This window comes from Variovorax sp. 679 (assembly GCF_003952185.1).
In the GTDB taxonomy this organism is placed as follows: Bacteria; Pseudomonadota; Gammaproteobacteria; order Burkholderiales; family Burkholderiaceae_C; genus Variovorax.
The window spans coordinates 1-56922 of record NZ_RXFS01000019.1; the positions used below are offsets into that span (position 1 = coordinate 1).

Genomic DNA, 56922 nt, shown 5'->3' on the forward strand with positions numbered 1-56922 from the left:
GAATATCGGCTGGGGGTTTTTGCTTTGCGCCACCGAAAACACACAACTTCGGAACCAGGGCAGAGCAATCAGCAACCACTACAGGTTATGCAGGAATGAACCATTCTTCTCCGCAGCGCATGACTCAATCAGCTCCGAAAAAATATCGTTCGGAGCAACTAGATAAGAGACGGTGGCCGCTTCAATCTCTGAATACCGCATTCCACAGAAACAAAAAAGCCCGATGAATCCATCGGGCTTTTTTATTTGAGGAAATCCAGAATCAAGCCGCCAAGCGCTGCTCAATCGCGGCCTTCGTCTCTGGCAATTCCTTCGGCAGATGGTGCTCGAGCTGCTTGAACAGCTCGGCATGCAGCTTCAACTCAGCTTCCCAAGCCGCCTTGTCGATGCTGGTCACCGTAGCGAATTGCTCGGCGCTGAAATTCAGGCCTGTCCAGTTCAGGTCCTCATAACGCGGACTCACGCCGGTGATGTGGTCGATACCTTCCGTCTTGTTGCCCTCGACACGGTCGATCATCCACTTCAGAACGCGCATGTTCTCGCCATAACCTGGCCAGACGAACTTGCCATCGACACCCTTGCGGAACCAGTTGGTCGTATAGATCTTCGGCAGCTTGGCGCCCGCGGCTTCCAGCTTCTTGCCCAGATTAAGCCAGTGCTGGAAGTAGTCGCTCATGTTGTAGCCCATGAAAGGCAGCATCGCGAACGGATCGCGCCGCACCACACCTTGCTGGCCAGCAGCAGCGGCAGTCGTTTCCGAACCCATGGTCGCCGCCATGTACACGCCTTCGACCCAGTTGCGGGCTTCAGTCACCAGCGGCACGGTAGTCGAGCGGCGGCCGCCGAAAATGAACGCGTCGATCGCCACACCCTTCGGATCGTCCCACGCGTCGTCGAGCGCTGGGTTGTTCGTGGCGGCTACGGTAAAGCGCGAGTTCGGGTGCGCAGCCTTGGCGCCGGTTTCCTTGGCGATCTGCGGCGTCCAGTCCTTGCCTTGCCAGTCGGTCAGGTGCTCGGGCAGGGTCTTGGTGTCCTGCTCCATGCCTTCCCACCAGACATCGCCGTCATCGGTCAGCGCCACGTTCGTGAAGATCACGTCGTGATGCAGGCTGTCCATACAGTTCGGATTCGTCAGCATGTTAGTGCCGGGCGCCACGCCGAAGTAACCCGCTTCGGGGTTGATGGCGTACAGGCGGCCGTCCTTGCCGGGCTTGATCCAGGCGATGTCGTCGCCGATGGTCGTGACCTTCCAGCCTTCGAAGCCTGCGGGCGGCACGAGCATCGAGAAGTTGGTCTTGCCGCAGGCGCTGGGGAATGCCGCCGCCACGTGGTACTTCTTGCCCTCGGGACTCGTCACGCCCAGGATCAGCATGTGCTCGGCCAGCCAGCCCTCGTCTCGGCCCATGTTGGACGCGATGCGCAGCGCGAAGCACTTCTTGCCCAGCAGCGCGTTGCCGCCGTAGCCCGAGCCGTAGCTCCAGATCTCGCGCGTCTCGGGGTAGTGAACGATGTACTTGGTCTTGTTGCAGGGCCAGGCCACGTCCTTCTGGCCAGCCTCGAGCGGCGCACCCACGGTATGCACGCAGGGCACGAACTCGCCGTCGGTGCCCAGAACTTCGTAAACGGCCTTGCCCATGCGGGTCATGATGCGCATGTTGACCGCCACATAAGGCGAGTCGGAGAGCTCGATGCCGATGTGAGCGATCGGCGAACCCAGCGGGCCCATGCTGAACGGCACGACATACATCGTGCGGCCCTTCATGCAGCCGTCGAACAGCGGCTGCAGCGTCGCACGCATCTCTGCCGGGGCCATCCAGTTGTTGGTGGGGCCGGCGTTCTCCTTCTCCGTGGAGCAGATGAAAGTGCGGTCTTCGACGCGCGCAACGTCGCTCGGATCGGACACCGCGAGGAAAGAATTGGGGCGCTTGGCTGGATTGAGCTTCCTGAAGGTGCCGGCGTCGACCAGTTGCTGGCAGAAGCGGTCGTACTCTTCCTTGCTTCCATCGCACCAGTGGATGGCTTCGGGTTTGCACAGTGCGGCCATGTCGGCCACCCAGGCAATCAGTTTCGCGTTCTTGACGTATGAGGGCGCCTGAATGGTGAGGCCCTTCATCGTGGGTGCGTTCATCGGAAAATCTCCTAAGTTGAAAAATCGTCTTTCCGAACGGGACGCCGTGCCAGCTCAGGCACGGAGGTCCGTTTGAGAAAACGTTTCGCTTTGGGAGACTGCGTCAGCGCGGGCCGCACCGCCCGCGGACAAAGGCGCTAACGTCTGTCAGCGTCAGGCCATGAAGACCGCGATCGATGCCAGCAGCAGCATCAGAACGCCGCCGGCCAGGGGCAGCACCAGCGGCATCAGGTGAACGACCGACTCGACCGCGTCGTGTTCGACTGCGGCGCCGTGGCTCGGCTCGACGGGAGTGGGATTGGACATCGGGAAGTACCTCGAATACGCAATTGACAAACTGATGGCATTTTACCGGCGGGGCATCTCCACTCGGTCTAGGGGGATGCGAGCCCCCGAATCAGGCTCGCCGGGCTTGATCTTGCGGCTCAATGCTGCTCTTCTGCCTCGAAGCCGGCATCCTTCAGCGCGGCCAGCACGCTGGCCAGGTGGGCCCGCCCGCGCGTCTGCAGGACCAGCTCGACGTCGACGTTCTGCGCTGCCAGCATGGTGAAGGCGCGCTGGTGATGAACCTCATCGACGTTAGCGCCTGCTTCGGCCACAGTGGCCGTGATCCGGGCCAATGAGCCCGGCACATCGCGCGCGCTGACACGCACCCGGGCCAGCCGACCAGCCCGCACCATGCCCCGTTCGATGATTGCCGCGAGCAGCAGCGGATCGATGTTGCCGCCCGACAGAACCAGCCCCACGCGCTTGCCCCTGAAGCGCTCGGGATGCCGGATCAGCGCCGCCAGCCCGGCCGCGCCCGCGCCCTCGACCAGGGTCTTTTCGATTTCGAGCAGCATCAGCACGCCCTGCTCGATGTCGCCTTCGTCCACCAGCAGCAGGTCATCGACCTTGCTCTCGATGATTTCCTGCGTCAGCACGCCCGGCGTACCAACCGCGATGCCCTCTGCGATGGTGCTGTTGCCCTGCGCGTGATGCGTGCCCTTGACGGCGTTGACCATGGCTGGAAAGCGCGTCGTCTGCACCCCGACGATCTCGATGTCCGGCCTGCGTTCGCGCGCGGCGACCGCCATGCCGGCGATCAGCCCGCCGCCGCCCACCGACACCACCAGCGCGTCGAGATCGGGCACCGCGTCGAGCATTTCCAGCGCCACCGTGCCCTGGCCCGCGATGATCGCCTCGTCGTCGTAGGGATGCACGAAGGTCAGCCCCTCGCGCTGCGCAAGCTCGAAGGCATGGGTTCGTGCAGCTTCGAGCGTGTCGCCGTGCAGCACCACCTCGGCGCCGAAGCCGCGCGTGCGTTCGATCTTCACGCCGGGCGTGAAGCGCGGCATCACGATCAGTGCGCGCAAACCGAGCCGCTGTGCGTGATAGGCCACACCCTGCGCATGGTTGCCGGCAGACATGGCGATCACTCCGCGTGTACCGTTCTCGGAAAGATCGACCAGCTTGTTGCATGCCCCCCGTTCCTTGAACGAGGATGTGAACTGCAGGTTCTCGAATTTCAGGAACACCTGCGCACCGACGATTTCCGACAGGGTGCGTGACTCCACGCATGGTGTGTTGAGCACCTGACCTTGCAGGCGCGCCGCGGCGCGCTCGATTTCCTGGATTCCGACCATGGCGGGCATTGTGGCTGGAATCGCACCCATCAGGGTTTTTCCCGTTTACTGGTCTTCCCGAAGCCAAAAGTCTGCGTTATGGTCTGTCCGAAATTGTCCTCGTTGGAGGTTGCCTGATGGCCAAGCGTGCGGGTGTCGATGTCGTGGCTGCTGCGGTACGCGGGCAGGCATTGCCGTCGCCCGGCCTCAAGGAGGCACCGGTGCTCGAGCTCATGTGCTCGCACTTCGTGCTCACGCTCGCCGCCAAGCAGGGGCCGCGCTTCAATGTGCGGCGCGATATCAACGGGCTGCTCTCGCTCACGGGGCGGCACCTGGTGTGGCCAGCGGCCGTGCTGCAGCGGCTGCGCGAATTCCTCGGACGCCGCTGCGCCGGCAACGAAGCGTGGAAGGGCGTGGAAGACTTCGACGGCCGCACGCTGCTGGAGCGCCACGGCGTGTGGCGTGGCCCGTACGAGGAAGGCACGCTCTTCTTCTATCTCGACGAATACGCGAAGGACCAGCCCAAGGATCTGCTCTCGGTGCTGGCCGTCACGCGCGACTGGCTCACCCACGCGCTGCGCAAGCAGTCCACGCTCGTCGAGAAGAACATCGACGCGCTCGCGGGCCTGTTGCAGCTCAACAAGGCCGAGCGCGCGCTGCTGCTCTACGGCACGCTCGCGCGCTACCAGCGCGACCTGCGCTCGCTGCTGGTCGAGTTCAAGGTCAACAACGCGCCCGAGGCCTACGCCGCCATCGCCGACATCGCGGGCGTGAACGCGAGCGACGTGGGCGAGGCGCTGCGCGCGGGCTCGCGGCTCGAACGCATCGGGCTCGTCGAGAACCTCATCTCCGAGCACAACATCACCGACCTCGCCGATCTGATGAAGGTCAGCGAGAAGCTGCCGCCGGTGCTCATGCGCGAGTACCGCGACCACAACGAGCTGATGGCCGTGTTCACGCGCCCTTCGGCCAAGAGCGCGCTCACGCCGCACGATTTTTCCTTCGTGCAGGAAGACGCCCAGATGCTCGTCACGCTGCTGCGCGCGGCGGTCGCGCGCAAGGAACCGGGCGTCAACGTGCTGCTCTACGGCCCGCCCGGCACCGGCAAGACCGAGCTCGCCAAGGTCGTCGCGCAGGCGGCCGGGCTCGAGCTCTTCGAGGTCGAGTACGCCGACCGCGACGGCAATTCGCTGAGCGGCCGCGACCGCTACCGCTCGCTGCAGATCGCGCAGGTGTTCCTCAAGGGCAGCGCGCAGGCCGCGCTGCTGTTCGACGAGGTCGAGGACGTCTTCCCGCCCATCAGCACCGAGGCCGCGCAGTTCATGGCGCGCGCCGAGCAGATTCCGGCGCCCACCAGCGGCAGCGTCAGCGGCAAGGCCTGGGTCAACCAGATCCTCGAGGCCAATCCCGTGCCCACCCTGTGGGTCACCAACCGCATCGAGCAGATCGACCCGGCTTTCCGCCGCCGCTTCGCCTATCACCTCGAGCTGAAGTCGCCGCCGCCCGGCGCGCGCGAGCAGCTCGTGAAGAAGACGCTCGAAGGCGTGGTCGTGTCCGAGGCATTCACCGCCAAGCTGGCCGAGCGCAAGGGCCTCACGCCCGCGCAGATCCGCACGGCGGTGCGCTTCGCAGGGCTCGCGCAAACCGACGACGCCTCGATGGAAGCGCTCATCGAGCGCCAGCTGCGCAATGCCGACATCGCTCTCGGCACGCTCGATACCGGCCGCGGCGAACGTCGCAGCGTGACCACCTACGACCTCGACATGCTCAACGTCGAGACCCGCTTCGAAATCCCGCGCATCGTCGAGGCGCTGAAGGCGCGCGGGCACGGCACGCTGTGCTTCTACGGCGCGCCCGGCACCGGCAAGACCGCGCTGGCAGAGCACATCGCCAGGGCCGTGGGCCGTCCGCTCATCGTGAAGCAGGCCAGTGACCTCATGAGCAAGTACGTCGGCGAGACCGAGCAGAACATGGCCGCCATGTTCCGAGAGGCCGAGAACGAGAAGGCCGTGCTGCTGCTCGACGAGGCCGACAGCTTCCTGCAGGACCGCCGCGGTGCGCAGCGCACCTACGAAGTCACCGAGGTCAACGAGATGCTGCAGGGCATGGAGCGCTTCAACGGCGTCTTCGTCTGCACCACCAACCTGCTCGACCGGCTCGACCAGGCTGCGCTTCGGCGCTTCACCTTCAAGATCAAGTTCATGCCGCTGACCGCCGCGCAGCGCGAGCGCATGTTCATCGTCGAGGCGCTTTCGGGCGACGCCGGGCTCATGACGGGCGCCATGCGCGCGCGGCTCGCGCAGCTGACACAACTGTGCCCAGGGGATTTCGCGGCGGTGAAACGGCAGACCGATATCCTCGCGGCGGAGTTCTCCGCGACCGAGTTTCTCGACCAGCTCGAAGCCGAGCACCGCATCAAGCCCGAAGTGCGCGAATCGCGCGGCATGGGCTTCGTGCAGTAGCGGCAGGCTCGCGCGGCTGGCTGGGGCCGCGAAGAACAACCGGGTACGGAAACCCGGGAACCGCACCGCGAGCGACGAACACCGTCGGGCGGCGCGAAACATCCGTCCGTCGTCACGGACACGAGGAGGAGCACATGGGTTCTCGCGAGGTCGACAACGTGCGGCGGTTGCCGCGTCCTGGTGCATGGGTTGCTGCCGCCGGCGCGGCGCTCGCCACGGCTTTATTGCTGGCGGGCTGCGGGGGCGGTGGAGGAGGGGGCGGCGGCGGTGGCCTGCCGATCGGGCTGATTCCCGGCACCACCACGCCGCCCGCCAGCAGCGGAGGAGGCGACGGTATCGTCGCCTCGGCCACCGTCGCCGGTATGTGCGCGTCGCCGCGCAGCGGCATCAATCCCGAAACCGGCAGGGCCTACCCTGACACCAGTGGCACGCTCGACAACGAGAAGAGCTGGGTGCGCGGCTGGATCGACGAAACCTATCTCTGGTACGGCGAGGTGCCCACCACCCTCAAGGCCGCCGACTACGCCACCCCGGTCGCCTGGTTCAACGTGCTCAAGACGCCGTTGACCACGTCTTCCGGACGCGCCAAGGACCGCTTCCACTTCACCTACAACACCGAGGTGTACCGCCAGCTCTCGCAAGGCGGCGTGTCGGCAGGCTACGGCATGGAGACGGCTGCGGTGCGCAGCTCGCCGCCGCGCGACATCCGCATCGCCCTCGTCGAGCCGAGCTCGCCCGCAAACACCGCCGGCCTGAAGCGCGGCGCGAAGATCCTCACCATCGACGGCGTCGACGTCGTCAACAGCACAGGCACCGCCAACGTCAACGCGATCAACGGGGCCCTGTCGCCCAAGGCCGTCGGCGAATCGCACACCTTCACGTTCGAGGTGGGCGGCGTCGCGCAGTCTCCCGTGCAGCTGACGGCCGCGAACGTCACCAGCACGCCGGTGCAGAACGTGCAGGTCATCGACACCGGCAGCGGCCGCGTGGGCTACCTGCTGTTCAACGACCACATCACGACCTCCGAGGCGCAGCTCATCGACGCGGTGAACACATTCAAGCAAGGGGCCGGCATCCAGGATCTCGTGCTCGACATGCGCTACAACGGCGGCGGCCAGTTGCTCATCGCGAGCCGGCTCGCCTACATGATCTCCTCGCCGGGCGTGACCTCGGGCAAGACCTTCGAGCAACTGGCCTTCAACGACAAGAACCCGTTCCACCTCACGGTCGCGCAGACCCTGACGCCTTTCGTCGGCACCAGCCGAACCGGCCAGGCGCTGCCCACGCTCGGCCTGTCTCGCGTCACGGTGCTCACCGGCCCCGACACCTGCTCGGCGAGCGAATCGGTCATCAACAGCCTGCGCGGCGTGGGCGTCACCGTCAACCTCGTGGGCGGCACCACCTGCGGCAAGCCCTACGGCTTCTATCCGCAGGACAACTGCGGCACGACCTACTTCGCGATCCAGTTCAAGGGCGTGAACCAGCAGGGCTATGGCGACTACAGCGACGGTTTCGCACCCACCGCCGGCTGCACCGTGGCCGACGACTTCAACCATCAGCTGGGCGACAAGGCCGAGGCGCGGCTCGCTGCGGCGCTTGCGCTGCGCAGCACGAGCTCCTGTTCGGTCGGTTCAACGAAGGCCGCCGTGCAGGGCCTTGACAAGGCCACCGAGCCGGCTGCCGAACAACCCTACCTGCCCGGCCGCTCGCCGCTGCGCGAGAACCGCCTGATCGACCTGCCCGATCCGGCCTGAGCCTCTCCCGAGCCCCTTCCGGGGGCTTGCGGAAAACCCCTAGGCATTGGCGCTTGCCACCCTCGTTGTTCGCGCCGTAGAGTAGGAAAACGTTTGCGCAAAGCTTTGCGCAAACGTTTGTATTTCAGTAGGCGGCAGTGCCCGAAGACTGAAAACCAAATTCCTAGTACCAGGAGAGAGAAGATGCGCAAATGGATCGGGGCGATGTTCATCGCCGTCATCACGGTGTTGGCTGGCTGCGGCGGTGGTGGCGACGGAGGCGGTGGCATCGGCCTCGGCGCGGGTTGGGGCGGCGCTGGTGGCGGATCGGGCAGCGGCTCCGGCGCGCAGAAGATCATCATCGACAGCGACTACAACACCATGAGCGACGACGGCCAGCTCGGCGTCATGGCCGCGCAGCTGCAGGCATCGGGCAAGGTGCAGGTCATGGGCATCAGCGTGGTCTCGGGCAACCAGTGGCTGAAGCAGGGCGTGGCCGACGCGCTGATGTCGGTGGAGCGGCTCGGCGTGGGCGGCAACATCGGCATCTACGTGGGGGCGAACTACGCGCTCAACCACACCTTCGCCGACGTGCAGGCCGAAATGGCCGCGGGCGCCGGCGGCGACGGCTACCTCGGCGCCTGGGGCGGCCCCGAGCCCAAGACCGACGCCGACCTCAAGCCCTCGCCCGACGGCTTCGCCAAGCACACGGTGGTGCAGAGCAAGAGCGCGGTCGACTTCATCGTCGACACCGTGAAAGCCAACCCGGGCGAGATCACCATCCTGGCCATCGGCCCGCTCACCAACATCGCGCTCGCGGCGAAGAAGAACCCAGAGATCGTGCCGCTCATCAAGAAGATCATCTACATGGGCGGCGCCATCGACGTGCCCGGCAACACCACCAAGGCCGCGGAGTTCAACTGGTGGTTCGACCCCGATGCCGCGCAGTTCGTGGTGCGCCTGCCGATCCCGCAGGTGGTGGTGCCGCTGGACGTGACCGACACCGTGTTCCTCACCAAGTCCATCTACGACCGCATCGCGCACCCGGCAAAGCCCACGGCCGTGACCGACGTGTTCCAGAAGCTCAACGGCTACGGCTTCGACGGCAAGAACGGTTTCGAGAACAACCCGAACTACACCCAGAACATCTGGGACACCCTCACGCTGGCCTACCTGATCGACCCGAGCTACGCCACGCAGACCGTCGAGCGCTATGTCGACGTGATCGCCAAGCCGGGCGCGGCCGACAACGGCCGCTCCATCGGCTACTCGTCGCAGCCCGCGGGCGCGGCGCTGCAGAAGATGACGGTGGTGAAGAAGTTCGACAACGCGCGCTTCTTCGAGCTGTACGTCGACCTGCTGACGCGACCGGTGCCGATCACTCTGCCGGCGACGAACTGAGCGATCGGCCATAAGCCGCGCTTATCCAAACGCAACCGGGAGACGCGTTCCCAACAGGCGCTGCCCTTCGGATACTCGCCCACGTCCGCATCCCTGCGGACGCACAACGAATCCGACAGAGACAACGCCGTGCCTTCCGCCACCATCACAGCCATCGACAGCCACGCCCACGTGTTCGTGCGTGGCCTGCCCCTAGCGGCGGCGCGCCGGCATGCGCCCGACTACGAAGCCACGCTGGCCGAATACCTCGCGCTGCTCGACGCGCATGGTGTCTCGCACGGTGTGCTGGTGCAGCCCAGCTTCCTTGGCACCGACAACAGTTTCCTGATCGACGCGCTGCGCGCCAGCCCCGTCCGCCTGCGCGGTGTCGCGGTGGTCGATCCGCAGGTGGACGACGCCACGCTGCAGATGATGGCTGAAGCCGGCGTCGTCGGCATCCGCCTCAACATCGTGGGCATGCCGCTGCCCGATTTCTCGTGGCCCGAGTGGCAAAGGCTCTTCGCCCGCGTGCATGCGCTGGGCTGGCACGTGGAGCTGCATCGCGAATCGCGCGACCTGGCGCTGGCCGCGCAGCCCGTGCTTGATGCCGGGTGTTCGCTGGTCGTCGACCACTTCGGCCGGCCCGCGTCGGCGCCCGCTGACGACGAAGGATTCGCATGGCTGCTCGGCGCCGCCGCCTGCGGGCGCGTCTGGGTCAAGCTCTCTGCCGCCTACCGCAACTGGCCAGTGGCCACCGCGGCCACGGCCGCGCGTGATGCCGCGAAGGCACTGCTGAAGGCCTTCGGCCCAGAACGCCTCGTGTGGGGCAGCGATTGGCCGCACACGCAACACCGAGAGATCGCCAACTACACCACCGCCCATGCGGCGCTGGCCGACTGGGTGCCCGACGCTGCCGCGCGCCGCCGCATCCTGATCGACACGCCCGCGCGGCTCTTCAAGTTCAAGACAGGAGACATCGACCAATGACCAAAGAAATCTCTCGCGCGCGGCTGCTGCGCGCCGTTCCCTTCGCGCTTGCCGGCGCGGCCCTGTTGCTGGGCGGCCTCAGTGCGCATGCCCAGGCATGGCCGTCCAAGCCCGTGCGGCTGGTCGTTAGCTATCCGCCCGGTGGCACGGTCGACGCGGTGGCGCGCATCGTCGCGCCCAAGCTCTCGGCGAAGCTGGGCCAGCCCGTGGTGATCGACAACCGCGGCGGCGCGGGCGGTGCCATCGGCGGCGACCTCGTCGCCAAGAGCGCGCCCGACGGCTACACCGTGCTGCTCGACGCCTCCAACCACGCGCAGAACCCGGCGCTGCGCAAGATGCCCTTCGACACGCTGCGCGAGCTGGCGCCGGTGTCGCTGCTGGTGAAGGTGCCCAACGTGCTGGTGGTGAACCCCTCGGCGCCGATGAAGAGCGTTGCCGACCTGATCGCGCAGGCCAAGGCGAGGCCGGGCGGCATCAACTACGCCTCGTCGGGCAACGGCTCGGCGCAGCATCTGGCGGGCGAGCTGTTCGCCTCGATGGCCGGCGTGCAGATGACGCACGTGGCCTACAAGGGCGGCGGCCCCGCGCTCACCGACGTGATGTCGGGCCACGTGCCGGTGTTCTTCGCCAGCCTGGCTTCGAGCATGCCCTTCATCAAGGACGGCAAGCTGCGCCCGCTGGCCGTGACCGGCAAGGCGCATGCACCCGCCCTGCCGCAGCTGCCCACGGTGGCCGAGGCCGGCCTGCCCGGCTACGAGGTCTACGAATGGAATGCGGTGTTCGTTCCGGCCGGCACGCCCGCGCCGGTGGCGGAGCGTCTCTCGAAGGAGTTCGCCGCCGCGCTCAAGGATCCGGAGGTGCGCAGCCGGCTCGAAGCGCTGGGCGCCGAGGTGATCGGCTCCAGCCCTGCGGAGCTCGACAGCTTCCGCCGCGCCGAGATCGCGAAGTGGACCAAGCTCGCGAAGGACAACAAGATCCAGATGGATTGAGGCTGGCGCCTCAGCCGCGCAGCATGGCGGCGAAGGTGTCCGCGAAGGTCGGCCGCGAGCGGGCCAGCCACAGCGCCGACAGCTCGAAGGCCGGCAGCCCCGCGCCGTCGCGCACCTCGGCATAGCGCACGCCCTCGTGCTGCAGCGCGCGCACCGAGCGCGGCAGCAGCGACCAGCCCAGCCCCGCGGCAACGCAGGCCAGCACCGTCAGCGTGCGGTTGGCGTCCTGCACCACGCGCGTCTCGTGGCCGGCGCGGCGCAGCGCGCCCAGCAGCTGTGCGCGCAGGGCGGGTATCTGCTGCTCCGGGAACCACACGAGTCCGTGCCGCGCGACGTCGGCGAGCGACACGCAGCCGTCCTCATGAAGCGGCCATGAGGAGGGCAGCGCGGCGATCAGCGGCTCCTCGCCCAGCCGCAGCTCGTGCACCCGGGCCGTGACCGTCACCGGCGGATGCAGCAGCGCGATGTCGATGCGCCCGCCTTCCAGCGCCGACACCTGCTCGGCATTGCTCATCTCGCGCAGCACCACGTCGAGCTGCGGATGCTCCGCGCGCAGCCGGCGCAGCGCGTTAGGCAGCACCTCGTAGACCGCGTGCGTGACGAAGCCGATCGTGAGCCGGCCCGCGCGCCCGGCGCCCATCGCGCGGGCACGTTCGGTGGCGGTGTCGCCGTAGGCCAGGCTGGCGCGCAGGTCGTCGATGACGGCCAGCCCCGCGTCGGTGAGCGTGGCACCGCGGCGCGAGCGCGTGAAGAGCCGCGTGCCGAGCTCCTGTTCGAGCCGGTTCAGCGTCTGCGTGAGCGCCGGCTGCGCCAGGCCCATCCGCTCGGCCGCCTTCGTGAGGCTACCCGCCTCGGCGATCGCGATCACGCAGCGCATCTGGCGGGTGTCCATGGCGGGGCCCCTTTCCTACGAACTCAGAAGGCTTCGCAGACCCTCAGCACTTCGGCGCCGTAGGCCTCGAGCTTCTTGGTGCCGATGCCGCTGATGCCCTGCAGGTCCTCGAGCGTCGCGGGCGCGCGCTCGGCAATGGCGGCCAGCGTGGCGTCGTGGAAGATCACGTAGGCCGGCAGGTTGTGTTCCTTCGCGACCTCGGCGCGCCAGGCTTTCAGCGCGTCGAAGCGCTTGCGGCCCATCTCGTCGAGCTTGGCCGCGGCCGGCGGCGGTGCGCCCTTGGCCGTCTTCTCGCGCCGGGGCTTGCGCTCCGCCGGCGACGACACCGACTCGCGCAGCGTCACGCTCGTCTCGCCCTTGAGCACCGCGCGCGAGCCTTCGGTGAGCTTCAGCGTGTTGAAGGCTTCCGCGTCCACCGCCAGCGCGCCGGTGGCGATCAGCTGGCGCAGCACGCCGCGCAGCGCCACTTCGCTGAACTCGGCGCCGATGCCGTAGGTGCTGATGCGCTCATGGCCGAACTGCTTGACCTTCTCGGTCGGCTTGCCGCGCAGGATGTCCATGATGTGCCCCGCGCCGAAGCTGATGCCGCTCAGTTGCTGCACACGGTAGATGGTGCTCAGCAGCTTGCGCGCGGCATCGGTGCCGTCCCACACCTGCGGCGGGTTCAGGCAGTTGTCGCAGTTGCCGCAGGGCGTGCTCTTCTCGCCGAAGTAGCCCAGCAGGCGCACGCGCCGGCAGTCACTCGCCTCGGCCAGCGACAGCAGCGCGTCGAGCTTGCCGCGCATCACCTGCTTGAACTCTTCGCCTGCGGGGCTCTCGTCGATCATGCGGCGCTGGTTGACCACGTCCTGCAGGCCGTAGGCCATCCAGGCGTCGGCGGGGCCGCCGTCGCGGCCGGCGCGGCCGGTTTCCTGGTAGTAGCCCTCGATGTTCTTCGGCATGTCGAGGTGGCCGACGAAGCGCACGTCGGGCTTGTCGATGCCCATGCCGAAGGCGATGGTCGCCACCATCACGATGCCTTCCTCGCGCAGGAAGCGGTCCTGGTGCTGCTGGCGTACTGCGGCATCCAGCCCCGCGTGGTAGGGCAGGGCGTTGATGCCCGCGTCGCGCAGCGACACCGCCACGTCTTCCACCCGCTTGCGCGACTGGCAATAGACCACGCCGGCATCGCCCTCGTGCTCGCGCTCGATGAAGCGCAGCAGCTGCGTGGTGGCGTCTTTTTTCTCGACGATGGTGTAGCGGATGTTCGGCCGGTCGAAGCTGGAGACGAACTGGCGCGCATCCTCCAGCTGCAGCCGCTCGACGATGTCGGCCCGCGTCAGGTCGTCGGCCGTGGCCGTGAGCGCTATGCGCGGCACGCCCGCGTAGCGCTCGTGCAGCACCGTCAGCGCGCGGTACTCGGGACGGAAGTCGTGGCCCCACTGGCTCACGCAATGCGCCTCGTCGATGGCGAACAGCGAGAGCTTGCCGCGCTCCTTCAGCGAATCGAGCTGCGAGAGAAAGCGCGGCGTGTTCACGCGCTCGGGCGCTGCGTACAGCAGCGTGATCTCGCCGCGCAGCATGCGGCGCTCGACGTCCTGCGTTTCTTCCCAGTCGAGCGTGGAATTGAGAAAGGCCGCGTTCACGCCGGCCTCGTGCAGCGCGCCTACCTGGTCATGCATGAGCGCGATCAGCGGCGACACCACGATCGCCACGCCGCGCCCCGCGCGCTGCCGCGCGATGGCGGGGATCTGATAGCACAGCGACTTGCCGCCGCCCGTGGGCATCAGCACCAGCGCGTCGCCGCCGCCCACCACGTGATCGACGATGTCCTGCTGGGCCCCCCGGAACTGCGCGTAGCCGAAGACCTCGTGGAGGATGTCGGAAGGGGCGCTGCTGCCGGAGACGTCGATGGGTTGGGGGGCGAGAGAGGACACAGGCAGCGGGCGGGGGAAGGTCGGAAGGGAGGGTGGAAGAGGGCGGCCGCCGATTGTCCCCCAGCGCCGCCGATATCACTGTGGCACGAGGTTTGCAATGGTTGCCGCCGTCCCGTGTCCTTTCTTGTCTAGACAGCAAACGGGTGCATTTCCCAAGGAAGTGCACCAAAAATGACCTTTCGGGTTATCCTGTATATACAAGTTGGGGCGCTTGGCAACAATGCGAGGCGTGCGTTACCCGGCCATCGGGCCCGCCGCCGAGCCTTTTCCCAAAGAACAGACCCCAGGAGTACCCATGGTCAAGACGGTAGTTGTGAAAGTCGCTTCGCTGCTTGCAGCAGGTGCGTGTGCAGCAGGCATGGCCGGAACGGCCGCAGCCCAGGATCTGACGAAGATCGCGCTCGGCATGTCCGGCTGGACCGGCTTCGCGCCGCTCTCGCTGGCCGACAAGGCCGGCATCTTCAAGAAGAACGGGCTCGACGTCGAACTCAAGATGATCCCGCAGAAGGACCGCCACCTGGCGCTGGCCTCCGGCGCCATTCAGTGCGCGGCCACCACGGTCGAGACGCATGTGGCCTGGAACGCCAACGGCGTGCCCATCGTGCAGATCTTCCAGATGGACAAGTCCTACGGCGCCGACGGCCTCGCGGTGCGCGGCGACGTCAGCAAGTTCTCCGACCTCAAGGGCAAGACCATCGGCGTCGACGCGCCCGGCACCGCGCCTTACTTCGGCCTGGCCTGGATGCTCAACAAGAACGGCATGACGCTGAAGGACGTGAAGACCACCACGCTGTCGCCGCAGGCTTCGGCCCAGGCCTTCGTGGCCGGCCAGAACGACGCCGCCATGACCTATGAGCCGTACCTCTCGACCGTGCGCGCCAACCCCGCCGCCGGCAAGATCCTGGCCACCACGCTCGACTACCCGATGGTGATGGACACCGTCGGCTGCGCGCCCACCTGGCTCAAGGCCAACGCCAAGGCCGCCGCCGCGCTCACCAAGTCGTACTTCGAGGCGCTCGACATGATCAAGGCCGAGCCTGAGAAGTCGAACGAACTCATGGGCTCGGCCGTGAAGCAGAGCGGCGAGCAGTTCGCCAAGTCGTCGGCCTTCCTGCGCTGGCAGGACAAGGCCGCCAACCAGAAGTTCTTCGCAGGCGAACTCACCAGCTTCATGAAGGAAGCCGCGCCCATCCTTCTGGAAGCCGGCGTGATCCGCAAGGCGCCTGAAGACTTCGCGGCGACCTTCGATGCAAGCTTCGTCAAGTAAGGCTGTGACCCAGATGACGCAGATGTCGTCCGCCGCGGTGCCTGCTGCGCCGCAGGCCGCTTCCCCCAGGCCCGCGGCGCCGGTCGTCGCGCCTGCGCGCCGCCGCGCGCTCGCTCCGCTCGAACCCATCGGCACGCGCGCCCGCGTGCTGCTGGGGCTCGCGTTCTTCGTCGTCTTCGTGCTCGTGTGGGCCATCGCCACGCTCGGCGGCTTCGTGCCGCCGACCTTCCTCGCGAGCCCGCCGACCATGGTCAAGGAAGGCTGGCTGCTCTTCACCGAGTACGGCTTCATCGGCGACATCGGCATGACCGTGTGGCGCGTGTTCGGCGGCTTCCTGCTGGCGGCCGTGTTCGCGGTGCCGCTGGGCATCGCCATGGGCACCTGGAAGGCCGTGGAGGCCTTCTTCGAGCCCTTCGTCTCCTTCTGCCGCTACCTGCCGGCCTCGGCCTTCATCCCGCTGCTGATCCTGTGGGCGGGCCTGGGCGAGATGCAGAAGCTGCTGGTGATCTTCATCGGCTCCTTCTTCCAGATCGTGCTGATGGTGGCCGTCACCGTGGGCGGCGCGCGGCGCGACCTCGTCGAAGCCGCCTATACGCTGGGCGCCAACAGCCGTGGCATCGTGGCGCGCGTGCTCATTCCGGGTGCCGCGCCGGGCATCGCCGAGACGCTGCGCCTCGTGCTCGGCTGGGCATGGACCTACGTGATCGTGGCGGAGCTGATCGGCTCTTCGTCGGGCATCGGCCACATGATCACCGACAGCCAGGCGCTGCTGAACACCGGCCAGATCATCTTCGGGATCATCGTGATCGGCGTCATCGGCCTGCTTTCCGACTTCGCCTTCAAGGCAATCAACCGCCGTCTGTTTGCATGGGCCGCACTGTGATGTCGCAGAACCAACTTTCCATCCAGGGCGTCTCGCGCGTCTTCACCGGCACCAAGGGCCAGCGCACGCAGGCGCTGCAGCCGATCGACTTCGAGGTGAAGGAGAACGACTTCGTCACCATCCTCGGCCCCTCTGGCTGCGGCAAGTCGACGCTGCTGCGCATCGTGGCGGGGCTCGACTTCCCGACCACCGGCCAGGTGCTGCTCGACGGCGAGCGCATCGAGGGCCCGGGAGCCGACCGCGGCGTGGTGTTCCAGAGCTACACGCTCTTTCCGTGGCTCACGGTGGCGCAGAACATCCGCTTCGGCCTGCGCGAGCGCGGCATGAGCGAGGCCGACCAGAAGGAGCGCAGCGAGTTCTTCATCGCCAAGGTCGGCCTGCGCGGCTTCGAGAACCACTTCCCTAAGCAGCTCTCGGGCGGCATGCAGCAGCGCACGGCGATTGCGCGCGCGCTGGCCAACGACCCCAAGATGCTGCTGCTCGACGAGCCCTTCGGCGCGCTCGACAATCAGACCCGCGTGCTGATGCAGGAGCTGCTGCTCGGCATCTGGGAATCGGCGCAGAAGACGGTGCTGTTCGTCACGCACGACATCGACGAGGCCATCTTCATGGCCAACCGCGTGGCGGTGTTCAGCGCGCGCCCCGGTCGCATCAAGACCGAGATCGCGGTCGACTTTCCGCACCCGCGTAGCTACACCATCAAGACCTCGCCGGAGTTCATGGAAATCAAGGCACGCCTGACGGAAGAAATCCGCGCCGAATCGATGGCCGCGGCGGAGCACTGACGAAGACACGATGAAACGCGACCTGCCGACCCTCGCGCTCTACGCGCAAGTCATGGATCACATCTCCCGCAAGATCCAGGACGGGACGTGGCCGCCCGGCCACCGCCTGCCGTCGGAGCACGAGCTGGTCGCGCAGTTCGGCATGGCGCGCATGACGGTGAACCGCGCGCTGCGCGAGCTGGTGGAGCAGGGGCGCATCGTGCGCGTGGCGGGCGTCGGCAGCTTCGTGGCGGAGAACAAGCCGCAATCCACGCTGCTGCAGATCGCCAACATCGCCAGCGAGATCCGCCAGCGCGGGCACGACTACCGCTGCGAGATGATCGAAGTCGAGCGCATCGCCGCCTCACCCGACGTGGCCGCATGGCTCGACAAGCAGGCCGGCGACTCGGTGTTCCACAGCGTGTGCCTGCACCTGGAGAACGGCACGCCGGTGCAGCTGGAAGAGCGCTACGTCAATCCGCAGGTGGTGCCCGACTACCTCGAGCAAGACTTCGGCGCGACGCCGCCCAGCGAGTACCTGGTGCGCAACGTGCCTTTCGACCAGATCGAGCACGTGGTCGACGCCGTGCTGCCCAACGCCGAACAGGCCGAGCGACTCGCGATGACGGCCACCGACCCCTGCCTGCTGCTCACGCGCCGCACCTGGTCGCGCAACGTCCCCGTGACCTGGGTGCGCTGCCTGCATCCCGCTTCCAGATACAGCCTGGGAAGCCGCTTCAAGGCCGACGGCAACCCGAGCTTCGGCTGATTTTTTCGCCCTCAGAGACCTCCGATTTCACTCGCAACTACTTGTATAGACAGGTTCACATGCCAAGCAAAAACACCGCCAATCCAGATGCCACCCTGACCCTCGTCCCCGGCAAGGTCGACCTCGCGATGCTGCGTCGCATCCAGGCCGGCGGCGTGCGGCTCGCGCTCGACGCTTCGGTGCGCGAGGGCATGCAGCGTGCCGAAGCCGCCGTGCGCCACATCGTGGAGAACGACCAGGTCGTCTACGGCATCAACACCGGCTTCGGCAAGCTCGCCAGCACGCGCATCGGCAACGACCACCTCGCCGAGCTGCAGCGCAACCTGGTGCTCTCGCACAGCGTGGGCACGGGCGAGCCGCTGGCCGCGCCCGTCGTGCGCATGATCCTCGCGACCAAGGCGGTGAGCCTGGCGCGCGGGCACTCGGGCGTGCGGCCCGCGCTGGCCGACGCGCTGCTGGCGCTGTTCAACGCAGGTGTCACGCCGAGCATCCCGTGCAAGGGCTCGGTCGGCGCATCGGGCGACCTCGCGCCGCTCGCGCACATGGCCTGCGTGCTGATCGGCGAAGGCCAGGCGACGCTGGCCGACGGCAAGGTCGTCGGCGGTGCCGAGGCGATGCGCAGCATCGGCCTCGAGCCCTTCGTGCTCGGCCCCAAGGAAGGCCTGGCGCTGCTCAACGGCACGCAGGTGTCGACCGCGCTGGCGCTGGCAGGCCTCTTCGGCGCTGAAAACGTGTTCGCCTCGGCCCTGATGTCGGGCGCGCTCTCGCTCGAAGCCATCCAGGGCTCGATCAAGCCCTTCGACGCACGCATCCACGCCGCGCGCGGCCAGCCGGGCCAGATCGCTGTGGCGGGCGCCGTGCGCACGCTGCTCGAGGGCAGCGAGATCGTTCCCTCGCACGCCGACTGCGGCCGCGTGCAGGACCCGTACTCGGTGCGCTGCATCCCGCAGGTGATGGGCGCCTGCCTCGACAACCTCGCGCACGCCGCACGCGTGCTGGTGATCGAAGCCAACGCCGCATCGGACAACCCGCTGGTCTTCACGGACACGGGCGAGGTCATCTCGGGCGGCAACTTCCACGCCGAGCCCGTCGCCTTCGCGGCCGACATCGTGGCGCTGGCCGTGAGCGAAGTGGGTGCGATCTCCGAGCGCCGCCTCGCGCTGCTGCTCGACAGCGGCCTGTCGGGCCTGCCGCCCTTCCTCGTGCGCGACGGCGGCCTCAACTCCGGCTTCATGATCGCGCAGGTCACGGCCGCGGCACTCGCCTCGGAGAACAAGTCGCTCGCGCACCCGGCCAGCGTCGACAGCCTGCCGACCTCGGCCAACCAGGAAGACCATGTGTCGATGGCCACCTTCGCGGGTCGCCGCCTGGCCGACATGGTCAACAACACGGCAGTGGTGGTCGGCATCGAAGCGATGGCCGCCGCGCAAGGCATCGAGCTCAAGCGCAAGCTGAAAAGCTCGCCGCTGGTCGAAGCCGAATTCGCCGGCATCCGCGAGAAGGTCGCCTTCCTCGAAACCGACCGCTACCTCGCTCCCGACATCGAAGCCATGCGCCTGTGGGCGCTGAAGGCCGAACTGCCGGCCGCGCTGCTCGACATCCTGCCCAGTCACTCGTAAAACACATCCCGATTAGGAGAACCACGCCATGAACGCTCCGGACAAATTCGCCCTGAACACCGCCACCGACCCGCGCCATGACCCGACGCGCGTGATCCGCGCCCCGCGCGGCAGCGAGCTCAACTGCAAGAGCTGGCTCACCGAGGCCCCCTTCCGCATGCTGCAGAACAACCTCGACGCCGAGGTGGCCGAGCGCCCGCAGGACCTGGTGGTGTACGGCGGCATCGGCCGCGCCGCGCGCGACTGGGCCTGCTACGACCAGATCCTCGCCTCGCTGAAGGAACTGAACGACGACGAGACGCTGCTGATTCAATCGGGCAAGCCGGTGGGCGTGTTCAAGACGCACGAGAACGCACCGCGTGTGTTGCTCGCCAACTCGAACCTCGTGCCTAAGTGGGCCAACTGGGAGCACTTCAACGAGCTCGACCGCAAGGGCCTCTTCATGTACGGCCAAATGACTGCTGGCAGCTGGATCTACATCGGCAGCCAGGGCATCGTGCAGGGCACCTTCGAGACCTTCGTGGAAGCCGGCCGCCAGCACTACAACAACAGCCTCGCGGGCAAGTGGATCCTCACGGCCGGCCTGGGCGGCATGGGCGGCGCGCAGCCGCTGGCGGCCACGCTGGCGGGCGCGGTGTCGCTGAACATCGAGTGCCAGCAGTCGAGCATCGACTTCCGCCTGCGCACCCGCTACGTCGACAAGCAGGCGCGCGACATCGACCACGCCTTCGAGCTCATCAAGCAGCACTGCGACGCGAAGGAAGCCGTGTCGATCGCGCTGCTGGGCAACGCGGCCGAGATCCTGCCGGAGCTGGTGAAGCGCGCGAAGGCAGGCGGCCTCAAGCCCGACCTCGTGACCGACCAGACCTCCGCGCACGACCTCATCAACGGCTACCTGCCCGCCGGCTGGAGCGTGCCGCAATGGCAGGCCGCCATGAAGGACGCCTCGCAGCACGACGCGCTGAAGAAGGCCGCCGCCAAGTCGTGCGCCGTGCACGTGCAGGCCATGCTCGACTTCCAGGCCATGGGCATTCCCACGGTCGACTACGGCAACAACATCCGCCAGGTGGCCTTCGACGAGGGCGTGAAGAACGCCTTCGACTTCCCGGGCTTCGTGCCGGCCTACATCCGTCCGCTGTTCTGCGAGGGCAAGGGCCCGTTCCGCTGGGTGGCGCTCTCGGGCGATCCGGAAGACATCTACAAGACCGACGCCAAGATCAAGGAGCTGTTCCCCGAGAACAAGCACACGCACCGCTGGCTCGACATGGCGCGCGAGCGCATCGCCTTCCAGGGCCTGCCCGCGCGCATCTGCTGGCTGGGCCTGGGCGAGCGCCATATCGCGGGCCTGGCCTTCAACGAGATGGTGAAGAACGGCGAGCTGAAGGCGCCTATCGTCATCGGCCGCGACCACCTCGACACCGGCTCGGTGGCCAGCCCCAACCGCGAGACCGAGGCCATGAAGGACGGCACCGACGCCGTCTCCGACTGGCCGCTGCTCAACGCGCTGCTCAACACCGCCGGCGGCGCCACCTGGGTCAGCCTGCACCACGGCGGCGGCGTCGGCATGGGCTATTCGCAGCATTCGGGCGTGGTGATCGTGTGCGACGGCACCGACGCCGCCGCCAAGCGCATCGAGCGCGTGCTCTTCAACGATCCGGCCACCGGCGTGATGCGCCATGCCGACGCGGGCTACGACATCGCCGTTGCCACCGCGAAGAAGCAGGGCCTGAAGCTGCCGATGGTGAAGTGATGGCAGGCCTGCCCGATGCCCTGGAACTGCAGCGCCGAGTGCAGGCGCGCGTGGACGATGCGCTGGTCGCGCAGTTCCAGCGCGACGGCGCGGTCTGCATCCGCCAGCTGCTCACGGCCGACGAGCTCGCGCTGCTGCGCGACGGCATCGAGGCCAACCTCGCCGCGCCCAGCCCGCGCGCCAAGATCGCGAGCCGGCCCGACGACCCGGGCCGCTTCTTCGAGGACTTCTGCAACTGGCAGGAGATCGACGCCTTCCGCCGCTTCATCTTCGAGGCGCCGCTCGCGCAGCTGGCGCAGCGGCTCATGGGCTCGAACACCGTGCGGCTGTACCACGACCACCTTCTCGTGAAGGAGCCCGGCACGCGCCAGCGCACGCCGTGGCACCAGGACCAGCCCTACTACAACATCGAGGGCGAGCAGAACGTCAGCATGTGGATTCCGGTCGATCCGGTGTCGCGCGCCGCCACGCTCGAGTTCGTGGCCGGCTCCCACAAGGGGCCGTGGCTGATGCCGCGCACCTTCATGGACAACCACGCCAAGTGGTTCCCCGAAGGCAGCCTGGAAGACCTGCCCGACATCGAGGGCGCGCGCGAGCGCTTTCCCATCGTGGGCTGGAACATCGAGCCCGGCGATTTCGTCTGCTTCCACATGCTCACGCTGCACGCGGCGGCCGGCGTGGAGGGGCCGAACCGGCGTCGGGTGTTCTCGGTGCGCTTCCTGGGCGACGACATCCGCCACGCGCCGCGCAGCTGGAAGACATCGCCCGACTTTCCCGGGCTGGCCGACACGCTGCCGGCTGGCGCGCCCATGGACGACGCGCGCTTTCCGCTGCTGGTTGGCTGAGGAAACAGGCAGGAAGTGGGCTCGGGGTTAAGCCGAAGGTAGAAAGAAAAAACGCACCCATTCCCACCAGTTGGGAATCAAGGCTTGGAAGTGGGAACGGCGAGCAAGATACTGCACGCCGCCTCATCCACTTTCGACCTCCAGCGACTGCCTCCGATGACGTCCCCGATCGATGCTCCCGCCCACAACGACCGCGCGCTGTTCGTGCTGTCGGTGCTGGCGCAAAGCAAGGCGGCGATGACGGCGGCCGAGCTGGTGCGGGCCACCGGCCTGTCGCAGAGCACGCTGTACCGGCAGATCGCCACGCTGCGGCGTTGGGGCTTCGTGATGGAGTCCGACGGGCGCTACTCGCCGGGCCCGGTGAGCGTGCAGCTGGCCACCGGCTTCGACGGCAACTCCGACCTCGTGATGGCGGCGCGCGCCGACATGCGCACGCTGGCCCAGCAGACCCACGAGAGCGTGGCGCTGGTCACGGCCGTGAACGAGCGCGTCGTGTGCCTGGAGATGATCGACAGCGAGCAGTCGCTGCGCTGCTCCTTCGACCGCGGCCGCAGCGTGCCCGCGCGCGACGGCGCCAGCGCCAAGTGCCTGCTGGCCCACATGCCGCTGGATCAGCGCGACGCCTTGCTCGACGGGCTCGGCGAAAGCCCCGAGCGCCGTGCCGAGCGCGCCGCCGAGCTCGACGCCATCCGCGAAGCCGGCCATGCCGTGACCCACGGCGAGGTCGATGCCGGCGTGTGGGGCGCGAGCGCGCCTGTGCTGGCCACGGGCCGGCGCCTGCGCGGCGCGATCACGCTGATGGCGCCGCTCACGCGCGTCGAGGGCATGGAAGCTGCATTGCTCCACATGACCGTCGTCACGGCGGCCCGCATCTCGCGGGCGCTGCAGTAGCAGCCGCTGCCGCTTCTTTTCTTCTTTCTTCATTCACACCACGAAAGTCCCCTGCCATGAACACCCGCCGCTCCATCGTCGCCGCCGCTCTTTCCGGCCTTGCCATCTTCGGTTTCGCGGGTGCAGCCCATGCGCAGGGCGAGCCGCTGCGCGTGGCCACCGACGCCACCTTCCCGCCGATGGAATTCGTGGAGAACGGCAAGCGCACCGGCTTCGACGTGGAGCTGGTCGAGGCCATCGGCAAGACGCTGGGCCGCAAGATCGAGTGGATCGACATCGACTTCAAGGGGCTCGTGCCGGGCCTGATCTCGAAGCGCTTCGACATGGCCGTTTCGGGCATCTACATCACCGACGAGCGCAAGAAGGTCGTCGACTTCACCGTGCCCTACTACGCAGGCGGCCTCGTCGTGATGGTGAAGGACGGCAACACGGCCATCAAGACGCCGGCCGACATCAACGGCAAGAAGGTCAGCGTGCAGGTGGGCACCAAGTCGGTGAGCTACACGAAGGAGAAATTCCCGCAGGTGCAGCTGATGGAGGTCGAGAAGAACCAGGAGATGTTCAACCTCGTCGACATCGGCCGCGCCGACGCCGCCGTGACCGGCAAGCCTGCCGCCTACCAGTACGTGCGCACCCGCGGCGGCCTCAAGGTGCTGCCCGAGCAGATCACCACCGAGGAATACGGCATGGCCATCCGCAAGGACACGCCCGAGTTGACCAAGGCCGTGAACGGCGCCATCGAGAAGCTGAAGGCGGACGGAACCTACGACCAGATCGTGAAGAAGTGGTTCAGCACGGCCGCCAAGTAAGCCCGCCATGGATCTCGATTTCTCGCCCGTCTGGGAGGGCTGGCCCGACCTGCTGCGCGGCGCGCTGATCACGGTGGAAATCACCGCCTGCGCACTGGCGCTGGGCTGCGTGCTGGGCCTGCTGATCGGCATCGGCCGGCTGAACCCGAAGCGGCGCTGGATCTACGGCGCATGCACCGCCTACGTGGCGGCCATTCGCGGCACGCCGCTGCTGGTGCAGCTGTTCATCCTGTTCTTCGGCCTGCCGCACTTCGGCATCCTGCTGCCGGCCTTCGTGTGCGGCGTGCTGGGGCTCGGCGTGTACTCGGGCGCCTACGTATCGGAGATCGTGCGCGGCGCGATCCAGTCGATCGACAAGGGCCAGACCATGGCGGCGCAGTCGCTGGGCATGACGCCCGGCGTGGCGATGCGCGAGATCGTGCTGCCGCAGGCGGTGGTGCGCATGATCCCGCCGCTGGGCAACGAGTTCATCGCGCTGATCAAGAACTCGGCGCTGGTGTCGCTCCTGACCATCCACGACGTGATGCACGAGGGGCAGAAGATCATCAGCGTGTCGTACCGCTCGCTGGAGGTGTATCTCGCCATCGCGGTCGTGTACTTCGTGCTGACCGGCACGATGACGCTGATCCTGCGGCACTTCGAGCAGAAGCTGCGCCAGGGCGGGTTGATGCGATGAGCGGCGTGCTCCGTTTCTCGCGCGCCTCGCTGCCCGTGACGCCATGGAAGAACGGCGGCGGCACCACGCAGGAAGTCGCCAGCTGGCCGCAGGGCGCGGGGCTCGACAGCTTCGGCTGGCGCGTGAGCATCGCCACCATCGCGGCGGCGGGGCCGTTCTCGGTGTTCGCGGGCGTGGACCGCAGCATCACGCTGCTGGAGGGCGACGGCGTGCGGCTCTTCACGCACGACGGGCGCATCGACCACCGCCTCGACACCGCGCAGCGCCCCTTCGCCTTCAGCGGCGACGAGGCCATCGACTGCACGCTGCTCGGCGGTGCGTCGAACGACTTCAACGTGATGACGCGGCGCGGCCAGTGGCGAGCCGAGGTGCGGGTGCTGGACGGCGCTTCGGCCATCGACGCCGCGCCGCACGGCGTGCTGCTGGCGCTGCGAGGCGCGTGGCGACTGAACGACGAGGCATGCGGCGAAGGCGAGGGGCTGCAATGGGCCGATGCGGCACAGGCCTGGCAGGTGATGCCCGACAGCGCCGACGCACGGCTGCTCGCGGTGCGCATCCTGCCGGCGTCACCTGCCAACGCAACAACAGGAACAACGATGAAACCCGTCAACGAATTCCCCTCGGCCGACGGCCTCTGGACCGGCATCCGCCTCGCCTCCGATGCGAATGCGGAAGGCGCCATCGTGGTGGAGCAGGGTGCGATCCGCTGGGCCGGTGCGCGCAGCGCGTTGCCAGCCGAGTTCGCGGGGCTTGCACCGCACGACGGCGGCGGCGCGCTCGTCACGCCGGGGCTCGTCGACTGCCACACGCACCTGGTCTACGGCGGCCAGCGCGCCAACGAATTCGCGATGCGGCTCGCCGGTGCCACGTATGAAGAAGTCGCGAAGGCCGGCGGTGGCATCGTCTCGTCGGTGCGCGCCACGCGCGAGGCCGACGAGGACGCGCTCTTCGCGCAGGCGGCGCCACGGCTCGAGCAACTGCTGGCCGACGGCGTGTGCGCCATCGAGATCAAGTCGGGCTACGGCCTTTCGCTGGAGCACGAGCGCAAGCAGCTGCACGTGGCGCGGCGCCTTGGCGAAGCCTATGGCGTGACGGTGCGCACGACATTCCTCGGCGCGCACGCGCTGCCGCCCGAATACGCGGGCCGCAGCGGCGATTACATCGACCTGGTCTGCAACGAGATGCTGCCCGCGCTCGCCGCCGAAGGGCTGGTCGACGCGGTCGACGTGTTCTGCGAACGCATCGCCTTCTCGCTCGCCGAGACCGAGCAGGTCTTCAAGGCCGCGAAGGCGCTGGGCCTGCCGGTGAAGCTGCATGCCGAGCAGCTCTCGGACATGGGCGGCGCAGCGCTGGCCGCGCGCTACGGCGCGCTGTCGTGCGACCACATCGAGCACCTGTCGGCCGAGGGCATCGAGGCGATGCGCCGTTCGGGCACCGTGGCCGTGCTGCTGCCGGGCGCCTACTACACGCTGCGCGACACGCACCTGCCGCCCGTCGACGCGCTGCGCGCCGCGGGCGTGCCGATGGCGGTGTCCACCGACCACAACCCCGGCACCTCGCCCGCGCTGAGCCTGCTGCTGATGGTGAACATGGCCTGCACGCTGTTCCGCCTCACCGTGCCCGAGGCGCTCGACGGCGTCACCGTGCATGCGGCGCGCGCGCTGGGCCTGCAGGACTCGCATGGCGCCATCGCGCCCGGCATGCGCGCCAACTTCGTCCTCTGGAACGTACGTGATGCGGCCGAGCTGGCCTACTGGTTCGGCCAGCAGCCTGTGCGCACCGTGGTTCGGCAGGGCCGCATCGCCATTGGAGCCAACGCATGACGACACACACTCTTTTCGCGGCCGACGCGCTGCTGTCCGACGGCTGGGCCAAAGACGTCCTGCTGACTTGGGACGACGCTGGCCGGCTCACGCAGGTGCAGGCCGGCGCGCAACGGTCCGCCGACGCCGAGGCCGCGCGTGGCCCGGTGATCCCCGGCATGCCGAACCTGCATTCGCACGCCTTCCAGCGCGCCTTCGCGGGCCTCACCGAGCACCGTGCCGAGCAGCAGGACAGCTTCTGGAGCTGGCGCACGCTGATGTACCGCTTTGCCGCGCGCCTCGGCCCGCAGCACATGGAAGCCATCGCGACCTGGCTCTATGCCGAGATGCTCGAGGCGGGCTACACCAGCGTGTGCGAGTTCCAGTACGTGCACCACGACGTGGACGGCCACCCGTATGCCGACGACGCCACGCTGAGCCTCGCCCTGCTGCGCGCCGCGAAGAAGACCGGCATCGGCTTCACGCTGCTGCCCGTGCTCTACCAGACCGGCGGCTTCGGCGACCTGCCGCCCACCGAAGGGCAGCGCCGCTTCATCCGCTCGACCGAATCGATGCTGCGCCTGCTCGAAGCGCTCAAGCCGGTGTGCGACGCGCAGGGTGCGCGCCTCGGCCTCGCGCCGCATTCGCTGCGCGCCGTGCCGCCCGAAGGCTTGCGCGATGCGATCGCGGGGCTCGAGGCCATCGACCGCACCGCGCCCATCCACATCCACATCGCCGAGCAGACGAAGGAAGTGGACGACTGCGTGGCCTGGAGCGGCCTGCGCCCCGTCGAGTGGCTGCTCGACCATGCGCCCGTGGACGAGCGCTGGTGCCTCGTGCACGCCACGCACATGAACGACGCCGAGTACGAATACGCGGCCCGGAGCGGCGCGGTCGCGGGCCTGTGCCCGACGACCGAGGCCAATCTCGGCGACGGTATCTTCGACTTCGGCAAATGGCGCAGCCATGGCGGCGCATGGGGCGTGGGCTCGGACAGCCACGCGAGCGTCAACGCGGCCGAGGAGTTGCTGATGCTCGAATACAGCCAGCGCCTGGGCAAGCGCCAGCGCAACGTCGGCGCCAGCGCGGCGCAGCCGCATGTCGCGACCGCGCTGACGCTCGAAGCAGTGCAGGGCGGTGCGCAGGCCGCGGGCCGCGCCGTCGGCGGACTTGCAGCGGGGCAGCAGGCCGATTTCGCCGTGCTCGATGCTTCGCACCTCGCGCTGCAGGGGCTGTCCGCGCCCGATATGCTTTCCGCCCACGTCTTCGCGAGCCATCGCACCTCGGCCATCGACAGCGTATGGGTGGCAGGCCGCCCGCGCGTCTCGGCCGGCCGCCACGCGCTGCACGACGAAGCCGCCGCGGCCTTCGTGGCCGCGCGCACCCAACTGCTACAGGATTGACCCCCACCATGGCCTTCACCACCGCCGAACCGCCGTTCCGCTTTCGCCAGGGCACGCGCCCGCTGCTGATCTCGATGCCGCACGTCGGCACGCACGTGCCGCCCGCGCTCGCCGCCCGCCTCACCGAAGAAGCGCGCCACGTGCCCGACACCGACTGGCACCTCGAACGGCTCTATGACTTCGCCGACGAACTGGGCGCCTCGGTGCTGGTCGCCACGCATTCGCGCTACGTGATCGACCTGAACCGTCCGCCGGATGGCGCGAGCCTGTATCCGGGCCAGAGCGTGACGGGCCTGTGCCCGGTCGACACCTTCGACGACACGCCGCTGTATGCCGACCCCGCCGACCTGCCGGGCGACGCCGAGATCGCCGAGCGCCGTGACGCCATCTGGCAGCCCTACCACGCCAAGCTGGCCGAAGAGCTCGCGCGCATCCGCGCGCAGCACGGCGTGGCCGCGCTGTGGGACGCGCACTCCATCCGCTCTGTGCTGCCGCGCTTCTTTGAAGGCAAGCTGCCCGACCTGAACCTGGGCACCGGCAAGGGCATCAGCTGCGACCCGGCGCTGGCGCAGACGCTGCTGGGCATCGCCGAGAGCGCCACCGGCTACACCGGCGTGCTCAACGGCCGCTTCACCGGCGGCTACATCACGCGCAACTACGGCAACCCCGCGCAGAACGTGCACGCGGTGCAGCTGGAGATGACGCAGTCGAGCTACATGCAGGAGAAGCTGCCCTTCGACTACCTGCCCGAGGTGGCGGCGGGCGTGCAGCCGCATGTGCGGCGGATGATCGAGGCGGTGCTGGCCTTCGTGGAAGGCCGCGCAAAGAACTGACGGCGGGCAGGGGCAGGGCCTCTTCCTACAATCGGGGCCTATGAAGCCCCTCGTCTATACCCGCGGCCAGGCACTGCCCGGCATCCTCGCCAAGCGCATCGCCATCCTCGATGGCGCCATGGGCACGATGATCCAGCGCTTCAAGCTCACGGAGGAGCAGTACCGCGGCGAGCGTTTCAAGGACTTCGAGCGCGACATCAAGGGCAACAACGAGTTGCTGTCGCTCACGCGGCCCGACGTGATCCGCGACATCCACGAGGGCTACCTCGCCGCCGGCGCCGACCTGATCGAGACCAACACCTTCGGCGCGACCACCATCGCGCAGGAGGACTACAAGATGGCGCATCTCGCGCGCGAGATGAACCTCGAATCGGCCAAGCTGGCGCGCGCGGCCTGCGACAAGTTCAGCACGCCCGACAAGCCGCGCTTCGTGGCCGGCGCTCTCGGCCCGACGCCCAAGACGGCGAGCATCAGCCCCGACGTGAACGACCCGGGCGCGCGCAACGTCAATTTCGAGGAGCTGCGCGCGGCCTACTACGAGCAGACCGAGGCGCTGGTCGAGGGCGGCGCCGACGTGATCCTGGTCGAGACGATCTTCGACACGCTCAACGCCAAGGCCGCGCTGTTCGCGGTCGACGAGTACTTCCACAACAGCGGGCAGCGCCTGCCGCTCATCATCAGCGGCACGGTGACCGATGCCTCGGGCCGCATCCTCAGCGGCCAGACCGTCTCCGCCTTCTGGCACAGCGTGCGCCACGCGCAGCCGCTGGCCATCGGCCTGAACTGCGCGCTGGGCGCGGCGCTGATGCGCCCGTACATCCAGGAGCTGGCGCGCGTGGCCGGCGACACCTTCATCAGCTGCTACCCGAACGCGGGCCTGCCCAATCCGATGAGCGACACCGGCTTCGACGAGACGCCGGACGTCACCTCGCGCCTGCTGCACGAGTTCGCGGCCGAGGGGCTGGTGAACATCGTGGGCGGCTGCTGCGGCACGACGCCGGATCACATCGCGGCGATCGGCAAGGCCGTGGCGCCTGTCGCGGGCCGTGTGCTCGGCAGCAACAACGCCGGCTTCTACAAAGAAGCTGCATGACCTGGCTCGCCCCCAGGCTGCGCGCACTTCGTGTCGCTTCGCCTACCCCCTGCCGGGGGCAACACCAGCGGCCCGGCAAAGCCGGTTCCGCGGTGTTTCTGGAATAGGGATTCAAGAGGCTTGCGCTGATTGACGGGCTTGGGGCCCCGGCCTACGCTGGGGCGCAAGGAGCTTCGCCATGAACTCATTCGTTTTGCACTGGCTCGGCATCGCCGCGCTTGCCCTGGCGCTGCCGATCGCGGCGCAGGCGCAGCAGGCTTTCACGCGCGGCGCGGTCAACCTGCGTGCCGGGCCCTCGGGCGACTATCCGCTGGTGGCGCGGCTCGGGCCGGGCCAGCCCCTCGAGGTGGTCGGCTGCACCAGCGGCTACGGCTGGTGCGACGTGGTGCTGCCCGATGGCGGGCGCGGCTGGATCTGGGCGCGCAACCTCGACTACGCCTACCAGGAGCAGCGGGTGCCGCTGGTCACCTACGGCGCGCTGATCGGCGTGCCGATCATCGGCTTTGCGATCGGCAGCTACTGGGCCGACTACTACCGCGACCGGCCTTGGTACGGCGACCGGCGCTGGTGGGGCAACCGGCCGCCTCCGCCGCCCATGGCGGGCTGGCGTCCGACGCCGCCGGTGCGGCCGGGATGGCAGCCGCATCCATGGCGTCCGGGGCCGGGCTTCAGGCCAACCGGTCCGGGGTTCAGGCCGCCACCTCCGCCGGGCATCCGTCCGCCGGTGGACCCGGGAATCAGGCCGCCACGACCGCGGCCGGAGTTCCGTCCGGGGCCGCCGCCGGGCGTGCCGCATCCGCATCCCGGTGGTGGGCGCGGGCATCGCGAGGGCGGCCGTGGCGAAGATCGTGGCGGAGGCCACGGCGGCGGACATCGGCACTGAGGGCGCGCGGCATCGTCAGGCTTCGGCGACGTGCACCACGCGCTTGCCGAAGTTGCGCCCCTGAAGCAGGCCGATGAACGCGGCCGGCGCGTTCTCCAGCCCGTCGACACGGTCCTCGCGCAATGTGATGCGGCCTGCGGCGACCCATTCGTCCATCTCGCGCCGGAAGGCGTCGAAGCGCTCGCCGTAGTGATCGAGGATGACGAAGCCCTGCATGCGGATGCGCTTCTGCAGCAGCGCCGCCATCAGCAGCGGCAGCCGGTTCGGGCCGGAGGGCAGCGCCTCGCTGTTGTAGTCGGCGATGTGCCCGCACACCGGCACGCGTGCGCCGACGTTGAGCAGCGGCAGCACCGCGTCGAACACCGCGCCGCCGACGTTCTCGAAGTAGACGTCGATGCCGGCGGGGCAGGCGGCCGCGAGGCGTGACGCGAACTCCGGGTCGTGGCGGTCGATGCAGGCGTCGAATCCCAGCGTCTCGACCGCGTAGCGGCACTTGTCGGCGCCGCCCGCAATGCCGACCACGCGCGCGCCCTTGAGCCTGGCGATCTGCCCGACCACCGAGCCGACCGCGCCGGTGGCCGCGGCCACCACCACGGTCTCGCCCGGCTTCGGCTGGCCGATGTCGAGCAGGCCGACATGGGCGGTGAAGGCCGGCATGCCCAGCCCACCGAGGGCCAGCGAGGGCTGCGCCATGTCGCCGAGCGGCAGCAGGTCCTGGCCGTCGGACAGCGCGTAGTCCTGCCAGCCGGCGTTGCCGAGCACGAGGTCGCCGGGGCGGAATTGCGGGTTCCGGGAAGCGACGACGCGGCTGACCGTGCCGCCCGGCATCGGCTCGCCCACTTGCACCGAGGAGGGCGCGTAGAGCGGCGGGATCTCGTCCATCAACTGGCGCATGTACGGATCGAGCGACAGGTGCAGCGTGCGCAGCAGCACCTGTCCTTCGCCGGGCGTGGGGACGGCGGTTTGGTCGAGGCGGAAATCGCTCGGTGCCGGCAGGCCGCGCGGTCGGGCGGCAAGGACGATGCGGCGGTTGACGGTATCGCTTTGAGGCATGGGCAGAGGCTCCTTGGTGAATAGACCAGTCGTCTAGTGAGTGGGCGAAAAAAAGCGGGAGCGCGCTCGCCTCCCGCTTCGTGGGTTTTCAGGTATCCGAAGACAGGCCCAGCAGCTGCCGGGTGTCGCGCATGGCCGCGTCCAGCGATGCCCGGTCACGGGTGATCTTGGCGAGCAGGCTGGCGCCGAGCCAGCGCTGGTACAGGGCGATGGCGACGCCCTGGGCATCCTGTTCCTGCGGCATCGCCTTGATCGAGCCATCGGCCCGGCCGGCCTCGATGCAGCGCGCCAGCCGGTCGGTGATGCCGCGGGTACCGCGTGCCAGCGCCGCGCGCATGCTCTCGGACAGGTCGCAGACCTCCGCGCCGAGCTTGACCACGAGGCAGCGGCTCTGCGCCTCCTCGCCGGTCTGCGAGTCGAGCCAGTCGTCGAAGTAGCCGATCAGCCGTTCGGCGGCCGTGCCCGGCGCCTCGCTCAGCAGGGTGTCTGTGCGCCCCAGGTACTCGGTGAAATAGCCTTCCAGCACGGCCTCGCCGAAGGCTTCCTTGGAGCCGAAGTAGTGATAGAACGACCCCTTCGGCACCTTCGCCGCCGCCAGCACCTCGGCCAGGCCGACGCCTGTGAAGCCCCTTTGCAGCAACAGCGGATGGGCCACGTCGAGGATGTGCTGTCGGACGTCGGGAGTGGGGGCGATCGCGTTCATGGCTCGCACTCTAGCGGCTATTAGACCAGTCGTCTAGTTGCCCTGATTGCCCTCGTCCTTGTCGCTGCATTCCCCGGCTGCCACACGGTCCTTGGCTATCAACTTCACGAAACGCTGGGCTCCCAGGCCGAGTGGGCGCTCACGTGACCAGACCACGTCCACCCACAGGTCGAGCCCGTTGCTGAGGTTTTCGAACGGAATTTCGATCAATGCGCCAGCCGCCACGTGCGGCTTCGCGAAGTTGCGCTGCAGCCAGCCCCAGCCCAGCCCGGCGGTGATCAGGCTCAGCGCGGCGAGCGCGTTGTCGGTGCGCCAGACGTGGCGCGCGAACACGAAACGAGGGTCGCTGGTGGCCAGGTCGCGCCCGGCCACGACGATCTGGCGGGTGTTCGTCAGATGGTCTTCGCGCAGCCGGCCGCCGTTGGCGGCGAGCACGGGGTGGTCGGGTGCGATCACCGCCACCATCAGGTCGCTGCCCACCTCCTGGAAGCCTTCGCGCCCGTCGAGGCTAGGGCGTTCGAACACCAGCGCCAGTTGCGCGCGCCCGCTGTGCAGCAGTGCGAGTGCGTCGGCCTGCGGGGCCGCCAGCACCTCGACCTGCAGCAGCGGGTGCTCCTGCGCCAGCTGGGCCAGCGCGCTGCTCCAGGGCGATGCCAGCAGCTCGGGCGCGATGGCCAGGGTGAGCCGGTCTTCCAGCCCCTGGGTCAGCGCCAGCGCCTGTACCTGCAGCTGCTTCAACTGGGCGGCCAGCAGCCGCGCCTGCGGCTCCAGCGAGCGCGCGGCGGGGGTGGGCTGGGGCTCGCGGCCGCTGCGGTCGAACAGCGGCAGGTCGAGCTCGGCCTCGAGGTTGGCGATGGCCATGCTCACGGCCGACGGCACCCGGCGCAGCGCCCGCGCGGCGGCAGAGAAGGAACCGTGGTCGATCACGGCCAGGAAGACTTCGACGTTGTCGCTGGAAAAAGCCATGGCGCCCGACCTATCAATAAAACTGAAACAAGTTAACTTTTTATATCAGCGAACAACACATAAAGTCCAGTCATCGCAATCAATCAACACAGAGAGAAAGCCATGCAAGGGATTCAGCGTCGCATCGTCTACATCACCCTCTACGAGGGCATCGCCATCGTGGCGGCCAGCGCCGGGCTGGCCCTGATGACGGATGCCGGCCTGGGCCATTCGGGCGTGATGGCGGTGGCCGCGTCGGTCATCGCGGTGATCTGGAACCTGATCTTCAACTCGCTCTTCGAGCGCTGGGAGTCACGCCAGGCCGTGCGCGGACGCAGCCTGCGCCGCCGCATCGCGCACGCCATCGGCTTCGAGGGCGGCCTGATCGCCTTCTTGGTGCCGATGTTCGCCTGGGGCCTGGGCGTGTCGCTCTGGGAAGCGCTCGTGATGGACCTGGGGCTGGTGCTGTTCTTCCTGGTCTACACCTTCGTCTTCAACTGGGGCTTCGACCGGGTGTTCGGCCTGCCGGCCTCGGCGGCCGCCAAGGTGCCTGTCGCGGCCTGAAGCCGGGTCGAACCTCCGCGCCCTCCCTGCCGGTCACGGTGGGGAGGGCGTTTTCTTTTTCTCGCCTGCAGCCCGCATTTCGAGCGCGGCCTGCAGGCGCAGCGCCTCCTGTGGCGTGAACAGCTCGGCCTGAAGCTGCGCCCGCGTGGCCTCGTCGGCCGCGGCATAGCGCGAGAGGCGGCTCTGCCAGTCCTGCTCCTGCTGGTCGAGGGTGGCGAGCCGCTGTGCCGCCTCGTGGCCGTATTGCTGGGAACGCTCCGCAAACCGCTCCTGGGGGCTCGCACCGCGCGCCTCCAGCGCGGCGGTCTGTTCGCCGACGGCCAGTTGCGCCGTGGTGGCCACGCGGTCGGCGCGCTGCTCGGGCGTGAGCCAGGTTTCCTCGGTCTTCGCCAGCGCCTCGCGCTTCTGCTCGGGCGTGAGGTTCCTGTTGCGCTCGATCTCCAGCTTCTCGACGCTGAAGCGGTCGAACTTCTCGTCGGCGCCGAACAGGCCCGCGACCTCCTCGGGAGCGAAGTAGCGCGACCGGATGCTTGCACGCGCATCGAGGATCCTGCGCAGCCCGGCGGGGTCGCCGATGCTGGCCGCAGGCAGCGCATCGAGCGCGTAGCGGTAGTCGATGTAGCGCTCCAGCAGGCCCAGCGCGCGCACCCGCCATTCGGGCGGCAGGTACTTGTCGATCTTCGCGCGCATCTCGGCCATCAGGCTTTCCTTGTCGCCCTTGTCCTTGGCCTGGCTGTCGTTGAGCATCTGCTCGAAGATGCGCAGGAGGTTCGGCGTCAGCAGCGGATCGGGGGCGTGGGCGTTGTCGCCCGCCGTGGCGGTGGAGACGGCCGGCAGGGGGGACGAGGTGGGCGGCCGGGCCACGGAAGCGGTCGTGGGAGCCGGCACCTCCTCGCCGCTGGCCAGCCACCACGCCGCTCCCGCAGCCAACACCACCGCGGCCGCTGCGAGCGGCCACAGAAGCTTGCGGGGCATGGTTTCCTCAGTTTTTCGCAGCAACGCGCTTCACCCGGATCGCATGAAACCGGCGCATCCGCGCCGATCGAATGATCGCGGAGCAGGCCATGCCGGGTGCGCCCCCTCGAGGGGGTTGGCGAAGCGACACGAAGTGCGCGAAGACTGGGGGTGTTTCATTTCACAGGCCGAGCTGCTTTAGCTTCGCCGCCTGGTTGACGTACAGCGTCACCGGGCTCACCGAGAACAGGTCGCGCAGCCCGAGCAACTGGTTCACCTCGTCCAGGTGGTTCTGCCGGTAGCTGCCGAGGTAGGTGCCCAGGTGCGAGCTGCAGGCCGAAGCGAGGCCGTCGTTGGGTTCGCCGTGCACCACGCTCGTCAGCGACAGCGCGTAGTCGGAGGCGTCGAACACGTTGGTCAGCGGCTGGGTGCCCGACCAGGAGAAATACCGCACGCCGTTGACCAGCTCGGTGCCGTTGCCGCAGGCCGTGGTGGGCACGCCGTCGGGGAACTTGGCGTTGAACTTCGCCGAGCCGGCGGTGTTGAGCGAATCCAGCGCGCCCAGCCCGTTCTGCGGCGTGTTGTTGCCCGAGAGAATGCCGATGAGGCTGGAGAACGCGTTGACCACGCTCACCACCACGGCCCGGCTGATGCTGCCGTCCGGCAGCGTGTTGCCGAGCACGTCGGCCACCTTGCTGCCCTTGTGCGGGCTGCCCACCGTGGTGACCGAAGCCACCAGCTGCGGCGCCACGCCCGAGACGTAGCGCGCCGTCGGGCCGCCGTGCGAATGGCCGATCAGGTTGACCTTGCTCGCGCCAGTGAGCGCCAGCACGTCCTTGACCTGCTTGAGCAGCTGTTCGCCGCGCACCTCGCTGCTGTTGGTGGCGGCCACCTCGGCGACGAAGACCTGGGCGCCCTGGGCGCGCAGCTCGCCCGGAATGCCGTACCAGTAGTCGATGCCCGCGATGGTGTCGAAGCCCAGCATGCCGTGCACCAGCACGATCGGATAGGCGGTCTGGGCCGTCTTGCTGCTGGCCGCCTGCACCGTCTGCGTCATGGGTGCGAGCGCCAGCGCGCCGCACACCAGGAGCGCGCCGGCGGACCGCCGTGCTGCACCGCCTGTTCTTTTCCTGCCCGTCGAAGCCGGAATCGTCTTCAGTCGAATCATCGGAACTCCCTGTGATCGGTTGGGGGGATGCACGCAAAAAAAGAACGAGCGTGCACTTTTCATTCTGCGAAATCAGGGATTCGCTATCGATTCGGACTTACCCTTTCATGATTCAGACTTACTCCTTGCACGCAATGTGCTTGGGGGACGGCGATAGACTCCCCCAACCCGCGCACGGATAACCGCTTTTGCCCCCGAGTCCAACCATGTCTTCCCCAATGCCGCCTCCCATGAAGCTCTCAGGCCTGGAGCCGGTCTCCATCGGTGAGGGCACGTTGTTCGTCAACATCGGCGAGCGCACCAACGTCACGGGCTCGAAGGCCTTCGCCCGCATGATCCTCAACGGCCAGTTCGAAGAAGCGCTGGCCGTGGCGCGCCAGCAGGTCGAGAACGGCGCGCAGGTGATCGACGTGAACATGGACGAGGCCATGCTCGACAGCAAGGCCGCGATGGTCCGCTTCCTCAACCTCATCGCCAGCGAGCCCGACATCGCGCGCGTGCCGGTGATGGTCGACAGCTCGAAGTGGGAGGTCATCGAGGCGGGCCTGCGCTGCATCCAGGGCAAGGGCATCGTCAACTCGATCTCCATGAAGGAGGGCGTCGACAAGTTCAAGCACGAGGCCATGCTGGTGAAGCGCTACGGCGCCGCCGCCGTGGTGATGGCCTTCGACGAGAAGGGCCAGGCAGACACCTATGCGCGCAAGATCGAGATCTGCGAGCGCGCCTACCGCATCCTGGTCGACGAGGTGGGCTTCCCGCCCGAGGACATCATCTTCGACCCGAACATCTTCGCGATCGCCACCGGCATCGAGGAGCACGACAACTACGCGGTCGACTTCATCAACGCCGTGCGCTGGATCAAGGAGAACCTGCCGGGCGCCAAGGTGTCGGGCGGCGTGTCGAACGTGAGCTTCAGCTTCCGCGGCAACGACCCGGTGCGCGAGGCCATCCACACCGTGTTCCTGTACCACGCGATCAAGGCAGGCATGGACATGGGCATCGTCAACGCCGGCATGGTCGGCGTGTACGACGACTTGGAACCCGGCCTGCGCGAGCGCGTCGAAGACGTGGTGCTCAACCGCCGCCCCGATGCCGGAGAGCGTCTCGTCGAAGTGGCCGAGACCGCCAAGAGCGGCGCCAAGGACGACAGCAAGAAACTCGAATGGCGCGGCACGCCTGAGAACCCGGTGTCGGTCAACCAGCGCCTGTCGCACGCGATGGTGCACGGCATCACCGACTTCATCGTCGAAGACACTGAAGAGGCCTACCAGCAGATCCTCGCCAAGGGCGGCCGCCCGCTGCACGTGATCGAAGGCCCGCTGATGGACGGCATGAACATCGTGGGCGACCTGTTCGGCCAGGGCAAGATGTTCCTGCCGCAGGTGGTGAAGTCGGCGCGCGTGATGAAGTCGGCCGTGGCCCACCTCATTCCCTACATCGAGGAAGAAAAGCGCCAGGACGAGGCCGCGGGCCGCGACGTGCGCACCAAGGGCAAGATCATCATCGCCACCGTGAAGGGCGACGTGCACGACATCGGCAAGAACATCGTCACCGTCGTGCTCCAGTGCAACAACTTCGAAGTGGTGAACATGGGCGTGATGGTCCCGTGCCACGAAATTCTCGCCAAGGCGAAGGTCGAGGGCGCGGACATCGTGGGCCTGTCGGGCCTCATCACGCCGAGCCTGGAGGAAATGCAGTACGTGGCCGGCGAGATGCAGAAGGACGACCACTTCCGCATCAAGAAGATCCCGCTGCTCATCGGCGGCGCCACCACCAGCCGCGTGCACACGGCCGTGAAGATCGCGCCGCACTACGAAGGCCCCGTGGTCTACGTGCCCGATGCCTCGCGCAGTGTGAGCGTGGCGCAATCGTTGCTCTCCGACCAGGCCACCGCGTACATCGACGAGATCAACGCCGACTACGACAAGGTGCGCCACCAGCATGCCAACAAGAAGCAGGTGCCGCTGTGGCCGCTGGCCAAGGCGCGCGCCAACAAGACGCCCGTCGACTTCGCGAGCTACCTGCCGCCTGTGCCCAAGTTCATCGGCCGGCGCGTGTTCAGGAACTTCGACCTCACCGAGCTCGCGAAGTACATCGACTGGGGCCCGTTCTTCCAGACCTGGGACCTTGCCGGCCCGTTCCCCGCCATCCTGAAGGACGAGATCGTCGGCACCGAGGCTGTGCGCGTGTATGCGGACGGCCAGCGCATGCTCAAGCGCCTGATCGAGGGCCGCTGGCTCAGCGCGAGCGGCATCGTCGGCTTCTGGCCCGCCAGCACCGTGAACGACGACGACATCGAGCTTTACACCGACGAGTCGCGCAGCGAAGTGGCGCTCACTTGGTACGGCATGCGCCAGCAGGCCGAGAAGCAGGAAATCGATGGCGTGATGCGCCCGAGCCGCTGCCTCGCCGACTTCGTCGCGCCCAGGGACGGCGGCGTGAAGGACTACGTGGGCATGTTCGCCGTGACCGCCGGCCTGGGCGTGGAGAAGAAGGAGAAGTACTTCGTCGACGACCTCGACGACTACTCCGCCATCATGCTCAAGGCCCTGGCCGACCGGCTGGCCGAGGCCTTCGCCGAGGCGCTGCACCACCGCGTGCGCACCGACCTCTGGGGCTACGCGAGCGACGAGAGCCTGAGCAACGACGACATGATCGCGGAGAAGTACCGCGGCATCCGCCCCGCGCCCGGCTACCCGGCCTGCCCCGACCACAGCGTGAAGAAGCCGATGTTCGACCTTCTGAACTGCGCGGACATTGGCATGAGCCTGACGGAAAGCCTCGCTATGATGCCCGCCGCCAGCGTGAGCGGGTTCTACCTGAGTCACCCCGATTCGACGTACTTCAACGTCGGCAAGATCGGGCACGACCAGCTGCAGGACCAGGCCGCGCGGCGCAAGGAAAGCGAAGCCGACCTCGAACGCCTGCTGGCGCCCAATCTTTGAACCTGCCGGCCGGTGCGGCCGCCCGGCGCCGGGAGTTGTTATTCAGAAGCTGATGTTTGCCGCCGCGCACTACGCGGCACTGGCGGTCTTCGTGTTGGGCTGCTGGGGCTATGGGCGCGCGCTGCTGGGCCGCCTGGCTCCGCCGCCGCGCCGCGACGCGGGGCTCGAAGCCGCCATGGCCGTGGCGCTGGGCGTGGGCTTTTTCATCTGCGCATTCCAGGCGATGGCCATCTTCGGGGCCTTCAAGGCCGGAGCGACCGTAGCCGTCGTCGCGGTGGGTGTGGTGGCCGCGGCGCTGCAGCTCCCGTCGTGGCTGCGCGAGCGGCGCACCCTGCTCGTGAACGCGCCCGCCGCGCCGTGGAGCTACCTGGAGCGCGTCGCGGCGATCGCATTGGCACTGGTCGCGCTACCGGCGCTGGTGGCGCCGCTCGCACCGCCCATCGCCTTCGACGAGCTGATGTACCACCTGCCCTATGCGCGCCAGGTGGCGCAGCAGGGCTCGCTGGGCATTCACGACTGGCTGCGCTACCCCTGGTTCCCGTACAACTACAACCTGCTGTACGCCGCCGCGCTGCAGCTGGGCGACGACGTGCTGCCGCACTTCCTCAACGGGCTCGCCGGCGCGCTGTCGGTGGTGATGATCTATCGGCTGGGCATGCTGCACGCCAACAGGCTCACCGCCTGCATCGGCGCGGCCATCTGGCTGGGGCTCGGCGACTATTCCAACGCGCTGATCGACATGGGCGTGGCGCTGTTCGTGCTGTCGGCCTGCGTGGCGCTGTGGTGGTGGCGCGAATCGGAGCCCGGCAAGCCCGTGCGCGGTGGCATCCGCTGGCTCGGCGTGGCTGCGTTCTGCCTCGGCGTGGCCGCGGGGTCGAAGTACCAGGCGCTGATCTTCCTGCCGCTGGTGTCGCTGTTCGTCTTTCGCCACGAGCGCGGCTTCAAGGCCTGGGCGCTGGTGTTCGTCTGCTTCCTGATTCCCTGCGTGTACTGGTACGCGCGCAACGCCATCATGACGGGCGACCCGTTCAACCCGATCGGCGCGCGGGTGTTCGGCTTCACCGAGTGGACGCCGGCCGACTACGTGCAGCAGGTGGCGGACGTGCGTGTGCACGCCGAGCTGCCCAACGCGCTGATCTGGTCGGTGTTCTTCGCGCCGTTCAGCGTCTTCTGGAAGCGCTCCGCGGCCGTGCGCGCCGCCGGCTGGTTCTGCCTGTACTCGGTGGTGGTCTGGGTCGTGACCTCGCGCTATCCGCGCTACCTGACGGCCTCGTTCCCGCTGCTGGCGGCCATCGCGGCCATCGGCTGGCAGGTGCTGTTCGGCTGGGCGGCATCGGGCGTGAAGCGGCTGTTCGGAGCCAGGACGCCGCAGCCGCAGGATGCCGGCGTCACGGCTGCGCGCTCCGGCGCCCGCGTGGGCGACTGGGTGATCGTGCTGCTGCTGGCCGTGCTGGCCGCCGTCTCCGTGCGCCAGACCGCTGGCAAGGTCGCGATGGTCTCGGTCACGCCCGAGGCCCGCGAAGCCGTACTGCGCAAGCACGTGCCGGGCTACGCCGTCATGGACTACCTGCGCCGCAATGCAAAAGGCCGCGTCTACCAGGTCGCGCTGAACGAGGCGATCTACTACGGCCCCAACCCGATCTGGGGCGACACCCTCGGGCCTTGGCGGTACACCGACTTCGGACGCCTCTCGGGCGGCGATCTTGCGCGCAAGCTCTCGGGCATGGGCTTCGTCGCGGTCGTGCTGCCCGATGCCGTGGTGCCGGTGTTCAGCGCGCGCATCGATTTCGACAAGTACTTCGCCGTCGAGTACGAGAAGGACGGCAGCCGGGTCTACCGTATCCTTCCCGTCGCACCATGACCGACGACGCAGACCTCTCCAGCAACCGGAGCCGCAGCAGCGGCGGCCTGCGCATCGCCGTGGTCATCCCCTGCTACAACGAGGCGCTCGCCATCGCGCAGGTGGTGCAGGGTTTTCGCGCCGCGCTGCCCGAGGCCGAGATCCACGTCTTCGACAACAACTCCAGCGACGGCACTGCCGCCGTCGCGCGCGCGGCCGGCGCCACCGTCACGCATGTGGCCCTGCGCGGCAAGGGCAACGTGGTGCGGCGCATGTTCGCCGACGTCGATGCCGACGTGTACCTGATGACCGACGGCGATGCCACCTACGACGCCGGCGCCGCGCGCCGCCTCGTCGACCGGCTGGTGAGCGACAACCTCGACATGGTGGTCGGCAGCCGCGTGGACGACGGCCAGGACGCGCACACCTACCGCGCCGGCCACCGTTTCGGCAACCGCATGCTCACGGGCGCCGTGGCGCAGCTGTTCGGCGGCGGGCTCACCGACATGCTCTCGGGCTACCGCGTGTTCTCGCGGCGCTATGCCAAGTCGTTCCCGGCGTTGTCGCGGGGCTTCGAGACGGAGACCGAGCTCACCGTGCACGCGCTGGAGCTGCGCATGCCCTATGCCGAGGAAGCCACTGCGTACAGCACGCGTCCGGAGGGCTCGGTGAGCAAGCTCTCGACCTACCGCGACGGCTGGCGCATCCTCAAGACCATCTGCAAGCTGTTCGTGAGCGAACGGCCGCTGCAGTTCTTCTCGATCATCGGCGGGCTGCTGGCGCTGATGTCGGTCGCGCTGGTCGTACCGCTCTTCATGACCTACATGCAGACCGGCCTGGTGCCCCGGCTCCCCACGGCGGTGCTGGCCACTGGTGCGATGCTGGCGGCCATGCTGTCTTTCGTGTGCGGCGTCATCATGCAGGCCATCACCCTGGGGCGACGGGAAGCCAAGCGGCTGAGCTACCTCGCGATCCCGAGCGTGCGCGAGCAGGCTTCGCGATGAAGATCGGGCGCGAGCTTCTTTCCTTCGCCGTCGGCGGCGTGATCGGGCTCGTGGTCGACGTTGTCGTGCTGTACCTGCTGGCACCGTTGCTGGGCTGGTACGTTGCGCGGGTGGTGTCGTTCCTGGCGGCGGCGACCACCACCTGGGCCTTCAACCGCCGCTACACCTTTGCGGCCAGCGCCGCAGCCGGTCGCTCCGTCTGGCGCGAATACCTGAGCTACCTGGCGACCATGGCGGCCGGCTCGGTGCTGAATTACGGCGCCTACGTGCTGACGCTGCACTGGGTCGAAGGCCGCTGGGCCGCGGCCCTGGGCGTGGCGCTCGGCAGCCTCGCCGGCATGAGCGCCAACTTCCTCTCGGCGCGCTACCTGGTCTTCCGCTCGCACCGCAACGGCTGAGGCCGGCGGCGCGGCGTGCCGGTCAGTGCGCGCCCGAGACTACGACCGGGATCTCGGTCGCAGGCGGCGTGTTGCGGCTGCGGCCGCAGCGCACGATGCCGTCGATCATCACCATGCCCACGCCCGGGATGTCGCCGAGCTGCACGCTCTCGAGCAGCCCCGGTGCGGGCGAATGCTGGGCACGGTCCATGAAGACGAAGTCGGCGGCGCGCCCCACCTCGACCAGGCCGCAGTTGAGCTTGCGGATCTTCGCGGTGTTGCCCGTTGCGAAGCAGAACACCAGCTCGGCCGGGATGTTCGCGATGGACGACAGCATCGCCACCATGCGCAGGATGCCCAGCGGCTGCACGCCCGAGCCCGCGGGGCCGTCGGTGCCGAGGATCACGCGGTGCGGGCACTTGAGCTCCAGCGCCGCCTTCGCCGCCGCGATGGCGACCTTCTCGTTGCCGTTGTGCACGATCTCGATGGCGCGCGAGCTCCTCTCGCACAGCTCGCACACATGCGCCTCGGGCAGCGAGGTGTGGCCGCCGTTGATGTGGCCGATGACGTCGGCGTCGGCCTCGAGCACCACGTCCTTGTCGATCAGGCCCGAGCCCGGGATCGACGGACCGCCCGTGTGGATCGTGCTCTGGATGCCGTACTTGCGCGCCCAGGCCACCATCTCCTTGGCCTCGTAGCCGGCCTTCACCGAACCCAGGCCCACTTCGCCGAGCAGGCCCACGCCGGCCTCGGCAAGCTCCTTGAAGTCGCTCTCGACCATGCCCTTCTCGATGACCGGCGCGCCCGCCAGCACCTTCACGCCGCCGGGGCGGAAGTTGTCGAAGGCGCGCTGCGCGGTGATGGCCAGCGCCTTCAGGCCCACGATGTCCTTCGGTCGGCCGGGCAGGTGCACCTCGCCGGCGGAAATCATGGTGGTCACGCCGCCGTGCATGGTGGAGTCGATCCAGCCGAGCTGGCCTTGGCGCGGCGTCCAGTCGCCGAACACAGGGTGCACGTGGCTGTCGATCAGGCCGGGCGCCACGCAGGTCTTCTTCGCGTCGATGACGGTGACCGCGCCTTCGAGGTCGCAGTCCTTTTCCTTGCCGACCGCGACGATCAGGCCGTCGTTCACCACGATGGTGTCGGCATCGAGGATGGGCTTGTCGATGTCGCCCGACAGCAGCAGGCCTATGTTCCGGATGACGACCTTGCCCGACTTGCCGCCGGCTGCGATTTCTGCCATTTCGTGTTTTCCTCGTGAGGTGGGGTGTTTTCTTGTGCGTCGTCCGCGCGCACCGTGCGCAGCAGCGTCTCGATCACGAAGTCTTCCCAGTGCGTGATCGCCTCCGGCGACTCCAGCGGCTCGCCGAGGAAGGCGGTGAGCGTGTGCCGGTTGGAGGTGTAGAAATAGCCCGTGGACGCGATCAGCAGGTAGATGTCGCGTGCCACCAGATCCTTGCGGAACAGGCCCTGCGAGGCGCCGCTCGAGAGAATTTCCGCAATGATCGCCACCGCGCGCGACGAGTACTCGCGTGCGCGCAGCGACTTCGAAATGTGCCGGCCCTTGTGCAGGTTCTCGGTGTTCAGCAGCGTGACGAACTCGGGGTTCTTGCGGTAGTAGCCCAGCACGAAGCGGATGACTTCGGTGAGCGCGTCCACCGGCCGCGAGGCGTCGAGCGCGATGGCGGCCTCGGCGTCGTCCATACGCTGGTAGATGCCTTCGAGCACTGCAATGAAGAGGCCTTCCTTGCTGCCGAAGTAGTAGTAGATCATCCGGTCGTACGACTTCGCGGCCTTGGAGATCTTCTCCACGCTGCCGCCGTCGTAGCCGTACTTGGCGAAGACTTTGGTCGCCGCCTTCAGGATGCTGTCGCGCGTGGCCTGGGCAGCCGCCTCGCGCACGCCCGTGCGGCGCTGCGGCTTGGTGACTGCCTTGCGTTCCATCAGAGGGGCGAGTGAAGAGGAAGGCGGTCGCCGCCGGGCCGCCCCAAGGCGGACCGCGCCTCCCCCATGGGGGGTGGAGTTACACGAGCACAGCGAGTGAAAAGCCGGGGGGCCTTCATTACTTCTCTGCGAAGGCGCGCTCGACGACGAAGTCGCCGGGCGTCGAAGTGTTGCCTTCCTTGAAGCCGCGCTTCTCGAGGATGTGCTTCAGGTCGACCAGCAGGCCGGGGCTGCCGCACAGCATGACGCGGTCTTCCTCGACGTTGAGCGGGGGCAGGCCGAGGTCGTCGGTGAGCTTGTTGCTCTCGATCAGGTCGGTGATGCGGCCCTGGTTGCGGAACTCCTCGCGCGTGACCGTCGGGTAGTACAGCAGCTGCTTCTCGATCATTTCGCCGAGAAACTCGTGCTTGGGCAGGTGGTCGGTCACGAGGTCGTGATAGGCCAGCTCGTCGACCTGGCGCACGCCGTGCACCAGGATGACCTGCTCGAACTTCTCGTAGGTGTCCGGGTCGCGGATGATGCTCATGAACGGTGCGAGGCCGGTGCCGGTGCCGAAGAGGTACAGGCGCTTGGCGGGCAGCGTGTAGTCGATCAGCAGCGTGCCGGTGGGCTTGCGGCCCACGATGATGGTGTCGCCCACCTGGATGTGCTGCAGCTTCGAGGTCAGCGGGCCTTCTTCCACCTTGATGCTCAGGAACTCGAGATGCTCCTCGTAGTTCGGGCTCACGATGCTGTAGGCGCGCAGCAGGGGCTTGTTGTTGACCTTCAGGCCGATCATCGTGAAATGACCGTTCGAGAAGCGCAGCGCCGGGTCGCGCGTGGTGGTGAAGGTGAACAGGCGGTCGGTCCAGTGGTGGACGCTCAGGACGCGTTCTTCGCTGAATGCACTCATACGGAACTCAAGAGTTGGTTGGTAACAGAGGAGGTTGGCTGAGCCCGCGTGCACGCCTTTGGGGCGAAAACCGCCGGCCGGCTCCGAACCCTCCATTGTCGTTGGTCGGAGAAACCCCGATGAACACCGCGAGAAAACACCATTGCAAGCATCGGGCCCGTTTGCTACATTGACCTTTGATGTAGTGAATGCAACATGAAAGTGTAGGGAATGCTACACAAACGGAAGTCGATGCACAAGCGGGCGTACGGCACGTTTGTTGCAAACCCCGGCAGCACGCAATTGCCCTTCGCACACCATCGAACGCCCAAGAGCCAAGAGATCGCCCCGATGACAGAACACACCAAGACAGATGGCCTCCCCGGCATGGACATGCCCGTGGTGGCTGAAGCCGGCAGCGGCGCATTCGGCAAGGCGCCGCTGCGCAACGAGCGCATGAGTTCGGCCAAGGTCGAGTGCAACGCCTGCCCGGTGCTGTGCCAGATCTCCGACGGCCGCACCGGCGCCTGCGACCGCTACGCCAACAAGGAAGGCGTGCTGGTGCGCGTCGATCCCGTGGTGCTGCTGCGTCGCACGGTGGAAGCCGAGGCGCCGGCGCTGGTGCCTTTCAATCGCTCAGGTGCCGAGGAGGCCGCGGTTGCCCCTGACTGGAACGGCGACCTGCTGCACGCCGACGAAGTCTTCGTCACCGGCGTGGGCTCATCCACCACCTACCCCGACTACAAGCCCGCGCCCTTCATCGTGGCCTCCAAGGCCCAGGGCGTCGACATGGTCACCGTCGTCACCGAAGGCATCTTCAGCTACTGCAGCTTCAAGGTGAAGATCGACACCGACCGCTTCCTCGGCCCCGAGCAGGCCAACGTGCGCTACCGCGGCGAGGTCGTGGGCCACGTCACCACGGCCGAATACGGCTCGCAGATGCTCTCGCTCGGCGGCGTGCACCATCTCACCGGCGGCAGCAAGAAGGAAGGTCGCATGACGGCCGAGCTGATGCAGCTGCTGGGCAACAAGAAGGCCGTCGAGTGCACCATCGACGGCGGTTCCACCCTCGTCGTGCAGGCTGGCAAGGCGCCTATCGTCAACGGCGTGGAAGAGCAGCGCATGCGCGTGGGCTGCGGCTCCGCGGCGGTCGGCATCTTCGCGCGCCAGTTCGCCGGCGTGGCCGACGAGGTGGTGGTGGTCGACGACCACATCACCGGCGTGCTCACCGAGCACCAGGCCGGCCGCTGCCTCGACATGGCTCCCTCGGGCATCCAGATGCTGGGGCGCAAGTCGACGCCGGGGCGCTACTTCCAGGTGGCGAACCCGGGCAACGGCTGGGGCGGCACCGACATCGCCGACCCGCTCGCGATCATCGAGGGCTGGGAAGAGGGCGTCGCGCGCCCCGGCCTGCGCCTGCTCATGACCTCGACCACCGGCGAGCACGCGCAGTGGTACGTGCTCGACGATGCGCTCAAGCCCGTCGAGCAACCGATGCCGCCCGAGGTGAAGCGCATCGTCGACCGCATCGGCGAGAACTGCGAACCCTCGCTGTGCACGGTGCTGTTCCTCGGCGGTGCCGGCGGCAGCCTGCGCGCGGGGGTCACCGAGAACCCGGTGCTGCTCACGCGCGCCATCAAGCGTGCGCTGGTCAACGTCACCTGCGGCGGTGCGCCGGCCTACGTGTGGCCGGGCGGTGGCATCACGGTGATGGCCGACGTCATGCGCATGCCCGACAACAGCTTCGGCACCGTGCCCACGCCGGCCATCGTCGCGCCCATCGAGTTCAGCATGCGGCGCGACGACTACGAGGCGCTCGGCGGCCACATGGAACACATCTTCCCGCTCGAACAGGCGCTCGCGCGCGGTGCGTGGCAGGAAGACGGCGCACCGCTCGCGCGCCAATGGCTCGCGGTGGACGACGCCAATCCGTGGCCGCTCGGCCATGCCCCCATGCTGGGCTGATCATGTCCGCCCAACGCGCAGCGCTCGACAAGAACCGCTGGCACTTCAACCACGGCCCGATCGACATCGTGGCCGAGGCGCACGGCGACCCGTACGCCGTCGCGGCCGCGCACGACGCGGCCTGGGCGCGCTTCGTCCACGTGCTCGACGAACTGGTGCGCGAGCTGCCGCTGCTGCGCCTGCCCGTCACCGAAAAGATGCGTCCGCGCAATGTGGTGGCGCGGCGCATGTGGGACGCCTGCGCCGCGTTCTCGCCGATGTTCATCACGCCGATGGCGGCGGTGGCCGGCTCGGTCGCGCAGGAACTCATCGCCTTCTACGAGCGCCCCGGCATCGAGCGCGCATGGATCAACAACGGCGGCGACATCGCGCTGCACCTCGCGCCCGGGCAGTCCGCGCGCGTGGGCGTGTTCGCCGACATCGCGCGCTTCGACTGGCGCAGCCATGTCGACGGTGGCAGCGGCATCCTCACGACGGATGGCCAGTTCGAGCTGCGCGAAGACCAGCCCGTGCGCGGCGTCGCCACCAGCGGCTGGCGCGGGCGTAGTTTCTCGCTGGGCATCGCCGACAGCGTGACGGTGCTGGCCGCCACGGCAGCACAGGCCGATGCCGCCGCGACAGTGATCGCCAACGCCGTCGACGTGGATGACGACTCCATCTCGCGCCGGCCCGCGAACGAATGCAAGGACGACAGCGACCTTGGCGACACCCTCGTCACCGTCGATGTGCCGACACTGGCCCCCGAGCGGGTGCGCAGCGCACTCGATACGGGCGTGGTGTGCGCGAAGGTCCTGCAAAAAGGAGGTCTCGTCTGGGCCGTTCTACTCGTTTGTCAGGGGCAGTGGCGACTTGTCGAACCCTTATGCTCGAAGGCGCTCAAGACCGAGCTGCCGAAAACGGTTGGTTCAGTATTTGCTTAACGAAAAGCAAGGTTCTTTTTCATGATCGAAATCCGTCGCGTCTTCACCCATGTCGAGCACATCCACCACGAGTTCGGACCGCGCGCCGAAACGCCGCTGGTGCGCGGTGCCATCGGCGCGGTGCTGACCAATCCGTTCGCGGGCCGCTACGAGCCCGACATCCTGCCGATGATGGCGCTGCTCGACCCCGTGGGCGTCGACATGGCGCACAGGCTGCATGCCGCCATGGACGTGCCGCTGGAGCAGATCGCCACCTATGGCAAGGGCGCCATCGTCGGCGCCGACGGCGAGCTGGAGCACGGCGCGTTGTGGCACGTGCCCGGCGGCTATGCCATGCGCGAACTGCTCGGCTGGAAGGGCAGCCGCGCCGCCTACACCGCGGGCAAGGCGGAAGAGAAGACAGGCCAGCCCGGCAACGCGCTGTCGATCGTGCCTTCGACCAAGAAGGTCGGCCCGCCCGGCGCTGCGCTCGACGTGCCGCTCACCAACATCAATGCCAGCTACGTGCGCGGCCAGTTCGACGCCATCGAAGTGCGCGTGCCCGGTGCGCCGGCTGCAGACGAGATCGTCTTCATCCTCGCGATGAGCACCGGCTACCGCGTGCATGCCCGCGTGGGCGGGCTGCTCGCCAAGGACATCAGCAAGTGGGACGGCTTGCGCTGACAAGGACTATGACCATGACCAAGACATCGCTATCAAACTCGATCGCCACTCATTCGGGAACGCCGCGGAACCGGCTTTGCCGGGCCGCAGGTGTTGCCCCCTGCAAGGGGGGAGGCGAAGCGACACGCAGTGCGCGCAGCCTGGGGGTGTGCCAATGACTACCGCCAACATCCGCAAGCTCGTCATCCAGGTTGATGAAACCCGCAAGGAAATGGGCAAGGACGTCACGCCGCCCACGCGCCGCGCCGTCGCCATCGCCGTGATCGAGAACCCCTACGCCGGCCGCTACAGCGAGAACCTCGACGAACTCATCGCCATCGGCGAGGAGCTCGGCGCGCTGCTGGGCCAGAAGGCCGTGAAGGCGCTGGGCATCGAGCCCGGCCAGGCGCAGAGCTACGGCAAGGCTGCCATCGTCGGCGAGCGCGGCGAGCTTGAGCATGCCGCCGCCATCCTGCATCCCAAGCTGGGCGCGCCGCTGCGCGTCGCGGTCGAGAAGGGCGCGGCGCTCGTGCCCTCGGCCAAGAAGCAGGGCACGCTGGGCACCGCCATCGACGTGCCGCTGGGCCACAAGGACGCCGCCTTCGTGCGCAGCCACTTCGACGCGGTGGAAGCCCGCGTGAGCGACGCGCCCCGCGCCAACGAGATCGTGGTGGCCGTGGCCGTCACCGACAGCGGCCGTCCGCTGCCGCGCATCGGCGGCCTGCAGGTCTCCGAGATCAAGGGCGAAGACGGCCTGCGCTGAGACGCGCCGCATCGTCTATCCAAAGCCCCGCGCCCGTACAACTCGAATTCTTTCTGCCTTAACCCCTAGGAGCTTCTCGATGAATCCATTGCGCCATGTTTTCTGCGCCGCTTCCGTCGTCACGCTGGCTTCGGCCCTCGTTCCCGCGCACGCGCAGGGCGTGATCAAGATCGGTGAAATCAACAGCTACAAGGCGCAACCCGCCTTCCTCGAGCCCTACAAGAAGGGCATGGAACTCGCGGTCGACGAGATCAACGCCAAGGGCGGCATCAACGGCAAGAAGATCGAACTCATCAGCCGCGACGACAACGCCAATCCCGGCGACGCCGTGCGCGTGGCCGAAGAACTCATCTCGCGCGAGAAGATCGACGTGCTGGCCGGCGCCTTCCTGTCGAACACCGGCCTGGCGCTGACCGACTTCGCCAAGCAGAAGAAGTTCTTCTATCTCGCGGCCGAGCCGCTCACCGACAAGATCGTCTGGAGCAACGGCAACAAGTACACCTACCGCCTGCGTCCCTCGACCTACATGCAGGTCGCGATGCTGGTGCCCGAGGCCGCCAAGCTCAAGAAGAAGCGCTGGGCGCTGGTGTACCCCAACTACGAATACGGCCAGTCGTCGGTCGCCACCTTCAAGACGCTGCTGAAGGCCGCGCAGCCCGACGTCGAGTTCGTCGCCGAGCAGGCACCGCCGCTGGGCAAGGTCGATTCGGGCAGCGTGGTGCAGGCCCTGGCCGATGCCAAGCCCGACGCCATCTTCAACGTGCTGTTCGGCGCCGACCTTTCCAAGTTCGTGCGTGAGGGCAACACGCGCGGCCTGTTCAAGGACCGCGAAGTAGTGAGCGTGCTGACCGGCGAGCCCGAGTACCTCGACCCGCTGAAAGATGAGGCGCCCAACGGCTGGATCGTCACCGGCTATCCGTGGAACGGCGTGAAGACGCCCGAGCACAAGGCCTTCCTCGACGCCTACCAGGCCAAGTTCAAGGACTACCCGCGCCTGGGCTCGGTGGTCGGCTACAGCGCCATCCACTCGATCGCGGCCGGCATCAAGAAGGCCGGCGGCACCGACACCGAGAAGCTCGTGGCCGCCTTCAAGGGCCTGCAGGTCGACACGCCCTTCGGCAAGATCAACTACCGCGCGCAGGACAACCAGTCGACCATGGGCGCCTACGTGGGCAAGACCAAGAACGACGGTGGCAAGGGCGTGATGGTCGACTATGTCTATCTCGACGGCGCGAAGTTCCAGCCGAGCGACGACGAAGTGAAAAAGATGCGCCCCGCGGACTGACCGCAAACAGACCTAGACACCTTTACCGACAGCGAACCATTCCAGGAATACCGCGGAACCGGCTTTGCCGGGCCGCTGGTATTGCCCCCGGTAGGGGGTGGGCGGCCACACGAAGTGGGCAAGCCTGGGGGCGAGCAAAGGATTTTTATGAGTTTCTCAGGCTTCGTTGTTCAGTTGCTCAACGGGTTGGCCGGCGCGTCCTCGCTCTTCTTCGTGGCGGCCGGTCTCTCGTTGATCTTCGGCGTGACGCGCATCGTCAATTTCGCCCATGGATCGTTCTTCATGGTGGGCATCTACCTCGCGTACACGCTCGTCGACAAGCTGGGTTCGAGCCTGGGCTTCTGGCCCGCGCTGCTGATCGCCGCGCTGGCGGTCGGCGTGCTCGGCGCGCTGATCGAGGTGCTGCTGCTGCGCCGCATCTACAAGGCGCCGGAGCTGTTCCAGCTGCTCGCCACCTTCGCGCTGGTGCTCGTCATCAAGGACGCGGTGCTGTGGCTCTGGGGCCCCGACGAACTGCTCGGCCCGCGCGCACCCGGCCTCAAGGGCTCGGTCGAGATCCTCGGGCGGCAGTTTCCTTCCTATGACCTGTTCTTGATCGTGATCGGGCCGGTGGTGCTCGGCCTCGTGTGGCTGCTGCTCACCCGCACGCGCTTCGGCACGCTGGTGCGCGCCGCCACGCAAGACCGCGAGATGGTCAGCGCGTTGGGCGTCAACCAGGCCTGGCTTTTCACGGCGGTGTTCGCGCTCGGCGCGCTGCTCGCGGGCCTCGGTGGCGCGCTGCAGTTGCCGCGCGAGCCCGCCACGCTCGAGATGGACCTGAACACCATCGGCGCCGCCTTCGTGGTCGTGGTGGTGGGCGGCATGGGCTCGCTGCCCGGCGCCTACATGGCCGCGCTGCTCATCGCCGAGATCAAGGCCGTGTGCATCTGGCTCGGCGTGGTGCAGATCTTCGGCATCGACGTGTCGTTCTCCAAGCTCACGCTGATGGTCGACTTCCTGGTGATGGCCATCGTGCTGGTGTGGCGCCCCTGGGGCCTGTTCGGCCGGGCGCAGGCGCCGAGCCGCTACGTGGGCATGCAGGAAGAACCGCTGCGCCGCCCGAGCAACGCCTACATCGTGGCCGCCGCGGTGTTCGCGCTGGTGCTGGCCGTGCTGCCGTTCCTGACGGTGAACTCGCCCTACACCACGGTGCTGATGATCGACCTGATGATCGCGGCCCTCTTCGCCACCAGCCTGCACTTCATCATGGGCCCGGCCGGCATGCATTCCTTCGGCCATGCCGCGTACTTCGGCCTCGGCGCGTACGGCGCGGCGCTGCTGGTGCGTGCGCTGCACCTGCCGATGGAGCTCGCGCTGATCGTCGCGCCGCTGGTTGCCGCGATCGGCGCCTTCGTCTACGGCTGGTTCGCGGTGCGGCTGTCGGGCGTGTACCTCGCGATGCTCACGCTGGCCTTCGCGCAGATCACCTGGGCCATCACCTACCAGTGGGACAGCTTCACCGGCGGCAGCAACGGCCTGACCGGCGTGTGGCCCTCCGAGTGGCTCTCCGACAAGCGGGCCTACTACTGGCTCACGCTGGTGCTCGTGGGCGCGGGCGTGTGGTGGCTGCGCCGCGTGCTGTTCTCGCCCTTCGGCTATGCGCTGCGCGCGGGCCGCGACTCGGTGCTGCGCGCCGACGCCATCGGCATCGACGTCAAGCGCATGCAGTGGGCCGCCTTCGTCATCGCCGGCACCGTGGCCGGGCTGGCGGGCGCGCTGTTCGCCTTCTCCAAGGGCAGCATCTCGCCCGAGACGCTGTCGGTCGGCAAGTCGGTCGACGGCCTCGTCATGGTGCTGCTCGGTGGCATCCAGACACTCGCTGGCCCGGTGGTCGGCGCCGTCACCTTCACCTGGCTGCACGACACCGTGGCGCGCAACACCGATTACTGGCGCGCGATGTTGGGCGCCATCATCCTGATCCTGGTGCTGCTGTTCCCGCAGGGCATCGCGGGCTCCATCAAGCAGCTTGCTGACCGGTGGCGCGCGCCGAAGGAAGACGAAGTTGCAAAGACCGAAGCCAAGGCCAAGACCAAGCTCGAGGAGGTGAAGGCATGACCAGAACGCTCCTCAAGGTCGAGAACCTCGGCAAGTCCTTCGGCGGCGTGAAGGCCGTGGACGGCATCAGCTTCGAGCTGCCGCCCGGCGAGCTGCTCGCGCTCATCGGGCCCAACGGCGCCGGCAAGTCCACCACCTTCAATATGGTGAACGGCCAGCTCAAGGCCGACCAGGGCTCCATCACGCTCGACGGCCAGGAACTCGTGGGCCGCAAGCCGCGCGAGATCTGGCGCATGGGCGTGGGCCGCACCTTCCAGATCGCCGAGACCTTCGCCTCGCTCACCGTGGTCGAGAACGTGCAGATGGCGCTGCTGTCGCACGACCGCAAGCTGTTCTCGACATGGCGCCGCGCCGCCGACCACAAGCGCGACGAGGCGCTGGCGCTGCTCGACCAGGTCGGCATGAAGTCGCAGGCCGACCGGCCCTGCAGCGTGCTGGCCTACGGCGACGTGAAGCGCGTCGAGCTCGCCATCGCGATGGCCAATAGCCCCAAGCTGCTGCTGATGGACGAGCCCACCGCCGGCATGGCGCCCAAGGAGCGCAATTCGCTCATGGCGCTGACCAAGGACCTCGTCATCCAGCGCGGCATGGCCGTGCTCTTCACCGAACACAGCATGGATGTGGTGTTCGCGTATGCCGACCGCATGATCGTGCTGGCGCGCGGGCGCCTCATCGCGCAGGGCAAGCCGCTGGAGATCCGCGACCATCCGAAGGTGCAGGAGGTGTACTTCGGCACGGGCAAGACATTCGAGAAGAAGGGCGCAGCCGTTGGAGAACCCGCATGAGCACGCATGAACCCCTCCTGCAGGCCAAGGCCCTGTGCGCCTGGTATGGCGCCGCGCAGATCCTCTACGACGTGGACCTCGAAGTGCGCCGCGGCGAAGTCGTCGCGCTCATGGGCCGTAACGGCGCGGGCAAGTCGACCACGCTGAAGGCGCTCATCGGCATGCTGGGCAAGCGGCGTGGTGCGGTGCGCTTCCTGGGCCACGACATCTCGAAGAGCGAGCCGCACCACGCGGCGCGCCTGGGCCTGGGCTTCGTGCCCGAAGACCGCCGCGTGTTCACCGACCTCACGGTGATGGAGAACCTCGAAGTCGGCAAGCAGCCCGCGCGCCGCTGGGCCGACGGCACCGACGCGCCGCTGTGGACGCCCGAGCGCCTGTTCAAGCTCTTCCCCAATCTTGGCGAGATGCCGAACCGTCCCGGCGGGCGCATGAGCGGCGGCGAGCAGCAGATGCTCACGGTCGCGCGCACGCTCATGGGCAATCCGTACCTCGTGCTGCTCGACGAGCCTTCCGAAGGCGTGGCACCGGTGATCGTCGAGCAGATGGCCAACATGATCCTCGAGCTCAAGGCGCAGGGCGTGAGCATCCTGCTGTCGGAGCAGAACATGCACTTCGCCGAACTGGTGTCCGACCGCGCCTATGTGCTCGAGAAAGGGCAGATCCGCTATCACGCCACGATGGCCGAGCTCGCGGCCAACGACGAGGTGCGCCGCGCCTACCTCAGCGTCTGATTTTTCTTCAACCCCTGGAGTCCACGCCATGCATCGCAGAACCCTCGTGAAATCCGCCGCAGCCCTCGGGCTGGCCGGTGGCCTCGGCAGTGTCGCTTTCAACGCCTTCGCGGCCGGCAAGATCAAGCCCGGCGCCAAGGCGGCGCTGATCGTGGTCGACGTGCAGAACTGTTTTCTCGACGGCGGCACGCTCGCGGTAAAGGGCGGCAACGAAGTCATTCCGGTGATCAACGCGCTCGCGCCCGCGTTCGAGAACATCGTCGTCACGCAGGACTGGCATACGGCGGGTCATGCATCGTTCGCCAGCACCTACAGCGGCAAGAAGCCCTTCGAGACCACCAAGCTCAGCTACGGCACGCAGGTGCTGTGGCCCGACCATTGCGTGCAGGGCACGGAAGACGCCGCGCTCGGCAAGGACCTGAAGGTGCCGACCGCGCAGCTCATCATCCGCAAGGGCTTCCACAAGGAGATGGACAGCTATTCCGCCTTCGAGGAAGCCGACCACAAGACGGCCACGGGCCTGGCCGGCTACCTCAAGGCGCGCGGCATCAAGACTGTGTTCGTCACAGGCCTGGCCACCGACTTCTGCGTGGCCTGGACCGCGATGGACGCGCGCAAGGCCGGCTTCGAGGCCTACGTGATCGAGGACGCCACCCGCGGCATCGACCTCAACGGTTCGCTGGCCGCCGCCTGGAAGCAGATGACGGCCAAGGGCGTCAAGCGCATCCAGTCCGCCGACATCCAGGCCGCCTGAGCGTGCAACGCTCCAGGAGTCGGAAAGAGCAACAAGAACACAAGGCCCACGACGCATGAAGCTCTCGATCTCAAGGCGCGCCGTGGTGGCAGGCGGCGCAGCCCTGGCCCTCGGCCCCGGCCTGCTGCGGCAGGCAAGCGCGGACAACGGCACGAACGGTGTGACCGACACCACCATCCGCATCGGCCAGTCGGCCGTGTTCAGCGGGCCGGCGAAGGACTTCGGCATCGACTACCGCGCGGGCATCAAGCTGTACTTCGACCGGGTCAACAAGTCGGGCGGCGTGAATGGCCGCAAGATCGAGCTCGTCACCTATGACGACGCCTACGACCCCGCCAAGACGGCCACCAACACCGCGAAGCTGATCGACGAGGACAAGGTCTTCGCGCTCACCGGCTACGTGGCCACCGGCAACCTCGCGGCGGCAATGCCGCTCGCGGAGAAGGCCGGCGTGCCGATGTTCGCGCCGCTGGTGGGCACCACCTCGTTCCGCACCAAGGTCAACCGGTACCTGTTCCACGTGCGCGCGGGCTACGACCTGGAGCTGCGCAAGATCATCAGCCACCTCTCGACCATCGGCATCCAGTCGATCGCGGTGGTGTACCAGGACAGTGCCTTCGGCAAGTCGAACCTCGCCACCTGCGAGGAGCTGGCGTCCGACTACAAGGTGAAGGTGCTCAAGACCTTCCCGCTGGCCATCGCGGCCGAGGACGCGAAGCAGGTCGTCACCGGCCTCGCGGAGGCCAAGCCGGGCGCGGTCGTGATGATCATGGCGGGGCGCATGGTCGAGGTGTTCATGCGCGACTACCGCGCCAACGGCGTGGGCTCGCCGCTGTACACGCTGTCGGTGGGCATCACCGATGCGGCCGGTTCGGCCAAGCGGCTCGACGGCAAGCTCGCGGGGCTGGTCACGGCCAGCATCGTGCCGCCGCCGCAGGCGCTGCGCGTGCCCATCGTGGCCGACTACCAGCGCGACCGCGCGGAGTTCGGCGAGAAGATCGACAGCTACACCGCGCTCGAGGGCTACATCGTCGCGCGCGTGATGGTCGAGGGCCTGCGCCGCGCCGGCAAGACGCTCACGCGCGACAGTTTCATCGCCGGGCTCGAAAGCATCGGCAGCACGCGCATCGGCGACTTCCCCGTCGAGTACAGCGCGAAGAACCACAACGGCTCGACCTTCGTGGACCTGGAGATATACGCCCGTGACGGCCAGTTGCGGCGCTGAGCCGCTGCACCTGCTGGTCAACGGCCAGGCGCAATCGATAGAGGGCGTGCCGCGCGAGGCGACGCTGCTGCACCTGCTGCGCAACGACCTGGGGCTGAACGGTCCCAAGTACGGCTGCGGGCTGGGGCAGTGCGGCGCGTGCACGGTGCATGTGGACGGCGTGGCGGCACGCTCGTGCGTGATTCCCGCGCACGGCGTGGCGGGGCGTTCAGTCACCACGCTCGAAGGGCTCGGTGCGCGCGGCGACTGGCATCCGGTGCAGGCCGCCTTCGAAGAGGCACAGGCCGCGCAGTGCGGCTACTGCCTCAACGGCATGGTGATGCAGGCAGCGGCGCTGCTCGCGCGCGATCCGGAGGCGAGCGAGGCGCGCATCCGCAGCGAGCTCTCGGGCAACCTGTGCCGCTGCGGCACGCACGTTGAAATACTCGATGCGGTGCAGCGCGCTGCGGTGCGCATGCGCGCGCATCCGGCCCCATGACCCGCCGCGCCGATCTTCCGCAGACACGCGCCGACTTCCTGTCGGCCGACGGCGTGCTGCTGGTGGTGCGCGAGACGCCGGCCGCGCCGGCGCCCGCCAAGGGCCAGCCCACCTTCGTTGCCGGCAACCCCATCGAGGGCGATGAAGTCCTGCTCGCCGTGTGGGACGACGGCAGCGCCTCGGCGCTCAATGGCCATGTCGACCTGGGCACCGGCATCCAGACCGCGCTGGGGCAGATCGTGGCCGAGGAGCTCGATCTCGGCATGCCCTGCGTGCGCGTGATGCTCGGCGACACGGCGCGAGTGCCCAACCAGGGCGCGACGATCGCCAGCGCGTCCATCCAGATCCATGCGCAGCCGATGCGGCTTGCCGCCGCGCAGGCGCGTGCCTGGCTGCTCGCGCGTGCGGCGGAACGGCTCGGCGCGGCAATCGGCGAGCTGCAGGTGCGCAACGGCGTGGTGCGCGTTGCAGAGGCGCCGGACCGCCATGTCAGCTACGCCGATCTCGTGGCCGGCCAGCGCACGGTGCTGCGGC

At 67.8% G+C, this 56922-nt stretch carries 50 protein-coding genes and 1 pseudogene (1 of these 51 only partly in view); 38 read left to right on the forward strand and 13 right to left on the reverse strand.

Going from position 1 to position 56922, the window contains the following annotated elements:
* Positions 1-262 precede the first annotated feature (262 nt).
* The 3 genes from EJO71_RS31910 to EJO71_RS31915 all read right to left on the reverse strand — a co-directional run bounded on the left by EJO71_RS31910 (position 263) and on the right by EJO71_RS31915 (position 3753).
* Positions 263-2128, reverse strand: coding sequence for a phosphoenolpyruvate carboxykinase (GTP) (locus tag EJO71_RS31910; protein ID WP_125952701.1), 1866 nt, complete (start codon positions 2126-2128; stop codon positions 263-265).
* Between the two features lie 153 nt (positions 2129-2281).
* Complete coding sequence (locus tag EJO71_RS34545) at positions 2282-2434, reverse strand: hypothetical protein (RefSeq protein WP_164546959.1); 153 nt, start codon at positions 2432-2434, stop codon at positions 2282-2284.
* A 119-nt stretch (positions 2435-2553) separates the two neighbouring features.
* Entirely contained in the window at positions 2554-3753 is a 1200-nt protein-coding gene (locus EJO71_RS31915; RefSeq protein ID WP_171022585.1) for a threonine ammonia-lyase, read from the reverse strand.
* A 116-nt stretch (positions 3754-3869) separates the two neighbouring features.
* On the opposite strand from EJO71_RS31915, the gene EJO71_RS31920 reads away from it, so the two are divergent.
* The 5 genes from EJO71_RS31920 to EJO71_RS31940 all read left to right on the forward strand — a co-directional run bounded on the left by EJO71_RS31920 (position 3870) and on the right by EJO71_RS31940 (position 11283).
* Positions 3870-6194, forward strand: a complete 2325-nt coding sequence (locus EJO71_RS31920; RefSeq protein ID WP_125952700.1) for an ATP-binding protein — start codon at positions 3870-3872, stop codon at positions 6192-6194.
* Positions 6195-6328: 134 nt separating this feature from the next.
* Positions 6329-7948: a S41 family peptidase gene (locus tag EJO71_RS31925; RefSeq protein ID WP_125952699.1), complete on the forward strand. Its 1620-nt coding sequence runs from the start codon at positions 6329-6331 to the stop codon at positions 7946-7948.
* Between the two features lie 183 nt (positions 7949-8131).
* Complete coding sequence (locus tag EJO71_RS31930) at positions 8132-9328, forward strand: nucleoside hydrolase (protein WP_125952698.1); 1197 nt, start codon at positions 8132-8134, stop codon at positions 9326-9328.
* Positions 9329-9457: 129 nt separating this feature from the next.
* Positions 9458-10294, forward strand: coding sequence for an amidohydrolase family protein (locus EJO71_RS31935; RefSeq protein WP_240651588.1), 837 nt, complete (start codon positions 9458-9460; stop codon positions 10292-10294).
* On the forward strand, positions 10291-11283 hold the full coding sequence (locus EJO71_RS31940) for a tripartite tricarboxylate transporter substrate binding protein (RefSeq protein WP_125952696.1): 993 nt from the start codon (positions 10291-10293) through the stop codon (positions 11281-11283). The genes EJO71_RS31935 and EJO71_RS31940 overlap by 4 nt, the downstream gene beginning before the upstream one ends.
* A gap of 10 nt (positions 11284-11293) precedes the next feature.
* Here EJO71_RS31940 and EJO71_RS31945 read toward each other — a convergent pair whose 3' ends face one another.
* The gene (locus EJO71_RS31945) at positions 11294-12175 is read right to left on the reverse strand and encodes a LysR family transcriptional regulator (RefSeq protein ID WP_125952695.1); all 882 of its coding nucleotides are present in this window, start codon (positions 12173-12175) and stop codon (positions 11294-11296) included.
* Positions 12176-12198: 23 nt separating this feature from the next.
* The gene (gene recQ, locus EJO71_RS31950) at positions 12199-14091 is read right to left on the reverse strand and encodes a DNA helicase RecQ (protein WP_125952694.1); all 1893 of its coding nucleotides are present in this window, start codon (positions 14089-14091) and stop codon (positions 12199-12201) included.
* Between the two features lie 295 nt (positions 14092-14386).
* Between recQ and EJO71_RS31955 the strand changes: the two genes are divergently transcribed.
* The 16 genes and pseudogenes from EJO71_RS31955 (at position 14387) to EJO71_RS32025 (ending at position 30378) form a co-directional block, all read left to right on the forward strand.
* Positions 14387-15358, forward strand: coding sequence for an ABC transporter substrate-binding protein (locus EJO71_RS31955; RefSeq protein WP_125952693.1), 972 nt, complete (start codon positions 14387-14389; stop codon positions 15356-15358).
* Positions 15339-16241, forward strand: coding sequence for an ABC transporter permease (locus tag EJO71_RS31960; protein ID WP_125952692.1), 903 nt, complete (start codon positions 15339-15341; stop codon positions 16239-16241). The genes EJO71_RS31955 and EJO71_RS31960 overlap by 20 nt, the downstream gene beginning before the upstream one ends.
* On the forward strand, positions 16226-17026 hold the full coding sequence (locus EJO71_RS31965) for an ABC transporter ATP-binding protein (protein WP_093206734.1): 801 nt from the start codon (positions 16226-16228) through the stop codon (positions 17024-17026). Before EJO71_RS31960 ends, EJO71_RS31965 begins: the two co-directional genes overlap by 16 nt.
* A gap of 10 nt (positions 17027-17036) precedes the next feature.
* Positions 17037-17774: a histidine utilization repressor gene (gene hutC, locus EJO71_RS31970; protein WP_125952691.1), complete on the forward strand. Its 738-nt coding sequence runs from the start codon at positions 17037-17039 to the stop codon at positions 17772-17774.
* Between the two features lie 59 nt (positions 17775-17833).
* Entirely contained in the window at positions 17834-19393 is a 1560-nt protein-coding gene (gene hutH, locus EJO71_RS31975; protein WP_125952690.1) for a histidine ammonia-lyase, read from the forward strand.
* Positions 19394-19421: 28 nt separating this feature from the next.
* The gene (gene hutU, locus EJO71_RS31980; protein WP_125952689.1) at positions 19422-21143 is read left to right on the forward strand and encodes a urocanate hydratase; all 1722 of its coding nucleotides are present in this window, start codon (positions 19422-19424) and stop codon (positions 21141-21143) included.
* On the forward strand, positions 21143-21988 hold the full coding sequence (locus EJO71_RS31985) for a phytanoyl-CoA dioxygenase family protein (protein WP_125952688.1): 846 nt from the start codon (positions 21143-21145) through the stop codon (positions 21986-21988). Before hutU ends, EJO71_RS31985 begins: the two co-directional genes overlap by 1 nt.
* Before the next feature lie 156 nt (positions 21989-22144).
* Positions 22145-22879, forward strand: a complete 735-nt coding sequence (locus tag EJO71_RS31990; protein WP_125952687.1) for an IclR family transcriptional regulator — start codon at positions 22145-22147, stop codon at positions 22877-22879.
* A 56-nt stretch (positions 22880-22935) separates the two neighbouring features.
* Positions 22936-23688 carry a transporter substrate-binding domain-containing protein gene (locus EJO71_RS31995; RefSeq protein ID WP_125952686.1) on the forward strand — a complete coding sequence of 251 codons (753 nt, stop codon included), beginning with the start codon at positions 22936-22938 and terminating at the stop codon, positions 23686-23688.
* Positions 23689-23695: 7 nt separating this feature from the next.
* Complete coding sequence (locus EJO71_RS32000) at positions 23696-24364, forward strand: amino acid ABC transporter permease (protein WP_125952685.1); 669 nt, start codon at positions 23696-23698, stop codon at positions 24362-24364.
* A pseudogene (locus EJO71_RS34890) lies at positions 24361-24852 on the forward strand (HutD family protein); the annotation flags it as partial. The gene EJO71_RS32000 and the pseudogene EJO71_RS34890, both read left to right, overlap by 4 nt.
* Before the next feature lie 108 nt (positions 24853-24960).
* A complete protein-coding gene (hutI, locus tag EJO71_RS32005) occupies positions 24961-26187 on the forward strand; it encodes an imidazolonepropionase (RefSeq protein WP_171022572.1) in 1227 nt (408 codons plus the stop codon).
* Positions 26184-27569 (forward strand): formimidoylglutamate deiminase, encoded by a 1386-nt coding sequence (locus tag EJO71_RS32010; protein WP_125952683.1) that lies wholly within the window; start codon positions 26184-26186, stop codon positions 27567-27569. The genes hutI and EJO71_RS32010 overlap by 4 nt, the downstream gene beginning before the upstream one ends.
* An 8-nt stretch (positions 27570-27577) precedes the next feature.
* Positions 27578-28402: an N-formylglutamate deformylase gene (hutG, locus tag EJO71_RS32015; RefSeq protein ID WP_125952682.1), complete on the forward strand. Its 825-nt coding sequence runs from the start codon at positions 27578-27580 to the stop codon at positions 28400-28402.
* A gap of 40 nt (positions 28403-28442) precedes the next feature.
* Positions 28443-29495 (forward strand): homocysteine S-methyltransferase family protein, encoded by a 1053-nt coding sequence (locus EJO71_RS32020; protein ID WP_125952681.1) that lies wholly within the window; start codon positions 28443-28445, stop codon positions 29493-29495.
* A gap of 178 nt (positions 29496-29673) precedes the next feature.
* Positions 29674-30378, forward strand: a complete 705-nt coding sequence (locus tag EJO71_RS32025; RefSeq protein WP_125952680.1) for an SH3 domain-containing protein — start codon at positions 29674-29676, stop codon at positions 30376-30378.
* Between the two features lie 15 nt (positions 30379-30393).
* Here EJO71_RS32025 and EJO71_RS32030 read toward each other — a convergent pair whose 3' ends face one another.
* The 3 genes from EJO71_RS32030 to EJO71_RS32040 all read right to left on the reverse strand — a co-directional run bounded on the left by EJO71_RS32030 (position 30394) and on the right by EJO71_RS32040 (position 33100).
* Positions 30394-31431 (reverse strand): NADP-dependent oxidoreductase, encoded by a 1038-nt coding sequence (locus tag EJO71_RS32030; RefSeq protein WP_125952679.1) that lies wholly within the window; start codon positions 31429-31431, stop codon positions 30394-30396.
* A gap of 88 nt (positions 31432-31519) precedes the next feature.
* Entirely contained in the window at positions 31520-32134 is a 615-nt protein-coding gene (locus EJO71_RS32035) for a TetR/AcrR family transcriptional regulator (protein ID WP_125952678.1), read from the reverse strand.
* Between the two features lie 33 nt (positions 32135-32167).
* Positions 32168-33100: a LysR family transcriptional regulator gene (locus EJO71_RS32040; RefSeq protein WP_125952677.1), complete on the reverse strand. Its 933-nt coding sequence runs from the start codon at positions 33098-33100 to the stop codon at positions 32168-32170.
* A 102-nt stretch (positions 33101-33202) separates the two neighbouring features.
* Here EJO71_RS32040 and EJO71_RS32045 point away from each other — a divergent pair, with 102 nt between their 5' ends.
* Positions 33203-33643 (forward strand): PACE efflux transporter, encoded by a 441-nt coding sequence (locus EJO71_RS32045; protein ID WP_125952676.1) that lies wholly within the window; start codon positions 33203-33205, stop codon positions 33641-33643.
* A gap of 33 nt (positions 33644-33676) precedes the next feature.
* On the opposite strand, the gene EJO71_RS32050 is transcribed toward EJO71_RS32045, so the two are convergent.
* The gene (locus tag EJO71_RS32050; protein WP_125952675.1) at positions 33677-34618 is read right to left on the reverse strand and encodes a lipase secretion chaperone; all 942 of its coding nucleotides are present in this window, start codon (positions 34616-34618) and stop codon (positions 33677-33679) included.
* Between the two features lie 160 nt (positions 34619-34778).
* Positions 34779-35654, reverse strand: coding sequence for a triacylglycerol lipase (locus EJO71_RS32055; protein WP_125952705.1), 876 nt, complete (start codon positions 35652-35654; stop codon positions 34779-34781).
* Positions 35655-35971: 317 nt separating this feature from the next.
* On the opposite strand from EJO71_RS32055, the gene metH reads away from it, so the two are divergent.
* From metH to EJO71_RS32075, 4 genes are read left to right on the forward strand one after another with little or no spacing between them, the layout of a single operon-like run.
* Positions 35972-38710: a methionine synthase gene (metH, locus tag EJO71_RS32060; protein ID WP_125952674.1), complete on the forward strand. Its 2739-nt coding sequence runs from the start codon at positions 35972-35974 to the stop codon at positions 38708-38710.
* Positions 38711-38762: 52 nt separating this feature from the next.
* A complete protein-coding gene (locus EJO71_RS32065; RefSeq protein WP_125952673.1) occupies positions 38763-40571 on the forward strand; it encodes a hypothetical protein in 1809 nt (602 codons plus the stop codon).
* Positions 40568-41554, forward strand: coding sequence for a glycosyltransferase family 2 protein (locus EJO71_RS32070; protein WP_125952672.1), 987 nt, complete (start codon positions 40568-40570; stop codon positions 41552-41554). The genes EJO71_RS32065 and EJO71_RS32070 overlap by 4 nt, the downstream gene beginning before the upstream one ends.
* Positions 41551-41952: a GtrA family protein gene (locus tag EJO71_RS32075; protein ID WP_125952671.1), complete on the forward strand. Its 402-nt coding sequence runs from the start codon at positions 41551-41553 to the stop codon at positions 41950-41952. The genes EJO71_RS32070 and EJO71_RS32075 overlap by 4 nt, the downstream gene beginning before the upstream one ends.
* Positions 41953-41974: 22 nt before the next feature.
* Here the strand turns inward: EJO71_RS32075 and EJO71_RS32080 are convergent, their stop codons facing one another.
* The 3 genes from EJO71_RS32080 to EJO71_RS32090 all read right to left on the reverse strand — a co-directional run bounded on the left by EJO71_RS32080 (position 41975) and on the right by EJO71_RS32090 (position 44767).
* Positions 41975-43174 (reverse strand): amidohydrolase family protein, encoded by a 1200-nt coding sequence (locus EJO71_RS32080; protein ID WP_125952670.1) that lies wholly within the window; start codon positions 43172-43174, stop codon positions 41975-41977.
* Positions 43120-43875, reverse strand: coding sequence for a TetR family transcriptional regulator (locus EJO71_RS32085; RefSeq protein ID WP_125952669.1), 756 nt, complete (start codon positions 43873-43875; stop codon positions 43120-43122). Before EJO71_RS32085 ends, EJO71_RS32080 begins: the two co-directional genes overlap by 55 nt.
* 118 nt (positions 43876-43993) lie before the next feature.
* Positions 43994-44767 (reverse strand): ferredoxin--NADP reductase, encoded by a 774-nt coding sequence (locus EJO71_RS32090; protein ID WP_125952668.1) that lies wholly within the window; start codon positions 44765-44767, stop codon positions 43994-43996.
* A 330-nt stretch (positions 44768-45097) separates the two neighbouring features.
* Here EJO71_RS32090 and EJO71_RS32095 point away from each other — a divergent pair, with 330 nt between their 5' ends.
* The 12 genes from EJO71_RS32095 to EJO71_RS32150 all read left to right on the forward strand — a co-directional run.
* On the forward strand, positions 45098-46711 hold the full coding sequence (locus EJO71_RS32095; protein WP_125952667.1) for a 6-hydroxynicotinate reductase: 1614 nt from the start codon (positions 45098-45100) through the stop codon (positions 46709-46711).
* Positions 46712-46713: 2 nt separating this feature from the next.
* Positions 46714-47631, forward strand: a complete 918-nt coding sequence (locus tag EJO71_RS32100) for a UPF0280 family protein (protein WP_125952666.1) — start codon at positions 46714-46716, stop codon at positions 47629-47631.
* Between the two features lie 21 nt (positions 47632-47652).
* The gene (locus EJO71_RS32105; RefSeq protein WP_125952665.1) at positions 47653-48294 is read left to right on the forward strand and encodes an amino acid synthesis family protein; all 642 of its coding nucleotides are present in this window, start codon (positions 47653-47655) and stop codon (positions 48292-48294) included.
* A gap of 154 nt (positions 48295-48448) precedes the next feature.
* Positions 48449-49036, forward strand: coding sequence for an amino acid synthesis family protein (locus tag EJO71_RS32110; RefSeq protein WP_125952664.1), 588 nt, complete (start codon positions 48449-48451; stop codon positions 49034-49036).
* A gap of 79 nt (positions 49037-49115) precedes the next feature.
* Positions 49116-50321: an ABC transporter substrate-binding protein gene (locus EJO71_RS32115; protein WP_125952663.1), complete on the forward strand. Its 1206-nt coding sequence runs from the start codon at positions 49116-49118 to the stop codon at positions 50319-50321.
* A gap of 147 nt (positions 50322-50468) precedes the next feature.
* Positions 50469-52415, forward strand: coding sequence for an ABC transporter permease (locus EJO71_RS32120; protein WP_125952662.1), 1947 nt, complete (start codon positions 50469-50471; stop codon positions 52413-52415).
* A complete protein-coding gene (locus EJO71_RS32125) occupies positions 52412-53200 on the forward strand; it encodes an ABC transporter ATP-binding protein (RefSeq protein WP_125952661.1) in 789 nt (262 codons plus the stop codon). Before EJO71_RS32120 ends, EJO71_RS32125 begins: the two co-directional genes overlap by 4 nt.
* Positions 53197-53931 carry an ABC transporter ATP-binding protein gene (locus EJO71_RS32130; RefSeq protein WP_125952660.1) on the forward strand — a complete coding sequence of 245 codons (735 nt, stop codon included), beginning with the start codon at positions 53197-53199 and terminating at the stop codon, positions 53929-53931. The genes EJO71_RS32125 and EJO71_RS32130 overlap by 4 nt, the downstream gene beginning before the upstream one ends.
* A 28-nt stretch (positions 53932-53959) precedes the next feature.
* On the forward strand, positions 53960-54685 hold the full coding sequence (pncA, locus tag EJO71_RS32135) for a bifunctional nicotinamidase/pyrazinamidase (protein ID WP_125952659.1): 726 nt from the start codon (positions 53960-53962) through the stop codon (positions 54683-54685).
* Positions 54686-54740: 55 nt separating this feature from the next.
* A complete protein-coding gene (locus EJO71_RS32140) occupies positions 54741-55910 on the forward strand; it encodes an ABC transporter substrate-binding protein (protein WP_171022569.1) in 1170 nt (389 codons plus the stop codon).
* Positions 55888-56388, forward strand: a complete 501-nt coding sequence (locus tag EJO71_RS32145; protein ID WP_125952658.1) for a (2Fe-2S)-binding protein — start codon at positions 55888-55890, stop codon at positions 56386-56388. The genes EJO71_RS32140 and EJO71_RS32145 overlap by 23 nt, the downstream gene beginning before the upstream one ends.
* A protein-coding gene (locus EJO71_RS32150; protein ID WP_125952657.1) for a molybdopterin cofactor-binding domain-containing protein crosses the window boundary here: on the forward strand, positions 56385-56922 show its beginning. It continues 3215 nt past the right edge of the window; 538 of the gene's 3753 nt are visible here — the first part of the coding sequence; its start codon is at positions 56385-56387; its stop codon lies off the right edge, out of view. The genes EJO71_RS32145 and EJO71_RS32150 overlap by 4 nt, the downstream gene beginning before the upstream one ends.

What these genes read in the sequence shown, in the direction of transcription:
- EJO71_RS31910 (WP_125952701.1), bottom strand. Translation starts at nt 2,128, where the DNA reads ATGAACGCACCCACGATGAAGGGCCTCACCATTCAGGCGCCCTCATAC.
- EJO71_RS34545 (WP_164546959.1), bottom strand. Translation starts at nt 2,434, where the DNA reads ATGTCCAATCCCACTCCCGTCGAGCCGAGCCACGGCGCCGCAGTCGAA.
- EJO71_RS31915 (WP_171022585.1), bottom strand. Translation starts at nt 3,753, where the DNA reads ATGGTCGGAATCCAGGAAATCGAGCGCGCCGCGGCGCGCCTGCAAGGT.
- EJO71_RS31920 (WP_125952700.1), top strand. Translation starts at nt 3,870, where the DNA reads ATGGCCAAGCGTGCGGGTGTCGATGTCGTGGCTGCTGCGGTACGCGGG.
- EJO71_RS31925 (WP_125952699.1), top strand. Translation starts at nt 6,329, where the DNA reads ATGGGTTCTCGCGAGGTCGACAACGTGCGGCGGTTGCCGCGTCCTGGT.
- EJO71_RS31930 (WP_125952698.1), top strand. Translation starts at nt 8,132, where the DNA reads ATGCGCAAATGGATCGGGGCGATGTTCATCGCCGTCATCACGGTGTTG.
- EJO71_RS31940 (WP_125952696.1), top strand. Translation starts at nt 10,291, where the DNA reads ATGACCAAAGAAATCTCTCGCGCGCGGCTGCTGCGCGCCGTTCCCTTC.
- EJO71_RS31945 (WP_125952695.1), bottom strand. Translation starts at nt 12,175, where the DNA reads ATGGACACCCGCCAGATGCGCTGCGTGATCGCGATCGCCGAGGCGGGT.
- EJO71_RS31955 (WP_125952693.1), top strand. Translation starts at nt 14,387, where the DNA reads ATGGTCAAGACGGTAGTTGTGAAAGTCGCTTCGCTGCTTGCAGCAGGT.
- EJO71_RS31960 (WP_125952692.1), top strand. Translation starts at nt 15,339, where the DNA reads ATGCAAGCTTCGTCAAGTAAGGCTGTGACCCAGATGACGCAGATGTCG.
- EJO71_RS31965 (WP_093206734.1), top strand. Translation starts at nt 16,226, where the DNA reads ATGGGCCGCACTGTGATGTCGCAGAACCAACTTTCCATCCAGGGCGTC.
- hutC (WP_125952691.1), top strand. Translation starts at nt 17,037, where the DNA reads ATGAAACGCGACCTGCCGACCCTCGCGCTCTACGCGCAAGTCATGGAT.
- hutH (WP_125952690.1), top strand. Translation starts at nt 17,834, where the DNA reads ATGCCAAGCAAAAACACCGCCAATCCAGATGCCACCCTGACCCTCGTC.
- hutU (WP_125952689.1), top strand. Translation starts at nt 19,422, where the DNA reads ATGAACGCTCCGGACAAATTCGCCCTGAACACCGCCACCGACCCGCGC.
- EJO71_RS31985 (WP_125952688.1), top strand. Translation starts at nt 21,143, where the DNA reads ATGGCAGGCCTGCCCGATGCCCTGGAACTGCAGCGCCGAGTGCAGGCG.
- EJO71_RS31990 (WP_125952687.1), top strand. Translation starts at nt 22,145, where the DNA reads ATGACGTCCCCGATCGATGCTCCCGCCCACAACGACCGCGCGCTGTTC.
- EJO71_RS31995 (WP_125952686.1), top strand. Translation starts at nt 22,936, where the DNA reads ATGAACACCCGCCGCTCCATCGTCGCCGCCGCTCTTTCCGGCCTTGCC.
- EJO71_RS32000 (WP_125952685.1), top strand. Translation starts at nt 23,696, where the DNA reads ATGGATCTCGATTTCTCGCCCGTCTGGGAGGGCTGGCCCGACCTGCTG.
- hutI (WP_171022572.1), top strand. Translation starts at nt 24,961, where the DNA reads ATGAAACCCGTCAACGAATTCCCCTCGGCCGACGGCCTCTGGACCGGC.
- EJO71_RS32010 (WP_125952683.1), top strand. Translation starts at nt 26,184, where the DNA reads ATGACGACACACACTCTTTTCGCGGCCGACGCGCTGCTGTCCGACGGC.
- hutG (WP_125952682.1), top strand. Translation starts at nt 27,578, where the DNA reads ATGGCCTTCACCACCGCCGAACCGCCGTTCCGCTTTCGCCAGGGCACG.
- EJO71_RS32020 (WP_125952681.1), top strand. Translation starts at nt 28,443, where the DNA reads ATGAAGCCCCTCGTCTATACCCGCGGCCAGGCACTGCCCGGCATCCTC.
- EJO71_RS32025 (WP_125952680.1), top strand. Translation starts at nt 29,674, where the DNA reads ATGAACTCATTCGTTTTGCACTGGCTCGGCATCGCCGCGCTTGCCCTG.
- EJO71_RS32030 (WP_125952679.1), bottom strand. Translation starts at nt 31,431, where the DNA reads ATGCCTCAAAGCGATACCGTCAACCGCCGCATCGTCCTTGCCGCCCGA.
- EJO71_RS32035 (WP_125952678.1), bottom strand. Translation starts at nt 32,134, where the DNA reads ATGAACGCGATCGCCCCCACTCCCGACGTCCGACAGCACATCCTCGAC.
- EJO71_RS32040 (WP_125952677.1), bottom strand. Translation starts at nt 33,100, where the DNA reads ATGGCTTTTTCCAGCGACAACGTCGAAGTCTTCCTGGCCGTGATCGAC.
- EJO71_RS32045 (WP_125952676.1), top strand. Translation starts at nt 33,203, where the DNA reads ATGCAAGGGATTCAGCGTCGCATCGTCTACATCACCCTCTACGAGGGC.
- EJO71_RS32050 (WP_125952675.1), bottom strand. Translation starts at nt 34,618, where the DNA reads ATGCCCCGCAAGCTTCTGTGGCCGCTCGCAGCGGCCGCGGTGGTGTTG.
- EJO71_RS32055 (WP_125952705.1), bottom strand. Translation starts at nt 35,654, where the DNA reads ATGACGCAGACGGTGCAGGCGGCCAGCAGCAAGACGGCCCAGACCGCC.
- metH (WP_125952674.1), top strand. Translation starts at nt 35,972, where the DNA reads ATGTCTTCCCCAATGCCGCCTCCCATGAAGCTCTCAGGCCTGGAGCCG.
- EJO71_RS32065 (WP_125952673.1), top strand. Translation starts at nt 38,763, where the DNA reads ATGTTTGCCGCCGCGCACTACGCGGCACTGGCGGTCTTCGTGTTGGGC.
- EJO71_RS32070 (WP_125952672.1), top strand. Translation starts at nt 40,568, where the DNA reads ATGACCGACGACGCAGACCTCTCCAGCAACCGGAGCCGCAGCAGCGGC.
- EJO71_RS32075 (WP_125952671.1), top strand. Translation starts at nt 41,551, where the DNA reads ATGAAGATCGGGCGCGAGCTTCTTTCCTTCGCCGTCGGCGGCGTGATC.
- EJO71_RS32080 (WP_125952670.1), bottom strand. Translation starts at nt 43,174, where the DNA reads ATGGCAGAAATCGCAGCCGGCGGCAAGTCGGGCAAGGTCGTCATCCGG.
- EJO71_RS32085 (WP_125952669.1), bottom strand. Translation starts at nt 43,875, where the DNA reads ATGGAACGCAAGGCAGTCACCAAGCCGCAGCGCCGCACGGGCGTGCGC.
- EJO71_RS32090 (WP_125952668.1), bottom strand. Translation starts at nt 44,767, where the DNA reads ATGAGTGCATTCAGCGAAGAACGCGTCCTGAGCGTCCACCACTGGACC.
- EJO71_RS32095 (WP_125952667.1), top strand. Translation starts at nt 45,098, where the DNA reads ATGACAGAACACACCAAGACAGATGGCCTCCCCGGCATGGACATGCCC.
- EJO71_RS32100 (WP_125952666.1), top strand. Translation starts at nt 46,714, where the DNA reads ATGTCCGCCCAACGCGCAGCGCTCGACAAGAACCGCTGGCACTTCAAC.
- EJO71_RS32105 (WP_125952665.1), top strand. Translation starts at nt 47,653, where the DNA reads ATGATCGAAATCCGTCGCGTCTTCACCCATGTCGAGCACATCCACCAC.
- EJO71_RS32110 (WP_125952664.1), top strand. Translation starts at nt 48,449, where the DNA reads ATGACTACCGCCAACATCCGCAAGCTCGTCATCCAGGTTGATGAAACC.
- EJO71_RS32115 (WP_125952663.1), top strand. Translation starts at nt 49,116, where the DNA reads ATGAATCCATTGCGCCATGTTTTCTGCGCCGCTTCCGTCGTCACGCTG.
- EJO71_RS32120 (WP_125952662.1), top strand. Translation starts at nt 50,469, where the DNA reads ATGAGTTTCTCAGGCTTCGTTGTTCAGTTGCTCAACGGGTTGGCCGGC.
- EJO71_RS32125 (WP_125952661.1), top strand. Translation starts at nt 52,412, where the DNA reads ATGACCAGAACGCTCCTCAAGGTCGAGAACCTCGGCAAGTCCTTCGGC.
- EJO71_RS32130 (WP_125952660.1), top strand. Translation starts at nt 53,197, where the DNA reads ATGAGCACGCATGAACCCCTCCTGCAGGCCAAGGCCCTGTGCGCCTGG.
- pncA (WP_125952659.1), top strand. Translation starts at nt 53,960, where the DNA reads ATGCATCGCAGAACCCTCGTGAAATCCGCCGCAGCCCTCGGGCTGGCC.
- EJO71_RS32140 (WP_171022569.1), top strand. Translation starts at nt 54,741, where the DNA reads ATGAAGCTCTCGATCTCAAGGCGCGCCGTGGTGGCAGGCGGCGCAGCC.